32 protein-coding genes and 1 riboswitch (1 of these 33 running past the window's edge) are annotated in these 56,032 nt (G+C 71.7%); of the genes, 6 read left to right on the top strand and 26 right to left on the bottom strand.

What is annotated here, in order from left to right:
- From A6A29_RS23260 to ribD, 9 genes are all read right to left on the bottom strand, one after another.
- Positions 1 to 1,057, bottom strand: the 5' portion of a protein-coding gene (locus tag A6A29_RS23260) for a hemolysin family protein (RefSeq protein ID WP_073722531.1). The gene continues 317 nt to the left of window position 1, outside the view; only the first 1,057 of its 1,374 coding nucleotides appear in the window; it begins with the start codon at positions 1,055 to 1,057; the stop codon falls past the left edge of the window.
- Between the two features lie 184 nt (positions 1,058 to 1,241).
- Complete coding sequence (locus A6A29_RS23265) at positions 1,242 to 1,712, bottom strand: PH domain-containing protein (protein WP_073722532.1); 471 nt, start codon at positions 1,710 to 1,712, stop codon at positions 1,242 to 1,244.
- 44 nt (positions 1,713 to 1,756) lie between these two features.
- Positions 1,757 to 2,605 carry an ATP phosphoribosyltransferase gene (hisG, locus tag A6A29_RS23270; RefSeq protein WP_073722533.1) on the bottom strand — a complete coding sequence of 283 codons (849 nt, stop codon included), beginning with the start codon at positions 2,603 to 2,605 and terminating at the stop codon, positions 1,757 to 1,759.
- Between the two features lie 68 nt (positions 2,606 to 2,673).
- Positions 2,674 to 2,946: a phosphoribosyl-ATP diphosphatase gene (locus A6A29_RS23275; RefSeq protein WP_056787177.1), complete on the bottom strand. Its 273-nt coding sequence runs from the start codon at positions 2,944 to 2,946 to the stop codon at positions 2,674 to 2,676.
- A 35-nt stretch (positions 2,947 to 2,981) separates the two neighbouring features.
- On the bottom strand, positions 2,982 to 3,467 hold the full coding sequence (ribH, locus tag A6A29_RS23280) for a 6,7-dimethyl-8-ribityllumazine synthase (RefSeq protein ID WP_073722534.1): 486 nt from the start codon (positions 3,465 to 3,467) through the stop codon (positions 2,982 to 2,984).
- Between the two features lie 69 nt (positions 3,468 to 3,536).
- Positions 3,537 to 4,835, bottom strand: coding sequence for a bifunctional 3,4-dihydroxy-2-butanone-4-phosphate synthase/GTP cyclohydrolase II (locus A6A29_RS23285; protein WP_073722535.1), 1,299 nt, complete (start codon positions 4,833 to 4,835; stop codon positions 3,537 to 3,539).
- Positions 4,832 to 5,476, bottom strand: a complete 645-nt coding sequence (locus A6A29_RS23290) for a nicotinamide mononucleotide transporter family protein (RefSeq protein WP_073722536.1) — start codon at positions 5,474 to 5,476, stop codon at positions 4,832 to 4,834. The genes A6A29_RS23285 and A6A29_RS23290 overlap by 4 nt, the downstream gene beginning before the upstream one ends.
- Positions 5,473 to 6,129 (bottom strand): riboflavin synthase, encoded by a 657-nt coding sequence (locus A6A29_RS23295; RefSeq protein ID WP_073722537.1) that lies wholly within the window; start codon positions 6,127 to 6,129, stop codon positions 5,473 to 5,475. The genes A6A29_RS23290 and A6A29_RS23295 overlap by 4 nt, the downstream gene beginning before the upstream one ends.
- A complete protein-coding gene (gene ribD / locus A6A29_RS23300; RefSeq protein ID WP_073722538.1) occupies positions 6,130 to 7,230 on the bottom strand; it encodes a bifunctional diaminohydroxyphosphoribosylaminopyrimidine deaminase/5-amino-6-(5-phosphoribosylamino)uracil reductase RibD in 1,101 nt (366 codons plus the stop codon).
- A 159-nt stretch (positions 7,231 to 7,389) separates the two neighbouring features.
- Positions 7,390 to 7,520: riboswitch (FMN riboswitch) on the bottom strand.
- A 151-nt stretch (positions 7,521 to 7,671) separates the two neighbouring features.
- Here ribD and A6A29_RS23305 point away from each other — a divergent pair.
- Entirely contained in the window at positions 7,672 to 8,418 is a 747-nt protein-coding gene (locus tag A6A29_RS23305) for an SDR family oxidoreductase (RefSeq protein ID WP_073722539.1), read from the top strand.
- 66 nt (positions 8,419 to 8,484) lie between these two features.
- On the opposite strand, the gene A6A29_RS23310 is transcribed toward A6A29_RS23305, so the two are convergent.
- Complete coding sequence (locus A6A29_RS23310; protein ID WP_073722561.1) at positions 8,485 to 9,675, bottom strand: ROK family transcriptional regulator; 1,191 nt, start codon at positions 9,673 to 9,675, stop codon at positions 8,485 to 8,487.
- A gap of 259 nt (positions 9,676 to 9,934) precedes the next feature.
- On the opposite strand from A6A29_RS23310, the gene A6A29_RS23315 reads away from it, so the two are divergent.
- Complete coding sequence (locus tag A6A29_RS23315; RefSeq protein ID WP_073722540.1) at positions 9,935 to 11,188, top strand: MFS transporter; 1,254 nt, start codon at positions 9,935 to 9,937, stop codon at positions 11,186 to 11,188.
- A gap of 213 nt (positions 11,189 to 11,401) precedes the next feature.
- Here A6A29_RS23315 and A6A29_RS23320 read toward each other — a convergent pair whose 3' ends face one another.
- The 11 genes from A6A29_RS23320 to eccD all read right to left on the bottom strand — a co-directional run bounded on the left by A6A29_RS23320 (position 11,402) and on the right by eccD (position 38,941).
- Positions 11,402 to 13,090, bottom strand: a complete 1,689-nt coding sequence (locus tag A6A29_RS23320; RefSeq protein ID WP_143197049.1) for a hypothetical protein — start codon at positions 13,088 to 13,090, stop codon at positions 11,402 to 11,404.
- Between the two features lie 97 nt (positions 13,091 to 13,187).
- The gene (locus A6A29_RS23325; RefSeq protein WP_073722542.1) at positions 13,188 to 30,965 is read right to left on the bottom strand and encodes a glycosyltransferase; all 17,778 of its coding nucleotides are present in this window, start codon (positions 30,963 to 30,965) and stop codon (positions 13,188 to 13,190) included.
- Positions 30,966 to 30,999: 34 nt separating this feature from the next.
- Positions 31,000 to 31,311: a hypothetical protein gene (locus A6A29_RS23330; protein WP_073722543.1), complete on the bottom strand. Its 312-nt coding sequence runs from the start codon at positions 31,309 to 31,311 to the stop codon at positions 31,000 to 31,002.
- Entirely contained in the window at positions 31,304 to 31,762 is a 459-nt protein-coding gene (locus tag A6A29_RS23335) for a YbaB/EbfC family nucleoid-associated protein (protein WP_073722544.1), read from the bottom strand. The genes A6A29_RS23330 and A6A29_RS23335 overlap by 8 nt, the downstream gene beginning before the upstream one ends.
- Positions 31,762 to 32,403, bottom strand: coding sequence for a type VII secretion system-associated protein (locus tag A6A29_RS23340; protein WP_079182964.1), 642 nt, complete (start codon positions 32,401 to 32,403; stop codon positions 31,762 to 31,764). The genes A6A29_RS23335 and A6A29_RS23340 overlap by 1 nt, the downstream gene beginning before the upstream one ends.
- Positions 32,400 to 34,601 carry a hypothetical protein gene (locus A6A29_RS45385; protein WP_073722545.1) on the bottom strand — a complete coding sequence of 734 codons (2,202 nt, stop codon included), beginning with the start codon at positions 34,599 to 34,601 and terminating at the stop codon, positions 32,400 to 32,402. Before A6A29_RS45385 ends, A6A29_RS23340 begins: the two co-directional genes overlap by 4 nt.
- Before the next feature lie 4 nt (positions 34,602 to 34,605).
- Positions 34,606 to 34,983: a hypothetical protein gene (locus tag A6A29_RS23350; RefSeq protein WP_073722546.1), complete on the bottom strand. Its 378-nt coding sequence runs from the start codon at positions 34,981 to 34,983 to the stop codon at positions 34,606 to 34,608.
- Positions 34,984 to 35,019: 36 nt separating this feature from the next.
- On the bottom strand, positions 35,020 to 35,319 hold the full coding sequence (locus A6A29_RS23355; protein WP_073722547.1) for a hypothetical protein: 300 nt from the start codon (positions 35,317 to 35,319) through the stop codon (positions 35,020 to 35,022).
- A gap of 65 nt (positions 35,320 to 35,384) precedes the next feature.
- On the bottom strand, positions 35,385 to 35,732 hold the full coding sequence (locus A6A29_RS23360) for a hypothetical protein (RefSeq protein WP_073722548.1): 348 nt from the start codon (positions 35,730 to 35,732) through the stop codon (positions 35,385 to 35,387).
- 263 nt (positions 35,733 to 35,995) lie between these two features.
- On the bottom strand, positions 35,996 to 37,441 hold the full coding sequence (gene eccB / locus A6A29_RS23365) for a type VII secretion protein EccB (RefSeq protein ID WP_073722549.1): 1,446 nt from the start codon (positions 37,439 to 37,441) through the stop codon (positions 35,996 to 35,998).
- 117 nt (positions 37,442 to 37,558) lie between these two features.
- Complete coding sequence (eccD, locus tag A6A29_RS23370; RefSeq protein ID WP_073722550.1) at positions 37,559 to 38,941, bottom strand: type VII secretion integral membrane protein EccD; 1,383 nt, start codon at positions 38,939 to 38,941, stop codon at positions 37,559 to 37,561.
- A gap of 277 nt (positions 38,942 to 39,218) precedes the next feature.
- Between eccD and eccCa the strand changes: the two genes are divergently transcribed.
- Positions 39,219 to 43,148: a type VII secretion protein EccCa gene (gene eccCa / locus A6A29_RS23375; protein ID WP_073722551.1), complete on the top strand. Its 3,930-nt coding sequence runs from the start codon at positions 39,219 to 39,221 to the stop codon at positions 43,146 to 43,148.
- Positions 43,149 to 43,231: 83 nt separating this feature from the next.
- Positions 43,232 to 44,176, top strand: a complete 945-nt coding sequence (locus A6A29_RS23380) for an alpha/beta hydrolase (protein WP_241838619.1) — start codon at positions 43,232 to 43,234, stop codon at positions 44,174 to 44,176.
- Between the two features lie 67 nt (positions 44,177 to 44,243).
- On the opposite strand, the gene A6A29_RS23385 is transcribed toward A6A29_RS23380, so the two are convergent.
- On the bottom strand, positions 44,244 to 45,527 hold the full coding sequence (locus tag A6A29_RS23385) for a S8 family serine peptidase (protein ID WP_073722553.1): 1,284 nt from the start codon (positions 45,525 to 45,527) through the stop codon (positions 44,244 to 44,246).
- 204 nt (positions 45,528 to 45,731) lie between these two features.
- Between A6A29_RS23385 and A6A29_RS23390 the strand changes: the two genes are divergently transcribed.
- On the top strand, positions 45,732 to 49,040 hold the full coding sequence (locus tag A6A29_RS23390) for a right-handed parallel beta-helix repeat-containing protein (RefSeq protein WP_073722554.1): 3,309 nt from the start codon (positions 45,732 to 45,734) through the stop codon (positions 49,038 to 49,040).
- 104 nt (positions 49,041 to 49,144) lie between these two features.
- Here the strand turns inward: A6A29_RS23390 and A6A29_RS23395 are convergent, their stop codons facing one another.
- Positions 49,145 to 50,227 (bottom strand): DNA glycosylase AlkZ-like family protein, encoded by a 1,083-nt coding sequence (locus A6A29_RS23395; protein WP_107468296.1) that lies wholly within the window; start codon positions 50,225 to 50,227, stop codon positions 49,145 to 49,147.
- Positions 50,228 to 50,442: 215 nt separating this feature from the next.
- On the opposite strand from A6A29_RS23395, the gene A6A29_RS23400 reads away from it, so the two are divergent.
- A complete protein-coding gene (locus A6A29_RS23400) occupies positions 50,443 to 51,831 on the top strand; it encodes a uracil-xanthine permease family protein (RefSeq protein ID WP_073722555.1) in 1,389 nt (462 codons plus the stop codon).
- Between the two features lie 59 nt (positions 51,832 to 51,890).
- Here A6A29_RS23400 and A6A29_RS23405 read toward each other — a convergent pair whose 3' ends face one another.
- From A6A29_RS23405 to A6A29_RS23415, 3 genes are all read right to left on the bottom strand, one after another.
- Entirely contained in the window at positions 51,891 to 53,066 is a 1,176-nt protein-coding gene (locus A6A29_RS23405) for a macrolide family glycosyltransferase (RefSeq protein ID WP_073722556.1), read from the bottom strand.
- 224 nt (positions 53,067 to 53,290) lie between these two features.
- Positions 53,291 to 54,214, bottom strand: coding sequence for a GNAT family N-acetyltransferase (locus A6A29_RS23410; protein ID WP_073722557.1), 924 nt, complete (start codon positions 54,212 to 54,214; stop codon positions 53,291 to 53,293).
- A partial coding sequence (locus tag A6A29_RS23415) for a peptidase C14 (protein WP_107468297.1) occupies positions 54,211 to 56,032 on the bottom strand: 1,822 nt, incomplete at its 5' end. The genes A6A29_RS23415 and A6A29_RS23410, both read right to left, overlap by 4 nt.

Genomic DNA, 56,032 nt, shown 5'->3' on the forward strand with positions numbered 1-56,032 from the left:
CAGGCCGGTCGGCGCCTTCCGCGTCGTGCTCGTCGCGGACCTCGCCGACGAGTTCCTCGATGATGTCCTCAAGGGTGACGACTCCGGCGGTGCCGCCGTACTCGTCGACGACGACGGCGATCGGCTGCTCCTTGCGCAGCCGCCGGAGGAGCTGTTCGACGGGCAGGCTCTCCGGCACCAGAAGCGGTGGTACGGCGATCCGGCCGGCCGGGGTGCGCAGCCGCTCCTGGGCGGGGACGGCGAGGGCGTCCTTGAGGTGGATCATGCCGACGACCTCGTCGATGCGGTCCCGGTAGACCGGGAAGCGGGAGAGGCCGGTGGCGCGGGTGAGGTTGAGGACGTCCGCCGCGGTCGCGGACGACTGCAGGGCGCTCACCTTCACCCGGGGGGTCATGACGTGCTGGGCGGTGAGTCCGGCCAGCGACAGGGTCCGTACGAAGAGATCGGCGGTGTCCTGTTCCAGGGTGCCGGCCTCGGCCGAGTGCCTGGCCAGCGAGACCAGCTCGCCCGGGGTGCGGGCGGAGGCCAGCTCGTCGGTGGGCTCCACGCCCAGCAGGCGCACCAGCCGGTTGGCGAGGGTGTTCAGTGCGGTGATCACGGGGCGCAGCACGGTCGCGAAACGGTGCTGGGGTCCGGCGACGAAGCGGGCGACCTGGAGCGGCCGGGAGATCGCCCAGTTCTTCGGGACGAGCTCGCCGATCACCATCTGGACGGCGGAGGCGAGCAGCATCCCGATGACCACGCTGACACCGGGTACGGCCCCTTCGGGCAGTCCGGTGGCGGTCAGGGGGCCGGCGAGCAGCTGGGCGAGCGCCGGTTCGGCGAGCATGCCGACGACCAGCGAGGTGATGGTGATGCCGAGCTGGGTGCCGGAGAGCTGGAAGGAGAGTTCGCGCAGGGCTTCGACGACGGTACGGGCCCGCCGGTCGCCCTCGGCGGCCGCGCGTTCGGCGTCCGGCCGCTCCACGGTGACGAGCCCGAATTCGGCTGCCACGAAGAATCCGTTGGCGAGGATGAGAAGGAATGCCGCACTGAGAAGCAGCAGTGGGGTGGTCATGCCGCCGCCTCCGGGGAAGGGGCGGCGCAGATACTACCGGACGATCCGTCCATTGCTGGAGGGAGTCACTCCTTGGGTCGCAGGAAAAAACCCGCCGGCCCGGGGGCCTCTGGGGCGGGGCGGGGCGCACCGGGCGCCGCCGCCCTCCAGAGTAATCAAGAAGAGGCCGTACGGGGCAGGGGGCTCAGCCGTTGTCCGTGGCGGCGTCCGCTCCGGTGCCGCGGGATTCGGCGAGGACGCGCAGCGTACGGGCGTCCCGGATGGCCTGCTGCTTGGCGATTCCGGGCTGGATGCCGAGCGCGGGCAGGCTGGTGCCGTCGCTGAGGTCGAGGAAGACCCAGGGGTCGCCGACCCGCAGGTTGACCCGGAGGATCTCCTCCCAGGCCAGCCTGCGGGTGCGGGTGAGGTTGACGACGGTGACCCCGGTGTCGTCGGCGACGACCTTGGGCCTGCTGAGCAGGGCCAGGACGCCGAAGAAGAGGGCGGCCACGAAGATGAAGCTGGTCCGCTCCCCCGGGTTCAGCTTCTCCAGGGTCAGGGCGATGACGGTGATGACGAGGAACATCGCCAGACCCACGGCCAGCAGGACCACCCGGGTGAGGGTGGGCCTGAAGGTGACCGGGAGGGCGGGCAGTTCGGGCCGGGGGGCGGACATCAGGCGCTCTTCTTGTCTGTCGGTGTTCTCGGTCGCCCCGGCCGTCAGAGACGGCAGGCGTGGATGGCCGTGGTGAGGATGGCGCGGGCACCGAGCTCGTACAGATCGTCCATGATCCGCTGCGCCTCCTTGGCGGCGACCATGGAGCGGACGGCGACCCAGCCCTCGTGGTGCAGCGGGGAGATGGTCGGCGACTCCAGGCCCGGGGTGAGGGCCACGGCGCGCTCCAGGTGCTCGACGCGGCAGTCGTAGTCCATCATCACGTAGGAGCGGGCGACCAGGACGCCCTGGAGGCGGCGGAGGAACTGCTGCACCTTCGGGTCGTCGTCGGGGGCGCCGGTGCGCCGGATGACGACGGCCTCCGACTTCATGATCGGCTCGCCGATCACTTCGAGTCCGGCGTTGCGCAGGCTGGTACCGGTCTCCACCACATCGGCGATGATCTGGGCGACCCCCAGCTCGATGGCGGTCTCGACCGCGCCGTCGAGGTGGACGACGGAGGCGTTGACGCCGACGTCGGCCAGGTGCTTGGCGACGATGCCTTCGTAGGAGGTGGCGATCGTCATGCCGTCGAAGTCCTGCGGGCCGTGGGCCGTGCCGGGCTTGGTGGCGTAGCGGAAGGTCGAGCGGGCGAAGCCGAGCTGGAGGATCTCCTCGGCGTCGGCGCCGGAGTCCAGCAGCAGGTCGCGGCCGGTGACGCCGATGTCGAGGCGGCCGGAGCTGACGTAGATCGCGATGTCGCGGGGCCGCAGGTAGAAGAACTCGACCTCGTTCTCCGGGTCGACGAGAACGAGTTCCTTGGACTCCTTGCGCTGCTGGTATCCGGCCTCATGGAGCATCGCCATCGCAGGCCCGGAGAGTGAACCCTTGTTGGGGACGGCGATGCGCAGCATGGGGTCAGGTCCTTTGGTGCGAAGGGGTGGGATTGCGGACGTGCGGATGTGCGGGGAGCGCGGTCGGCCTAGAGATGGGCGTAGACATCGTCGAGGGAGATGCCGCGGGCGACCATCATCACCTGGACGTGGTACAGCAGCTGCGAGATCTCCTCGGCGGCGGCTTCCTTGCCCTCGTACTCGGCGGCCATCCACACCTCGGCCGCCTCCTCGACGACCTTCTTGCCGATGGCATGCACTCCCTTGTCCACCAGTTCGGCGGTGCGGGAGGTGGAGGGGTCGCCGTTGGCGGCCTTGAGCTGCAGCTCGGCGAAGAGCTCTTCGAAGGTTTTGTTCGCCATGATGGTCCTTAGAATACGGGGTCGCCGGCCCGCACTCAGCGCCAGGGTTCGCTGACGGTGCGCAGTGTGGTGGCGGTGGCGACGGCCGCGGTGACCGCTTCGTGGCCCTTGTCCTCGTTGGACCCTTCGAGACCGGCCCGGTCCAGCGCCTGCTCCTCGGTGTCACAGGTCAGGACGCCGAATCCGACCGGTACCCCGGTGTCGACGGTGACCTGGGTGAGGCCCGCGGTGACCCCGTGGGAGACGTACTCGAAGTGCGGGGTTCCGCCGCGGATGATCACGCCGAGGGCGACGATCGCGTCGTAGCCGCGGCCCGCGAGGACCTTGGCGACGACGGGAAGCTCGAAGCTGCCGGGGACCCGGAGCAGGGTCGGCTCGTCGATGCCCAGCTCGTGCAGAGCGCGCAGGGCGCCGTCGACGAGTCCGTCCATGATCTGCTCGTGCCACTGGGCGGCGATCACGGCCACCCGCAGGTCACCGCAGTTGCGTACGGACAGTTCGGGTGCGCCCTTGCCGCTCATGTCTCTCCTACTGCTCGTTCCGTGGGGTTACGGGGTGGTGGGTGGGATGGATCAGGGATACGGGGCAGGTCACTGGTTGCTGCACGTCGACGCGGTGGCGCCGTCGAGCCAGGGCAGGTCGTGGCCCATGCGGTCGCGCTTGGTGCGCAGGTATCGCAGATTGTGCTCCCCGGCCTGGACCGGCATGGGTTCCCGGCCGGTGACGGCGAGCCCGTACCGCAGCACCGCGGCGGTCTTGTCGGGGTTGTTGGTCATCAGGCGGAGGCTGCCGACTCCGAGGTCCGCGAGGATCTGGGCACCCGCCGCGTAGTCGCGGGCGTCGGCGGGCAGACCGAGCTCCAGATTGGCGTCGAGGGTGTCGACCCCGCGCTCCTGGAGTTCGTACGCGCGCAGCTTGGAGAGCAGTCCGATGCCGCGGCCCTCGTGGCCGCGCAGATAGACGACGATGCCGCGGCCCTGCGCGGTGACGCGCTCCATGGCGGCGTGCAGCTGGGGGCCGCAGTCGCAGCGCTGGGACTGGAAGATGTCGCCGGTCAGGCACTCCGAGTGGATCCGTACGAGGACGTCCTCGCCGTCCCCGATGTCCCCGTGGACGAGCGCCACATGCTCCACTCCGTCGACGGTGGAGCGGTAGCCGTACGCGGTGAACTCGCCGAACGCGGTCGGCAGCCGGACCTCGGCCTCGCGGCGGACGGTCGGTTCGGCGCTGCGGCGGTAGGCGATCAGGTCCTCGATGGAGATGATCGTCAGGCCGTGCTTGCGGGCGAAGGGGACCAGTTCGGGCAGGCGCAGCATCACTCCGTCCTCGCCCGCGATCTCCACGATCGCCCCGGCGGGCCGCAGTCCGGCGAGCCGGGCCAGGTCGACGGCGGCCTCGGTGTGGCCGTTGCGTACGAGGACTCCGCCGGAGCGGGCGCGCAGCGGGAAGACATGGCCGGGGCGGACGAGGTCGCCGGGTCCGGCCACGCCGCCCGCCAGCAGCCGCAGCGTGGTGGCGCGGTCGGCGGCGGAGATGCCGGTGGTCACGCCGTGGACGGCACCGGCGTCGACGGAGACGGTGAAGGCGGTCTTCATCGACTCGGTGTTGTGCTCGACCATCTGCGGCAGTTCGAGCCGTTCCAGCTCGTCGCTCTCCATGGGCGCGCAGATCAGCCCGCGGCATTCGCTCATCATGAACGCGACGAGCTCGGGGGTCGCCTTCTCGGCGGCGATGACGAGGTCGCCCTCGTTCTCGCGGTCCTCGTCGTCCACGACGACGACGGGCCGGCCGGCCGCGATGTCGCGGATGGCCTGCTCGACGGGGTCGAGGGAGAGGTTCTCGACGAGGGGGTCGTGGTTCCGGTGCAACCAGGTGGGCTGGGCAGTCATGCCGTGGCTCCTTCCAGAGCGGGTGACCGCGTGCGCAGCCACCAGTCGCGCATGCCCCACAGGACGAGGGCGCCGTAGACGACGTAGATGAGACCGGAGAAGGCGAGCCCGCTGTGGAAATTGAGCGGGACGCCGACCAGGTCGACGAGGAGCCAGGCGAACCAGAACTCGACCATGCCGCGCGCCTGGGCGAGCATCGCGACGAGCGTGCCCGCGAAGATGTAGGCGTCCGCCCAGGGGCTCCAGGACAGGGACGGGAACGCGGTGAAGAGACCGCCGACGGCCAGGGTGCCGAGCGCCGCGCCGCCGACCAGAAAGCCGCGCTCGCGCCAGGTGGCGAACCGTACGGCGATGCTGCCGTCCTGGGCCTGCCGCCTGCCGCGGGTCCACTGCTGCCAGCCCCAGACGGCGACGGCGATGACGACCAGCTGTTTGCCGACACTGCCCGCCTGGTGCACGGAGACATTGGCCGCGACCAGGACGACGCCGGAGAGGAGCTGGGCGGGCCAGGTCCAGAGGGAACGGAGCCAGCCGAGGGTGAGCGCCGCCAGACCGATCGTGTTGCCGAGCATGTCGGACCAGATGATGTGCTGTCCCAGGACGGTGAACGCCTCCGAGTTCAGCCAGGTCAGCGCGCTCATGTCACCGGCTCCCCGGGCTCCGGCACCACACCCCGGGCAGCGCCGGGGGCAGCGCCCTGGATCGCATCGGCACCGAGCAGCCGCTCGACGTACTTCGCGATCACGTCCACTTCGAGGTTGACCGGGTCGCCGGGCTGCTTGATGCCGAGCGTGGTCAGGGCGAGAGTGGTGGGGATGAGGCTGATGGTGAAGTGGTCGGGCCCGGCGTCCACGACGGTCAGGCTTACGCCGTCGACGGTGATGGAGCCCTTCTCCACCACGTAACGGGCCAGCTCCGCGGGCAGGGAGACCTTCACGATCTCCCAGTTCTCGGAGATCCTGCGCTCCACGATGCGACCGGTGCCGTCGACGTGGCCCTGGACGATGTGTCCGCCGAGCCGGCCGCCGAGGGCCATGGGGCGCTCCAGGTTGACCCGGGAGCCGGTCGTGAGGGCACCGAGGCTGGAGCGGTCGAGTGTCTCCGCCATCACGTCCGCGGTGAACTCGTCCTCGCCGAGGTCCACGACGGTGAGGCAGACCCCGTTGACGGCGATGGAGTCGCCGTGTTTGGCGCCTTCGGTGACGACGGGGCCGCGCAGTCGGAAACGGGAGGCGTCGTCGAGCTTCTCGACGGCAGTGACCTCACCCAGTTCTTCGACAATTCCGGTGAACACTCAGTTTCCCTTCCGAGCAGTGACGGGGACGGCGGTGATGCGCAGATCGGGGCCGAGAGTGACGGTCTCGGTCACATCGAGGCGCAACGCCCGCGCAAGTGTGGGGATTCCGGCGTCGGCGAGGGCGGCGGGGCCCGCGCCGAGCAGAACGGGGGCGAGATAGCCGACGACCTTGTCGACCGCTCCCGCGGCGACGAAGGCACCGGCCAGGGTCGGCCCGCCTTCGAGGAGTACGGAGCGGACGCCCCGCCCGTGGAGGGCGGCGAGCAGGGCCGGCAGGTCCAGGCCCCGGCCGGAGGCGGCCCGCGGCAGCCGCAGGACGGCCGCTTCGGGGAGATGGGCGGCGGGTGCGTCGTCGGCGACCGCGATCAGGGTGGGCGCGGTGGCGTCGAGGACGCGGGCGCCGGGCGCGACGGCCGTCGCGTCGGTGTCGACGACCACCCGCAGCGGCTGGGTGGCGCCCTCGATGCCGCGTACTGCCAGCTGGGGGTCGTCGACACGGGCGGTGCCGGAGCCGACCACGACGGCGTCGGCCTCGGCGCGCAGCCGGTGGACGTCGGCGCGGGCCTCGGGCGAGGTGATCCAGCGGCTGGTGGCGTCGGCGGCCGCGACCCGGCCGTCGAGCGTCGCCGCGTACTTCCAGAGGACGTACGGGCGGCCGAGGCGCACCGAGGTCAGCCAGGCGGCGTTGCCCGCCTCGGCCTCGTCGGCGAGGAGCCCCTGCTCGACCTGGATCCCGGCCCGGCGCAGGGTGTCCGCGCCGCCGGTGGCCTGCGGATTCGGGTCGCCGACCGCGTACACGACACGGCTGATCCCGGCGTGCAGGAGCGCCTGGGCGCAGGGGCCGGTGCGTCCGGTGTGGTTACAGGGTTCGAGGGTGACGCAGGCGGTACCGCCCCGGGCCCGCTCACCGGCCGCGCGCAGCGCGTGTATCTCGGCGTGCGGCCCTCCGGCGCGCTGGTGGAAGCCTTCTCCGGCCTGCTCTCCGGCGGCGTCGGTGATCACGCATCCGACGACCGGATTGGGGCTGGTGGAGCCGAGTCCGCGGGCTGCGAGCGCGATCGCTCGGCGCATGGCGGTGATATCGGCTGCGGTGGCCACCGGGTCCTCCTGCCTCTTCGGGCACGGACTCCGGGGCCTGTCGATGACGACAGATGAAGCGGTACGGCACCGGGAACGCCGAACCCCGAGGACACGGACACGGCTGTCCGGTGATCCGGAACACGCGTCCGCCTGGGGCGGCGTACCTGTGACGACCCGCCGCGCACTGCCTCCCATCCGGACTTTCACCGTCGGTCCAGGAATCACACCTGGTCAACCGGCCGCTGGCTGCGGACGGGTCGCGGACTATAACCGCCGGTTCGGAATTACACCGACCCCGGAGTGCGCTGCTATTGGTACGCAATCAGTCTGCCACGGACGACCGTCGGCCATGCAGGTGATGGCTGTGTGCTGACTCACAGAGCAACCTCGGAGAAGGGGCGCCCCCACGGATCGTCCGCTCGCCGCCCCGCGTCCCGCCGCTCTGGCAGGCTGGCGTCCATGACGACGATTCTGGTGACCGGCGGTACCGGAACACTCGGCCGGCAGGTCACCGCGCGACTGCGCGACGCCGGACAGGACGTACGGGTACTGAGCCGCCGCTCCCCTTCGTACGCCGTCGATCTGCGCGACGGCAGAGGGCTGGACGCCGCACTCGACGGGGTGGACGCGATCGTGCACTGCGCCACGTCGCCGCGGGGCGGGGACGACAGGGCGGCCGGACATCTCATCGGGGCCGCGCGGCGGGCGGGCGTGCCCCATCTGGTCCATATCTCGATCGTCGGTGTGGACCGGATCCCGCTCGGTTACTACACCGTCAAGCATCGGGTCGAACGGATGATCGAGGAATCGGGGCTCGGCTGGACGATCCTGCGGGCCACGCAATTCCACGACCTGGTCCTGAGCATCCTCTCCGCGGCGGCCAGACTGCCCGTGCTGCCGGTGCCCGCGGGGGTGTCGGTCCAGCCCGTCGACAGCGGCGAGGTCGCGGAGCGGCTGGCCACGCTGACGCTCGGTGCCCCGGCGGGACGGGTGCCGGAGATGGGCGGTCCCGAGGTCCGGGAGCTGGCCGACCTCGCCCGCGTCCACCTCAGGGTGACCGGACGCAAGCGGCGCGTGGTGCCCGTGCGGCTGGCGGGCAAGGCGTACGCCGGATACCGGCGCGGCGATCACCTGACCCCCGAACGGGCTGTGGGGACCAGGACGTTCGAGGAGTTCCTCGCGAGGAGATACGGCCGCCCGGTGTGAGCGGTCCGGGGACGGGCAATCCCCGGTCCGGGGACGGGCATCCCCAGCCGCTCGGCGAAGGGCATCTCAGCCGCCGGGGGCGAACAGCGCGTCCTGGGCCGCCTCGCGCGCCGTGAGCAGCGCGCCGCGCAGCACGGCGGCGCCGCCGAGTGATCCGGCGCGGACCTCGGTGCGCAGCGGCGACATCCTGGCCAGCCGTTCCTCGACCCGGTCGGCGAGCCCGGCACCGCCCGCGTGGCCGACCTCGCCCGACAGCACGACGCAGCCCGGGTCGAGCACCGAGGCCACGGCGGCGGCGCCGAGCGCCAGACGGTCGGCGAGGGCGTTCAGGAACGGGTCGCCCTCCGCCCCCTGTCCGAGCGCCGCCCGGACGGCGGCAGCGGCGTCCGGTTCCGCGTCTCCTCCCCGCGCGTACGGGGGCACCTTGATGCCGTGGTCGGCGGCCAGTTCGCAGATGGCCGCCGAGCCCACCAGGGAGTGGAAGCCCCCGTCGCAGCTGACGTCCGAGGGAATCCCCGCAGTGCCGGGCACGGGCAGGAACCCGATCTCACCCGCACCGCCCGAGGCCCCCCGGCGCAGCTTCCCGTCCAGCATCACGGCGGCGCCGATGCCGTGGCCGAGCCAGAGCAGGACGAAGGTGTCGCGGTCGCGCGCGGCGCCGACCCGGTGCTCGGCGACGGCCGCCAGATTCGTCTCGTTCTCCACCAGGACGGTCGCGGGCAGCCGCCGCTGAAGCACCCGGACCAGGCCGCGGTGCCAGGCGGGCAGGCCGCTGGTGTCGCGCAGTTCGCCGGTGACCGGGTCGATCAGCCCGGGGGCGCCGATGCCGACGCTGTGCAGGGGGGCGGTCCCGGCCTCGCGTGCGGTGCGTTCGAGGAGGGCGACGGCCTGCTCGACCGCCGGTTCCGTGCCGGTGTCGCTGCCGATGGGCATGGTCGCCTCGGCGAGTGTGGCTCCCAGCAGGTCGGCGACGACCACGGCGACGCTGCCGGTGCGCACGTCGAGGGCGGCGAGATGGGCGCGGTCGGCGACGATCCCGTACAGCCGGGCGTTGGGGCCCCGGCGCTGGGCTCCGCTCTCGCCGACGACCTGGATCAGCCCGGCGTCCCGCAATCGCTCGACCAGGTCGGCGACCGTGGGGCGGGAGAGGCCGGTCAACGTCTTCAGCTGCGTGGCCGTCAGCGGGCCGTCCTGCTGGAGCAGTCGCAGGGCGAGCCGGTCGTTGATGGCCCGAGCGGTGCTCGGTGAAGCGGGCATGCCGGGATCCTTCCAGATCACGTCGCACTCATTCCATGGGCGGCCGGTGGGGACCGCGGGACGACCGGTGCGCGCGGCCGACGCGGGCCACTGCGGGCCGCTCGCCGGTTGCTCGCCTGACCGTTCGCGGGCTGTTCGCCGGGGTGTTGATGCGGGCTATTTATCAGGCAGGGTTCCTGATAGTTTACGCCCCGGATCGTGGGCAGAGGCGCCGGAGCAGAGCCGGTGGGCCAGTATTTCCAGGGGAGGGCACAGCGGTATGACAACGGATTCCACAGTGACGGGCGTCGGCACGGAACAGGTCGGGCGGGCCAGGATCGCCATCGCCACCGTCTTCACGGCGCACGGGGCGGTGACCGGCAGCTTCGCGACCCGGGTGCCCTGGATCCAGGACCACGCCGGGGTCAGCGCCGGTCAGCTCGGTCTCGCACTGGCCTTCCCCGCGATCGGCGCCTCGCTCGCCATGCCGCTGGCCGGGCGGATCAGTCACCGTTTCGGCACCAGAACCGCGCTGCGCTGGCTGCTGATGCTGTGGACGCTCGCCCTGGTGCTGCCCGCGATGGCGCCGAGCCTGCTGACGCTCTGCACGGCGCTCTTCGTGTACGGGGCGACGGCCGGGATGTCCGACGTGGCGATGAACGCACTGGGCGTCGAGGTGGAGAACCGGCTCAACAAGTCGATCATGTCCGGCCTGCACGGGATGTGGAGCGTGGGTGCGCTGACCGGTTCGGCGGCCGGAACGGTCGCCGCCCATCTCGGCACCGACGCGCGACTGCATCACATGATGGCCGCCGCCGTCCTCACAGTACTGGGGCTGATCGCCTGTCAGAGGGTGCTCGACCTGCGCAGCGAGCCGGGCGAGGACCCGCCGCCGCGCTTCACCCTGCCGCCCGGGTCCGCCCTGATCATCGGCGCGATCGGGTTCTGCGCGGTGTTCGCCGAAGGTGCCAGCATGGACTGGTCGGCGGTCTACCTCCGGGACGTCATGGGCAGTTCCGCAGGTCTGGCCGCCGCGTCCACCACGGCGTTCGCGCTGACGATGGCGGTGGCCCGGATCGCCGGGGACCGGATCGTCGACCGGTTCGGGGCGGTCCGTACCGTACGCGTCGGGGGCGCGCTGGCGACCGTCGGCGGTCTGCTGGTCGTGCTGTCACCCGGCCCGGCGGTGGCGCTGTGCGGCTTCGGACTGCTGGGCCTCGGTGTGGCCGTCGTGGTCCCGCTCGCCTTCGCCGCGGCCGGGCGCAGCGGACCGAACCCGAGCCAGGCCATCGCGGGCGTGGCCACCATCACGTACACCTCGGGGCTGATCGCCCCGTCGGCGATCGGCTCGCTGGCCGAGGCCACCTCGCTGGTCGTGTCGTTCGGTCTGGTGACGGTGCTGGCGTTCGGTCTGGTGCTGGGGGCCGGGGTACTGCGGGCGGGCGACCGCAAGGTCACCGGCCCGGCCGGCCCTGACACCGCCCCGGCGGAAAGCGGGGCGGAACCGAGCGGGGCGGAACCGAGCGGGAGCTGAGGCGGCCCGGGGCGCCGCCCCGACGCGCGCGCGGCAGGCGCCCTGGTTCCCGGAGGTGAAGAACCGCCTCCGGGAATCGAGGTACCTGCCGCGCTCATACGGGTGCCAGGGGCCCGCTCATGCGTGCGTGGGCCCGTGCATTGCGTGCGTGGGCCCGTGCGTTCGACGGTGCGTGAGTCCCGCTCACGCGATGTGTGGGACCGCGCCGGTCTCTCAGCCGGTGCAGGTGACCTTCAGCGCGGATATCGCGTGGTGCTCGTAGTTGTTGTCCTCGCCGCGGTCGTGCAGCTGCACCGAGAGCTTCTTGGCGTCCACCGCGAAGGTGCCCGGCACGTTGTACCAGGTGCCGCGACGCTCCTTCTGGCGGACGTAGTAGGAGCCGACCAGGTTGCTGGTCCGGGGCAGGAACCTGTCGTAGACGGTGTAGTAGCTCGGGTTGCCGCCCACCCGCACGATGTCGGAACTCCCGGGTACGTGGACAGAGATGCTGCACTTCCTGGCGCTGTCGGGCAGGTCGAACAGCCAGGTCGCCGATCCGCCCGAGTCCTTGGAGGAGCTGCCGGACATGGGCATGGAGAGGTACTTGCCGTCGCAGCCGTACCCTCCGAAGCCACCGGTGTGGGTGGCCCAGCCCTCCTTGCCGTCGCTGTAGTAGCCGGACTTCTGGAAGCGCTGGGTGTCACATTCCGGTCCGGACACCCCGCTGTACACCACGGCGGGCGCCGACTTGGGCACCGTACCGGCCGCGGGGGCCTTGGCCGGAGTCTTCGAGCTCTTGGGGTCGGGGGCCTTGTCGCCGGTTGTGCTCTTCGACGTCTTGTCGCCCTCGCCCTTGGTGCCCTTGTCCTTCGTCCCGGTGGAGCCGTCCGCGGACTTCCCGCCCACCCCGCTGTCGGCCCGGACGTCTCCTCCCCCGCCCGTGCCCGTGCCCTTGTCGAGCCGGGCCGGGGTCTTGCCCGGATCATCGCCGCCGGCCTGCCGCTTGCCCTCGGTACGGTCGGGATCGGTGCCCGGCACGTAGCCGCCGGCCCGGCCGTCCGCCTTCCAGGCCGCCGCCTCTTCCCGGCCCTTCGGCTTGGCCTCGTCCTTCTGGGCACCCGCCACGACGAACGGGGTCGCCAGAAGCAGCGCGCCGGCGAAGGCTGCCGCGACGACCATCGGGCGCGAGACACGGCCGGGGCGCTCCGGGGCACCGCCCTCAGCCGCCGAGGCCCCGCCGGGGGGACCTGAGGAGGCTGCGGCGACCGCGGTCGCCGTGGCGGCAACGGTCGTTGTGGCGGAGGCGGTCGTTGTGGCGGAGGCGGTCGTTTCTGCGACGCCTGTCGTCGTCCCGGAGGCGGTCGCTGTCCCGGAGACGGAGGGCGCGCTCGCGGGGGTCGATGCCTCGGTGGCCGGTTCCGCCGGGGTCGATGCCGCGGTGGACAGGGGTGCCTTCGCTTCGGCCGGCTCCCCGGCGACGCTCTCCGCAGCACCCGATGAGGCGGAGGCGGAGGCGCTCCCCGAACCGGTGGTGGGCACCGCGGCGGCCTTGCCGGCCGTCGGCGCCGGCTCTTCCCGGGCTGCTGCCGCGCTCTCGCCGTCGGGTTGCTGCTCGGACCCGGAGGCGCCCCTGCCGATGGAGACTCCGGCCGCGTGCACCACTGCCGGGGTTTCCGCCGCGGGCTCGTCGGGCTTCTCCGGACCGGGTTTCGAGGCGGTCGGCGTCCTCGCGCCGCCGGTGTCCTTACCGCCGGTGATGCCGCCGTCGCCGCCCTCCGTCGATGTGGGGGACGGCGGCGAGGACGGGGCGCCTATGCTTCCCGGGGCTCCGGGGGACGCCTCGCTGTCGGGAGCCGGAGTGCCCACGGCCTCACTCCGGTTGCGCGCGGGCTCGCTCTCCTCGGTGGATCGCACTCGCTTCACGGGTGAGCCCTCTTTCCCTGCCATCGACTTTCCTCATCCTCTCGATCGCTCTACGGCGAGCTCAATTCCCGCCCGCACCATTACACATGACGACGTGTCACCTCTCGTAACTCTGGTTCTCGCTCTCCGCTGTCAGCCACTCGATGGCCTCGTGGAAATGCCTGCCCTGGCCCTGGAACCTGCCGTACTCGCCCCGTTGGAGGTTCCTCACCCCGAACTCCGCCTCCAGGTGCTCGTTGAGCACCTGGAGCATGGGGAACGGCCCCGAGGACGCCGGGCCCGCCAGCTTCATCTCATCCGCCTCCTCAAGTCCGCGGATCTTGTCGGCGACCTTCACGATCAGCCGCTCGATGAACACCGAGTCCCGCTGCGCGGAAATGAAATGGTTGCCGTAGCCGCCGGTGTCGAGCAGGTGGTCGGCCACGGCGCGAATCTGCTGCGCGGTCGGCGGCCCGGTCGGCGGCACATAAGCGACACCTTCCAGCATCGCCTTCCGCTCCAGCGTGAGATTCAGACCCTCCACGTCACGGATGAGCGGGCCGAACACGGGCAGGTCATTCCGCCGGAGCCCCGGAGTGTTCCCGGCGGGGGCGAGGTCGATCGTCCCGGGGCCCAGGTCCACATCGGCGTACACCCCGCCATACGTCTTGAGGATGCTGTAGCGGGCGAGGTCGGAGGCGAACGGGTACGCGCCGCCCGCACTGGCCACCCCGAAAGACTCCGCCAGGCGCGGGTCGATGACGGAATCGATCTGCATCCGCGTCAGCCCCGTCGTGGTCCGGATCCTGAGCAGGGTGGTCCTGCTCAGCTTCGTGTTGCCGTCCGTCCACAGGTTGGTGTTCCAACCGGCGCTGCGGGCCGCGCGGACCCACGCGAAGATGTTGGTGAGCGCGGCCGTGGGCATGTCGCCGCCGAGCCAGACGAAATGGATCTCTCGCGGGACGGGGGGAGCGACCGGGGCGTCGGTCGCGAGCGCGTCGAACTGAACGCGCAGATTCTCCAGATAGCCCGGCGGAACGTCCGACGCCCCCAACCGGTCCAGGAGCAGGTGTACGGCGTCGTAGTCGCCCCGCGCGAGCGAGGTGAAGACGTACTTGCGCACCGATTCCTCGTCGTGGGCGCGCAGGAGCTGCGGGGCCACGCCGTCCTCCCGGTAGGAGATGTCCAGGGACGGTTCGGGCGGCGGCTCGGCGGATGCGTCGTGGTCCGGCTGCGGTGGTACGGGCGCCGTCTGCTCGGTCTGCGGCCCGCCCGGCGCCTGGTCGTCGGACGTCGTCTGCGCCTCCCCCTGCTCCGTGCTGCTCTGCGGGGCGGTGTTGAGGGCTTCGAAGATCATGTCCGAGTACGTGGGAGCGGGCTGGTCGGCCCGCTTCGGGACGGGTGCCACGGCGGGGCCGGATTCGAGGGACTCCCCCGCCGTGATCCACTGACCGCGGTGGTGGGTGACCGGGTCCGCGAGCAGACCCAGGACTCCGGTGGCACCGTCGGCCCCGGTCGCCGGGCGCGCGTGACCGACCTCGACGTCGGGGGCGTACCAGAGACGTCCGGGCAGGGCGTGTGCCGCGTCCCTCGCGATGCTCCCGCCGTCGGTGGGCCGGGGCTTCCCGGTGTCGCAGGCGACCAGCACGACCGGAGCCGGGGGTTGCGCGGGGTCCCTCAGTGTCTCCATGAAACGCGCGAACTGGGCGCCGTCGACCTCCAGCGGTGTTTCGCCCACCACATGGAGTTCGATGCCGTCCACGGTGGCGTGCGCGTCGAAGAACAGCGGCGTGAGCGGATTCGGCGCCTCCTTCGTCGGCGCGCCGGTCTGCCAGGGGACCTCGCCGCTCGGGGAGGTTTCGTCGGTGTGGGGGACGTAGGTCCCGTCGTCCGCGGCCCGGTAGTGCGCGAACAGGTTCTCGTCCGAGCGGTAGGTGGCGTAGAAGTCCTTGCGGGGGGCCCATTGCTCCGGGGTGTGCGAGGCGTAACCCAGTGTCCTGCCGTCGGCACCACGGATCAGCTGGAGTCCCTCGTAGACCTGGCCGTAGGTGACCCTGCGCCCGTCCCTGCCCGTGAGCACGGCGTCCGGCGTCGGGTTGGCGGCGGGCCGTGCGAGCAGCGATTCGGTCGAGGGCGAGGATAGGGGCCCATGCGTGGCGGAGAGCGCGTCGCCTGCCGAGAGGGTGGCCGGGCTGTTGGTGAGGAATCCCGGTGCTCCGGAGAAGGAGCCGCCGCCGCTGCTGCCTCGGCCTCCGCCGCCCGTGGGATTGCCCCGGAGTGTGCCGGCGAATTTCTTCAGCTTCTCCCGCACCGTGGCGGTGCGCTCGACGGGCGGCGGTGCCGGATCAGCATCGTCCGAGCCGGTCAGGGACGCCGTTTCCTGGTTCGCGCTCTCCGCGGTCACCCAGGTCAGATCGATCCAGGTGTCGCGGGCCGCGTCCGTGGGGCTGAACCTGCGTGATCCCCTCACTGTGGTCGTCGGCTGGGAGGGGTTCTCCCTCACCCACTTGCGGTTGTAGTCGTTCATCTTCGTGTCGATGAACACCGGCCCGGTGATGCTGGCCACGTCCCGCCTCTTGATCTCCCCTTCCTTCACCGCCCGTTGTTCCGGTGACAGGGATCCCAGATCCACAAGGTTCTTGAGCAGGTATTTGAGGAAGGGGTTGCGGGCGTGGGCGGCGATCAGAGCGTTGTTGAACTCCCCCGTGGCGTAGCAGTCCACGGCCGCGGCGCGGATGGCCTCCGCGGTCAGCGGTTGTTCCGGCTCCCCTGTCGCGGCGGTGCCGATTCGCGCGCGCACGCTGCTCTCATCCCTCAAGCGGGGCCCGAACATGGGCAGGGCATCGTCGACGGGCATCCGCACGCCGTCGCGTGGCAGGTCGACCCCGCCGGGCGCCAGGTCGACGTCCAGGTACACACCGCCCTGCTCGTAGAGGATCGCGTACCGGGCGGCGTCCGAGGCCATCGCGAAGCTTCTGTGCTTCTGACCTTCCCCGTAGAGGACCCGCGCCTTCGACAACGGGTCCTTGGAGAGCGCGTTGTGCCACTTCTTCTCGAACAGTGAGGCGATGGAAGCGTTCACGACCGATCCGCCCCCCGCGAGCCTGTCCAGGAATTGGCGGTTGTTGGCTGCGCCGTTCTCGTCGGTCCAGATCCTCATCTCCCAGCCGGACTCCCGGGCCTTGACCGCCCACGTCCGCAGGTTCGTCCGTGCGGCGGGCGTCATTACCGGGCCCATCCAGATGAAGTTGAGCTTCTTGGGAATGGGCAGGGCCTCGCCCGTGCCGCCGCCCAGGCGCAGCACGCCGGGGTCGGACGGCGGCTGACCTTCGGACGGGGTGTTGAGCAGGAGTTTGTCCGCACCGTGCTGGGCATCCGAGGTGTCGGTGGCGTTCGGGGCGACCAGGGTCTCGTCCCCCGCCGTCCGGTCCGGGCGCGTGAGCCCGGATCCCGCGTCGGCCATCCCGCCCGCGGTCACCCACTGGCCCTGTCGTTGCGTGGCGGGGTCCGCGAGCAGCGCCAGCACTCCCGTGGCTCCGTTCTCACCCGTCGCGCTCGCCTTCGACGCATGGCCGACCGGGACATCGGGTGCGTACCAACGCCGTCCGGGCACGGTCTGTGCCGCGTCCGCGAGGACGCTTCCGCCGTCCGCCGCCCGGGGGCTGGCGGTGTCGCAGGCGACCAGCACCACCGGGGCGGGGGGCTGCGACGGGTCCGTCAACGTCTCCATGAAGCGCGCGAACTGGGCGCCGTCGACGACCAGCGGTAGCTCACCGCGGATCTGGAGCTTGACCCCGTCGCGGGAACCGTGCGCGTCGAAGAAGAGCGGCTTGGGGGCCTGCTGCCCGGGAGGGGTGCTCGTGTCGGAGTGCCACGGAACGGTACGGGGCGACGATTCGTCGTCGGCCACCGGAGCGAATTTTCCGCCGTCCGTCTTCCGGTAGGTCGCGAAGGACGTCTCGTCGGCGCGGTACTTGGCGTAGAAGTCCTTGCGGGGGGCCCAGTCCGTGTCGCTGTGCGACGCGTATCCGATGGTCTTACCGGAGGCGTCGCGGATCGTCCGCAGGCTCTCGTGCACACGCTCGTACGAAACCGTCCTGCCGTCCTTGCCGACCAGCTCGCCCTTCGGCTTCCCGCCCTGCACGGGTCGCTCCGACGAGGCGTCGATGCCGGTCAGCAGCGTGCCCTCGTTCGGCAGCAGCGCCGGGCGCGAGCGGAACGTACCGCTTCCCCACCGGCTCGGGTGTCTGACCGTCTCGGCCAGGCGCCTGAGGGTTCCCTGCCGGGACAGCACGGACGTCGTCCCGGGGACTTCCAGGTTCTCGCTCTCGGGCGTCAGCCAGTCCAGCCGCGTCCAGTCCTCCCAGTCGGCTGCCCGGATACGGAATTGGGACAGCGGCCGCCGGAAAGTGTATTCCGTGTCTTCGTCGCTCCGAAGCGGCTTGGTGTGCTCGTCGAACTGCCGCGAGATAAAACCCGGACCCGTATGCCCGGCCACGTTCTTCGACACCATGGCCGCTTTGAGGAGACCGCGGACATACGCGTTCTCGTCCTTGAGATCCGGCAGGTCATCCAGGACCCGCTTCATGAAAGGACTCTCGGGATGAGCGACGATGAACTGATTCCCGAACAGCCCCTCTTCGTACGCCTTGACGGCGGCTTCCTGAACGCGGCCCGCCACGGGGGCGTCATCGGCGAGTCCGAGCACCTTTCGCACGCTCTCCATGTTCTGCAGCATCGGCCCGAACATCGGCAGGGTGTCGCCTCCCTTCGGCAGCAGGACGCCCTCGGGACGCAGCACCACGGCTCCGGGGCCCAGGTCCACATCGAGGTACACCCCGCCGTGCTTGTAGAGGAGGGCGTACCTGGCGACGTCGGAAGCCATCGCGAAGCTGTCCTTCTTCAGCGCGGCGACGTGCAGGTCGTGCGCCTTGGCCGGTATCCGCTCCCCGCCGAAACTCTTGTCCTTGGCGAACAGGTCCTTGACCGACCTGTGCTGGACGGTTGTGGAGTCCGTGAAGCCCTTGAGGAATTCCTTGTTGTTCTTCCTTCCGTCTTCGTCGGTCCAGATCGACAGCTTCCAATCGGCCTCTCGCGCCTTTTCCGCCCAGGCCTGAAGATTGCTGCGGGCGGCCTCTTTCAGTACGCCGCCCTGCCAGACGAAATTGAGCTCCTTGGGAACCGCGGTGGGCCTTTCGCTGCCGGCTCCCACGTAGAAGGTGGGACCGGTGGGAGCCGTCGCGCGGACCGCGGCGGGCTCGACGCTCTCGGTCAGGACCGGGTCGGTGTGCTGCTGCGTGATCTCCGGGTAGGCGTTGAGCAGCAGGTCCTGTGTCGCGAGGGGGACCGCGGCCCGGTACCGGTCGTCGGCGAGGTGCAGTACAACACCCGACCGTGTGTTCCCGGCCGCGTCCGTCCCCGGTGCGGCGAACGTCAGATGGCTCAGGTCCGGCTGGACCACCGTCACGGGAACGCCGAGCACCCGGGCCGCGAGCAGCGCCGCGAGGTCGCCCGCGGAGTGGTTCCAGCCGGTGTCCTTGCGGTCACCGATCTGCCCGTCGCCCGGCCGCAGCAGTGTCGTACGGGCAAGCTCCAGGCGCTGTACGGGGGTCAGCCGGGCGGCCACGGTGTCCGGGAGGCGTCCGCGCGAGTCGGCGTGCTCGGCGGCTTCCGCCGCGCTGAGCACGATGGCCGCGTCGGCCAGTTCCTGTGCGGTGAACCGCTCCTGGGGGTCGATCGCGAGGAATTCCGCGAGTTCCTCGCCGTCCTTCATCAGCCGGTCGGCGAGCCGTTGCCTCAGATGCCCGACGTCCTCGGCGGAGAGTTTCCTGCCCGGTCCGTGGAGGCCCAGCTCGGCGAGGAGTCGGGGATGCGCGCGGTCGACGGCGTCGAGGAGGGAGCGGTGGAAACTCGTACCGGTGTCGAGGTGAGCGGGCCCGGTGGAGGGCGGCTCCACGAGCTGGAGGACGCGGCCGTCCGGTGCCTTCAGACCGGCCGGCCGGCCCTGCGCGTCCTCCCCCTGGGCGACGTACGGCTCGGGGGCGGACTTCACGGCGGACGGACGGACGTAACCCTCGGGTTCCGGTGCGGGGTGCCAGGGCGTCACGCCCCGTGTCCCGGTGGCGCTTCCTTCCGCCCGCGGCCCCCGGAGTCCGCGGGTGGACGCGTCCACCGCTTCGAAGTTCGCCTGGACGAGGGCGAGTTCACGGAAATCGGCCGTCAGCCGGGCGACCGCCCGGTCGTAGGCCGACCGGGCGTCCCGTGCCGCGTTCAGGTGCTTGCGGGCCTCTTCCTCGTTCCGTGACTTCCCGGCCCGCCGCTCGTGCATCGCGACGGTGTCGAGGTCGGCCTGCCCGGCGGCCGGCACGGCCTCCAGCGACGACCGGTAGGCGGCGTCCGCCGTCCGCAGGCGCTGCGCCCAGCCCGCCGCCTTGATCTGTTCGCGGCGTACGGCGTCCGTGTCCGACAGCGGCGCGGCATCGTCGAGCCAGACCCCCGTGCGGGCGAGGACATCCTCCCGCGGGACGAGGCCCGGCAGTTCGGTGAGGCCGGTCGTGGCCGGGGCGTCGAGCGACGCCGGGCCCTCCTGGGACGCCTGGCCCTCCTGGGACGCCTGGCCTCCGAGGGATTCCAGTGCTGCCAGGGCTTCGGTGAGCGGCGGATAGCCGACGGCGGCGACCGGGGTCTCCACCGCGTCGACGGCCGCATCGACGGCGGGCGGCTCGCTCCAGGGGACCGGCGGCGTGCCGGTGGGGCGGGCGCCGGTGACCGTGTAGTGGTCGACGGCCTTCCAGGCGGCCTCGGAGGCTCCCGCGAGGTGCCGCTCGGCGGTCGCGAGGACGCGGCGCCGGTTGGCGAGGTCCTGCTGGGCTTCGGCGTACCGGGACTGTGCCGTGGCGAGCCGCTGCCGCGCCGCGGTCACGTCCGGGCCGGTGGGAGCCGGTGTCTCCAGAAGGCGCCGCAACTCCGTGTGGAGCGAGGAGACCTCGCTGCCGAGTGCGCGCAGGCGCCGTTCGGTGCCCTCCGCCTCCGTGGCGGCCTCGGTGTACTTCTTGGTCTGCTTCTTGACGGTGGCCGCGGCGGCCTCGACCTCGGGCGGCAGCAGTCCGTGCTCCCGGGCGACGTCGAACGACACCCACATCGTCACTCCGTCCCGCACCGTGTGCTCGACGGTGACCGGCGGCCTGGATCCGGGCCTGAGCGCCGGCGGGACGACCGGCAGGTCCGCGATGCGGTGCGAGGCTTTCGCGGTCTGCAGTACGTGCAGGGGCGCCTGGATGAGCACCGCGCCACCGGCGAACGGCTTGAGCGTGGTCAGCGCGGAGGTCCGGCGGTCGGCGGCACCACCCGCAGCGTCGGAGTCCGTCCAGCCCGGCACACTCGCCGTGGACTGGACCAGGGGCTGCGTCTCGAAGGCCGGTCCCGCGGTCATCGCCGGCGCGTGCGATTCGGTGGTGTCACCGGTATAGGTGTCGTTGTCCATGGTCCGCCGACTGCCGCCGAGTCCCGCGCCCGGGTCCACCGCCAGCAGCCGGGCCCGGGACAGATCGACGTCGGCGGAGATCTTCAGCGTCGCGTCCGTCCCGCCGATCGTCGACGTGGTGTCGTGCAGCGTGACGGTCAGGCCGTCGCGGATCATCTGCGGAAGGTAGGCGCTCAGCACATCGGTGCTGATGCCTCCCTTCAGGACCTCACCGGCGGCTGTGCCGGGCCGCGTCAACACCGTCCTGCGCACATAGCGGCCGTTCCCGTCGGTGGGCATCACCGTCGCGGCGTCGGTCGTGGTGCCACGGCCCTTGACGGCGAGGTCGACGGCGTACGCCGCGGCGTCGCGAAGGACGGTGATGCCGCCGACGGTGGTGACGACGACACTCTCCGGGCCGGTGTCGAACAGTTTCCGGCCCGCCTCGTTCCGCTGCCGGAGCGGCACGGCCTGCTGCTGATCGGGAGGAAGCAGCACCGGGCGGGCGGGCTCCCGGGGCGTGCCGACCGCCTGCGACAGAGGCTGCTTCGGTACCGTCTTCCGCTGTTCGGCCGTCTGCTGTTCGGCTGTCCGCTGCTCGGCTGTCCGTTGCTCGGCCGTCCGCCCTTCCGTGCTCTGCGGTCGGGCGAGGCTCAGCGGCAGCACCACCTCGGCATCACCGACGGGGTACGTGTGGCGCACCACGGTCCCGTCCGGCAACTCCAGCGTGAAGGTGGCGCTGAACCTCGTACGGCCGGTCACCACCGGCCCCTCGAAGGCCACCTGGGCGCTCACGGCGTCGGTGACCGCGTGCGCCAGGGAGGACGAGCGGGTGGACCCGACGCGGTCGTCGAGGGTGAAGCCACCGCTCCGCAGACCCGGGCGGTCCCAGATGGTGGGCACCTCTCCGAGCCGGTATCCGGCCTCGTACCCGCGCGCCAGCTTCTCCGTGACCGTCTCCCCCGTGGACGTGGGCCGGGTGATCGTGGGCTTCACGTCGTGGCGCAGCGCACCGGGGGTGAAGCCGTCCCGGGTCAGGGTCATGGTGAGGCTGGCGTCCTTGGCCGGTCCGATCTTGTTCCGGGCCAGGCGCAGGGACGTGCCGCCGTTCTCCATACCCGACTGCAGAGCGCGGATGCCGGACGGCGACAGGGTGGTCATCTGCCGTGCCAGGCCGCCGAGCTGGTCGGCCAGCAGGCTCTTGGGCCCGAGCCAGCTCTTGTGCTGGGGCAGGGTTTCCAGCAGCCGGTTCGTGAACTCGCGGATCGCTTGGGACATATCGATGCGGCCGACGGTGAGCGTGGCGTGCGGGGCCGCCTCGACGGCGGTGTAGAGCTGCTGGGGCGGCGGAGCGGTGAGACCGTCGTCGAAGAGACCGGCCTTCCGCGCCTCGGCGAGCGGCATCCACACGAGCAGGCCGTCGGGGATCTCCACGACCCGGCCCTGGGGCGGCCGTCCGCGCATCGCCTCCATGGGTGCCTGGAGCAGACCGGACGGCTGGGAGCGGGCCGCGAGGTGCCAGGCCACATCGGCGCCGACCAGGACCATCGGGCCGGTGTACTGGACCGTGTGGGCGGGGTTCGCCGAGAAGGTCTCCGCCGTGGTCGCGGTGCTGGTGCGCTGGTAGGGCGACGCGGTGAGTCCGTAGGTGCCGGCGGTCTGGAGCGCGTCGGTGTGCTTGGCCCGGAAGGCCAGCAGGGTCGAGATGGTGTGACTGCGGACGTGGGCGACCGAGTGCCCCGCCCCGCTGGTGCCCGAGCCGACGTTGGACAGCGCGAGGTCGCTGGAGTCGACGACGGCGAGCACGCGCGTCCCGCGCACCTGGGGCCAGGCGCTGACCGACGCGGTGATGTCGGTGACGGCCGTCCTTCCGAACAGGTCGCTGATGTGCTTGCCCGTCTGCGCCGCGTCGCTGAAGTCCGCTTCGTTGCGGCCGGAGGTGAACGCCTCGGCCAGGGCGACGGAGGCGGGGGTCCCGTCGGTTCCGTAGATCCAGGAGTTGCCGGAGACGGCGGCGAGCAGTTCCTTGAGGTGGTGCAGCACGACCTCGGGGGAAGTGACGTTCTGCACGGAGTGCAGCCCGTCGAAGAGGGCGTGGGGCGTCCAGTGATCCGTGGAGACGGGTTTCCCGGAGGAGAGCAGGTCGGCCAGAGCCGGGTCCATCGGCACGGGCACCGGCGCCAGGACCGTTTCCGGCCTGTTGACGGGCAGGTCGGGGACGACGGACAGCGACGCGGGTACGGCGAGGGTGACACGGCCGGTGAGGGGAGCCTGAGCCGTCTGTCCGTCGCCGTGCCCGGTGCCCAGGACATCGACGCGCCCGGCGGCCTGCTTCACGAACCACCGGGTGCTGAGCAGCTCGCCGGTCATGGTCCGCGCGATCTGCCGCGGCCGGGTGAAACTGGTGGCGTGGGCCGTGAAGGCCAGGTCGTAGGACCACAGGTGCTGCGCCCCGGAACTGGTGATGCCGCCGTCCGGGGTCAGCGTCGGACCGTACGTCATGCCGTAGGCGCTCTGTCTGCCGTACCGGTAGCCGAAGCTCCCGGTGCCGCCGAAGCCCTTGATCCCGGTCAGTCCGATGTCGAGGCCGGCCGACCAGCCGTGGGTACGGGTGGTCGCGCTGTCCGCGCGGCGCGTGGACAGGACGTTGTTCGCCAGGCCCAGATCGTGGTGCGTGCCCGCGAACCGGCGGTCCGTCGCCTCGGCCCGCACGGTGAGCACGACGTAGCGCTTGTTGACGGAGTCGAGCTGCTCAAGCTGGATCCGCAGTCCGGTGCTCGTCAGCCGGTCGAGGGAACCTTCCAGCACCGTACGGGAGAGTGCCTGGCGCAGCAGATGGGTGTTGCGTACCGCGTTGTTGTACTTCCGGTCGCTGCCGCCGCTCCGGCCGCCGGTGGCGTCGGTGTCCGGCCGGGGCGGAAGCACCAGGTCGGGGTAGGCGCGGTGCAGCCCGGCCTGGACGCGGTCGACCAGCACGTCTGTCAGGGAGACCTGGGACGGGGCTGTTTCCGGGGCGCGGGTCGCCGTGAGGTCCAGGACCGCGTGCAGGCCGAAGGTCGCCGGGTTCGACGGCGACAGATACGCGGGGGCGGGCGGCGCCTCGGCTGCCGGGAGGGGGGAGGTGCCGTCGTCCCAGCCGGCCAGTCTGCGCGCGTCGGCCCGCGGCAACTGCACGGTGGCGGTGAGGAACGCGCCTTCCTCGTTCGCGGCGTTCGGGTCGGCGCCGGTGGTCCGCCCGGCCGGCTCGGGCGACTCCCAGGCGCCGCCCTGTTTGCGCAGTTCGACCCGGAAGCGGACGTCGTAGAGCCCCGAGTGGCCGCGACTGTTGAGCGTCCGCACGGATTCGGCCGTGTTGCCGCTGTAGCTGCTCTCCGCACGCTGGGTCGTCAGGGCGGCCGAACCCGCGACCTGGAGGCTCAGGGTGCCCACGGGCTGGAGCAGCGCGATCTGAGGGCCCGCGGCGATGCCGATCGCGGCGCCCTGGGTGTTCTTCTTCTCCGTGGTGGCGGTGGAGCGCTGCGCGTCGGCCTTCTTGACCTCGGTCTTGTCGGACGCCTGGAGCAGTGTCGCGTCGACCGGGACGAGCCGGAGCTCCACGGAACCCAGTGACCGGTTGCCGAGACCGGCGAAGAGCGGGGCGCTGACCACCGTCTCGCCGGAGCTCTGCGCGATCATGGTGCGCAGGCTCTCCTCGCCGAACAGATCGGCCAGTTGGTGACGGAGGAAGCTGCCGGGGGTCGCCTCGGGGAAATTCACGAGTGCCCAGTCCAGCAGCCGGGTCTCCGTGGTGACGTTCAGCGGCGCGAGGAGGTGCGGCCGGGCGCCCGGCGCGAACGTGAAGGCGGTGGGCAGCCGGTCCGGGATCGCCGGGTCGGTGACGCTGTCCGGGACCCGCCAGGTGACGCCGTCCTGGATGCGGTAGCCCCGCCGCGTGACGGTGCCGGGCTGCTGCTGGTCCGTGACCGCCTCACGGCCCTTGCTGTCCCAGACGCGCGAGGACTCGACGGCGATGTGCAGGTCGCTCACATGCAGATGGCTGCCGTCCTTGCCGACCACGGTCACACTGCTCTGGGCACGGCTCTCCTGGGTGTACGTGTAGCCGGCCTCCATGCGCCGGGCGCCGAGGGACAGCGACCCGAACGCGCCGACGTTCCCCGCGGAGGGGCCGAGCGGGATCGCCACTCCGAAAGCACGGGACGTGCCGAGGGACTTGGTCTCCGTCGCGCCGGGGCGGGTGCGGAGTTCGGTCTCGATCTTGACGGGGGCGTCGGCGGCCTTCGCACCGGTCTTCGTCTTGTCCGACGTCGACCCGTCGGTCTTCGCCCCGTCGGTCTTCGACCCGGCGGCCCCGTCCTTGGCGGCTTCGGTGATCTCGTCCTTGGCGGCTTCGTCCTTGGCGCTCTGGTCCTTGGTGGTCTGGTCCTTGGCAGCCTTGTTGGCCTCGTCCTCGGCAACCTCGGCGGGCTTGGTCCTGGGGGCCTCGTCCTCGGCGGACTTGGCGGCCGAGCTGCCCTCCACCGGAGCCAGGGGCGACGGCTCGGCGTGGCGGCGCCAGTTCCCGTAGCTCTCCAGCGAGAGGGAGATCTCCCGGTGGCCGCCGTCCACGGTCGGCAGCACGAAGGTCCGGGGGCTGAGCAGCGTGTGCGGGCTCTGGGTGAGCACGCGCCTCAGCTCTTCGAGCCCTCCGGGCCGCAGACGCCACCCCGTCGCGAGGGAATCGGCCAGCGCGTCGACGCCCCTGACGGTGATCCGCCCGTGGCCCTGCCCCCGCAGCGACTTCGGCAGCATCGCGTTGTCGTCGTACGTGACGAACCCGTCGGTCTGCTCCCGCGTGAGAGGAGCGACGTCGCTCTCCAGCAGCGGGGCGGCGAAGGCCGCCTTCACCACCTTCTCGCCCGGGTTCCCGATCCGGCGGTACACCTCGTCGCGGAGGGCTTCCTCGCTCGTCAGGTCCGGACGATCGCGGCGCGCCCGGTACATCCGCTGCTCGTACTCGTCCGCCGCGAGCGCGTCCAGAGCCTTGTCGCGGGCCGTGGGCCGCTGCTGCTCGCTCGACGCGTCTGCCCGTGAGGGGCCGCCGCCGGGAGCTCCCGGCGGCTTCTCGTTCTCCTCGCCCTTCACCGGGATCTCGGAGTCCTCGGGGACGGAGGCCACGGAGTCGGCGTCATTGTCCTCGGCCTTGTCCTCGGACGCGGCCTTGTCCTCGGCCTCGGCCCTGGACTCGGACTCGTTCTTGGACTCGTTCTCGGACTCGTTCTTGGACTCGTTCTTGGACTCGTCCTTGGACTCGTCCTTGGACTCGGACGTGTCATCGGCCTTGAGAGCGAGGTCGTTGTCCGGTTCGGATTCCGAGTTGGTCCGCGTATCGGTCAGGGACCGCGTGTCGTCCTCGGTCAGGGACCGCGCGTCATCCTCGGTCAGGGACCGCGTGTCGTCCTCGCTCTGAGTACGTATGCGGCGGCCGTTCGGCGACGGCAGGTCATCCCGGTCCCGCGCGTGGAGGCTGTCCCCGTCCTTCCCTCCGGACTCCGACGCGTCGTCCCGCTGCCGCGGAGCCTCGATCAGCTGCTCGCCCGGCTGCACCGGAGCACGCCTGTCCTGTTCGGAGCCGGTCGGCCGCGGAGTCTTCGCAGAGCTGTCGGACTCCCCCTCGACGTTCGTCCGGGCGGCGGGAGTCCGTACGGTCGTCGAGGGCCCGGCCTTCGACGAACCCTCGCCGTCCGTGAGGTCCGGGTCGCGTACGTCCTTGCTCTTCTCCGACACGGAGTCGTCCGTCTTGGGACCGCCGGGCGTGCGGTCGGTCGTGCGGTCGGCCGTGGCCAGGTTCCGCAGCCGTTCCACCAGCGAGCGGGCGTCGTCGGCCGCCTGCCGGCGTATCTCGTCGGGCAGTTTGCCCAGAGAGCGGTCGATACGCCCGTCGAGGTCCCGCAGTCGGTCCGGCGCGCGGAGCTCCTGCTCCAGGCGCTCCTGCCCTTCGCGCCGCAGCTCTGCCGTCTCCGCGTCGTAGCTGTCGAGGATCCGGTCGATGGCCTGGTGGTCGCCCGCCGCCTCGTCCAGCCTGTTCTGCCACTCGGCGCGGCGTTCGGGGCTGCGCTCCGCCCCGGCGGGATCAGGGTCGGACACGGCCTTCAGCCGGCGGTCACGCTCCAGCTGTGCCATCCGGTCGAACTGCTCCTGCTCGACGGTCCGCCTCGCCGTGTCGTCCTCGGCGTTCGCGCGCCGGTCCTCCCACTGCTGCCGCTCCTCGCGCGACGGACCCGTGCCGTCCATTCCCTCGCGCAGCCGGTCGAGCCGTTCCTCCAGGAGCCGGTCGTTCTCCGCCGCGGCGTCCTCGGAGCGGTCCCGGTCCGGGGTGCCGTCACCGTCGGGGCCGTCCTGCGGCGGGGGCGGCGGCTGCTCGGAGTCCTGCTGGTGTCCGCCCTCGCGCAAGGCGTCCAGCCTCGCCCGGAAGGAGGCCAGTTCGGCCTCCCTGCCCAGGGTGGCCGTACGGCGTTCGTACTGTGCGTCGAGGTCGCTGCTCCGCGTCTGTCCCTCGAACCGGCTTTTCCAGTCGGCCAGTTCCCTCTCGGATGCCCCGAGATCGCGCAGGGCCGCGAGCCGTCGCGATGCCGTCAGCTCGGTGTCGTAGTCGGCCTGGATCCTGTGGAGGTCCTCGGGGGTCGCCGCCTGCTCCCGGCGGTCCTCCCATGCGAGGAACCGCTCGCGGTCCATGCCCGCTTCTTCCGCGTCGGCCCGCCTGTTGTCGGCCAACTGCTTACGGAGCGCCTCGGGGCTGTTGTCGGCGCGGGTGCCCAGTTCGGACCCGAGGGTGCCGAGACGGTTCTCGAACTCGTCCAGCAGCTGGGTCGTCCGACGGGGATCGCCGCCGAGGGCCGACTGCTCGATGTCCAGGGCATGGCGCAGCCATTCCGTGCGGCGCATGCCCAACTGCGCGGCCCGCGGCTCGTATCCGCCGTCCACATGACCGCGGAACTGCCGCAGGCGCTCACCGAGGCCGTGCACGGCCACGAGGTCGCCCAGTTCCCGCAGGCCGCCTGCGGCGTCGGCATGCCTGCCCGCACGGACGTCGGCCCTGATGCTCTCGCTCAGCCGCTGCCGCGTCTCCCTGTCGACGCCGACCCGGCGGGCGTCGGCCAGCAGTGCGTCGGCCTCCCGGTCCACGTCCCTGGTCAGCCTGCGCTGTTCGGTGGGCGTCGGTCCGTCGGGGACGTCGGGCAGCTGGTCCAGCCGGTTCACCGGGCCGTCGCCGGTGCCGCCCAGTTCGTCCAGGCGCGTGATCAGCGCATCGACGCCGCCGTCGTCGTGCAGGTCGAAGCCTTCGAGGAAGGGCAGGTCGTCCTGCGTCTCCGTACGGAGAGGGTTCGACGAGTCCTCGGTGGCCGGTCCCTGCCCTTCGCTCTCGCTCTCGATCCGCTCCGTCCCCTGCCGGTTCCCGGCCGGGGGCTCGGTACCCGGAGGGCCCTCGGGAACGTCCGGGAACACGAGATCCGGCTCGTCCGCCGTGAAGAGCTGGGCGCCGGGTTCGTTCTGCGGGATGTCGGGAAACTTCAGATCCGCCCCGTCCGGGGAGGGGCCGGCGGGTGCCGGGTGCCGTGGCCCGCCGGGGGCGGTGCCGGCACCCTGCGCCGTGGACGCGGTCGGCAGCGGGCGCGGCGGCGGTGCGCTGCCGCCCGCGCCGTTGTACGGGAGAGCGCCGCCTTGGGGGAGAGCGCCGTCGCCCTCGATACCCGTCGTCGTCCCGTCGGACGTCGGCCCGGCGGTGCCGTCCTCCTCCAGGGCCGCGCGGTACTGCTCACGCAGTTCGTCGACCCGTGCGGGGCGGCCGAGGCCGTCGGAGTCGCCCGCCCGCAGCTTGGCCAGCCGTGCCGCCAGGTCGGAGCCCGAGTCGCCGGGGTTCTGCCGGTCCTTCAGCCGGTCCAGGCGCTCCTGGAGGCGATCGAGGTCGTCCACGGTCCGGTTTCCCGGCCCGGAGTTGTCGGACCGGCCGGTGGACAGCCCGCCCTCGCCGTCGTCGGACGTGCCCGGAAGATCGTTGCGCGGCACATCGGGCAGATCCGCCAGAAGCTGCTCCGATTCCGGCGTCAGTTTTTCGCCCGGTGGTGTCTCGGGTACGTCCGGAAGGTCTTCCAGGAGCCGGTCCACGTCCGTGAACTCATGCGTCACGGTCTCGGACGCCTGGTCCTGGGAGAGCGTTGTCTCGGGTACGTCCGGGAGGCCGTTCAGCAGGAGGTCCAGCTCCGGCGCCATGGCCGACGGCACGGGGGGTTCGGGAGTGAAGGTATGCGCGGCCGAATGGTCCGTGGTGCTGGTGTGGTCGGCGCTGTTCGTGAAGCTCGTGTCGTTCGAGCTGGTGGCGAAGGCGGGGGCGGACGGGCCGGCCCCGTCGTACGGTCCGGCGTTCGTGTCGTCGTCGCCCGAGAACAGCGTACGGCTGTCCGAGAAGTCGTCCGTGTCCAGGTAATACAGGCTGTCGCCGTCCGAGCCGCTGTCGTCGGCGCTGCGCAGCGAGGCGTTGTCCGAGCCGGACTCCGAGGACGAATCCGTGAGCGTGCGGTTGTCGGAGTCGTTCTTCGGGCCGGAACCGTCGCGCGCCCCGGGGTTCGACTCGGTGGTCGGCCGGGGGGCGGTGGACGGCGGGGTGGGCGAGTCGGAGGAGAAGACCGGGGGGCGCGGCGGCGGCGCGGCCGGCGGTCCCTGGACCGCGTGGTGGAGGGTCTGGAAGCCATGGCCGATCCCCCGGCCCATGACGCCGCCCGCCGCGCCCGCGGCCGCTGTCCAGCCGCTGACCGTGAACTTGTGCTCGGGCCCGAAGATCAGGTTGTACATGCCCTCGGTGACCACCGCGTGGCCCGACTCACCGGCGATCTCACCGACGAAGTTACCGATCCGGAAGCCGATGTTCCCTTCGATGTTCTTGCTGATGGTCTGGACGAAGGAGCCGGGCAGGTCGTGCGAGAGCGCACGCACTCCGCTCTCCCCCAGGTCCTTCACGTACGGCTTGAGCGCGTCGTCCAGCGAATGGGTCAGACCCTGCCAGTCGGCCTTGCCGCCCCAGTTCTTGACCAGTGCCTCGCCGTAGTCGCGGCCCAGGTTCCGGGCGGTCTCGTTGCCGAGGGAGTCCCCGAGGTTCTTCTCGAAGGCGTTCGCGAAGTCCTTGACGACCTCCCGGCCGACCGCGCCCGCGGCCGCTCCCCTGGCGCCGTCCGCCCCCACGTGGTTCAGGGATTCGTTGGTCCGGCCCATGATGTTGCCCAGGCGCTCGCCGAGCTTGCGGGCGGACTCCTCCGAGATCGCCTGGCCCGCGGCGCCCGCTCCGGCCCTGCCGGTCGCTCCGGCCGCGCCGTCACCAGCGGCACCCGCCCCCTTGCCGAGTCCCGCGCCGACGCCACCGGCACCCTTGCCGAGCCCCGCGCCGGCGCCCGCACCACCCGCGCCCTTGCCCAGACCACCCGCGCCCGCACCACCCGCGCCCTTGCCGAGCCCACCGGCACCCGCACCACCCGCGCCCTTGCCGAGCCCACCGGCACCCGCACCACCGGCACCTTTGCCCAGACCACCGGCACCCGCACCGCCCGCACCCTTGCCCAGACCACCGGCGCCCGCACCACCGGCACCCTTGCCCAGACCACCTGCGGCCTTGCCCGCGCCGCCCGCTCCCTTGCCGCCACCGGCCAGCCCCTTGCCCAGCACCTTCCCCGCGTCGTTGCCGAGGATCTTGCCGAGGCCCTTGCCGGTCAGATTGCCGAGCAGCTTGCCGAGCCCGCCGCCGAGCAGCGCGAACGGCCCGCCCAGCGCGCCGCCGATGGCGGCGAACTTCGCGGCGTCCGCGGTGAAGTTCTTGTTCCACTCCGTGCGGTCGCCACGGCCCAGCTGGGTGAGCTGGAGGATGGAGTCGAGCAGCAGGCCGCCGACCAGACCGGTGATGGTCTGCATGATGATCTGGGCCAGCAGGAACTTGAGGATCAGCATCGCCATGGCACGGAACGCGGCGATCGCGGCGGCCGCCCAGATCTCGGACAGCCCGGCGGTCACCGGCATCAGGGCCTGGGCCAGGGCTATCTGCACGACGAGCAGGGCCAGTTGGCCGAAGATCATCCACTTGGTGTACTCGATGTCGGCAGCCGTCGTGTGGGCGTTCTTCGACAGCTTGAGCGCGTCCTCGTAGGCACGGTCGAGAATGCTCTCGTTGCCGTTCGTCCTCTCGACGAACTGCCGGGCGTACGCCACGAACCTGGTCGCGGTCTCACCCTCGAAGTCCTCGTCGACGCGGCCGACGACCTGCCGCAGAAGTTCCTCCACCTCACGGAACTTCTCGGCCATCTGACGATACTCGTCACTGACCACCCGCAGGGTGTCCTCGTTCGCCTGCGGGAAGGGCATGCCGGTCAGCGTCTTGAGGAGTTTCCCCCACCCCTCGGAGACCTCAATCGCCATCGTGTGATTCCGCGTCTTCGAAAGTTCGGCCGGCTCAGCCGGCGGCGATGTGGTTGGCGTCGTTCTCGGCGTCGTTCAGGATGACCGAGGCCTTGTTGCCCTTGATGCCGACCATTTCGAGCAGATCGGAGAGACCTTCGAGGCCGTACGTGAGTCCCTTGCCCGTCGAGTCGACGAACTTGTGGTACTCCTTCGCGTACACGTCGTCCCTGCCGCCCGCGGTCCTGTTCTCCACGTTGATGCGGTCGTTGAGGACTCCGAGTTCATCGACGATCCGCGAGATGGCGCCGAACTGGGTGAACCTCTGCGGCAGGTTCTCGGGAACGCTGAGGGTTCCGTCAGCCATAGAACTCGTCCTCCTCGCCGCGGTTCCCGGTCTTCTTGCGGTCGTCCCCCAGCACCGTCTCGGTCAGGCCACCGGGCTGCATCTCGCGCAACGGGGCAAGCAGGTCGTCGAGCTGACCACCGCCGAAGAGCCCGGTCGCCAGATCCTCCTGGCTTCCCATCAGTGGCCGTACCGAGCCGCTGACCTTGGAATTCATCTCCAGGCGCGCCGCGTTGACGGTGGACTTCAGTACCTCGGCGAGCTGGGCGCCGGGCATCGTGCGGTAGCCCTCGGTGTGGAACTTGAAGGAGAGGATCTCGCCGTGGGCGTTGACCGAGGCGGTCACCATCCGGTCCTTGGACGTCGCCGAGGCGGATGCCCTGGCCAGTTCCTCCTGGACCTGCTGGATCTTCTTCGTCTGCTCCGCGAGGCCGGCCATGGCCTCCGCGAGCTGCTCCTGGAACGACACCATCAGTCCTGCTCCTCCTTGCCTTCCGCCGCGGCCTCCGCCGCTTCCAGTACGTCGACCGCGCGGGACAGGTCCTCGGCGGACAGCCGCAGAGCCACGGGGCCCGTCGGGTTGAGGTACATGTCCTGGCCTTCGGGTACGAGGGCGAACGCCTCGGACACCGACAGCACCCGATGGGCCAGCGCACCGGCCCGCTCCAGATGGACGGGCGAGGTGAAGACCGGCACCACCGGGTCACCGTCCGGGGTGCAGGCGCTGACCGCGCCGCCGCCGGGCGCGACCAGGACGGCCAGCTCGGCACTGACCACGGCCAGGGCGACGTTCTCGACCGGACCGTAACCGGTGGCCGCGAGCTGCATGGCCGCATCCACCTCGTCGGCGGGCTCGGGCCAGCCGAGCATGCCGGGCGAGGGCCGGTACTCGGCGTTCCGCTGCCACTCGACGATCTCGCCGTCGGCGTCCGAACGCCACTGCCCGATCACCGCCCACAGCGGGGGTTCGCCGTCACCGCGCCACGCCGGGTCCACCGTGCCGAACCAGTGGTCGGGTGCGGTGCGCGCCGCCGCACGGATGTCGTCGGGCACCGGCGGCATGGCGGAATCCGCGGCCGTCGCCACACCGGTGTCTGCCCCTGCGGAACTCATCGTCCGATCACGCCCGTTCCGGCGTCGGGCTCGGTGCCCCACACCTCTTCGTCCTCCGAGAGCCATACGTTGCGCTGCCGGTCGCCGCCGTTGCCCCCGCCGCCCGGGGCGCCGCCACCGCCCATGCCCATCGGCGGCATGAAGGGCATGCCGCTCCCCGCCCCGCCGCCCGCCCCGCCCCGCCCGAGGGCGCCGAGCGACTGGGTGGACACGTTGCCCTGCACCGGCGGGACAGCCGGGGTCGCGGGCAGCCCCATGGCGGCCCGGGCCCGGTTGCTGAGCCCGGACACCACCGAGGTCGGCTCACGGTTCGCGTTGCCGCTGCCGCTGCCGCTGCCGTCGAACAGCTTGCGGAGGTTCTCGGAGGCGCCCTTCGAACCCCCGAAGAGGTCGCCGCTCGATGTGTACGGACGACGCTGACCGTTCAGCAGCTCGTCCAGCGACTTGGGGTTGCGGGTCTTCAGGTTGTTGCTGCTCTCGGTGATGTGCTTGCCCTGCGGGTCGGTGATGGTGCCGTCGGCGTTGATCCGGGAACCCGGCGGAACGCTGAGCTTCCCGCCGTACATGTTGGTCAGGGGCTTGCCGTCCGCGCCGATCAGATTTCCCTGCGCGTCCACCCTGGTGCCCTTGGGGACGATGACATTGCCCTCGGCGTCGACCCCGAAGCCCCGTATCGAGTCCCCGGAAGTGGAGCCGCTCGGAAGCGTCGGTGGCTTCGGGCCGCCCGTCGAAGGTGAAATGATCTTACCGCCGGGGCCGATGGTGGAGCCGGGCGGCACGATCAGGGGCTTGCCGTCCGCACCGAGGACCGGTTTGCCCTTGGCATCGGTGACGGCACCGGTCTTGGGGTCGATGCGCGATCCGGCCGGGACCGTCAGGGACCCGCCGCTGCCCGTACCGGAGGTACCGCCACTGGCTCCCGTGACCGGAGGCGGGCCGAGGCCGAGGTTGCTGGTGTTGGGGAGGTTGCCGCCGGAAGTGCCCCCGCTCGGCCCGGTCACCGGAGGCGGGCCGCCGAGGCCCAGATCGCCGCCGCCCCCACCGCCCGCACCGCCTCCGGTGCCGCCGCCGTCACCGCCCGCACCATCACCGCCGGCGCCGCCGCCGCCGAGCATCTCCTTGAACTTGTTGAGGAAGTCGTCGGCACCGCCGGGACCGCCGTCACCGCCCGTACCGGTGTCGCCGTAGAAGTTCTTCTGTTCCTCGGCCGTCAGCGAGATGGTGAACGTCGGCTTCACGATGGAGTTCGCGTCGGAGAGCTTGCCGCTCGCCCTGTCGTAGGCCGTCGCCAGGTCGACCATCGCCTGCGCGGACTTGTCGTCGAGCTCGGTCTTGACACCGTTGAGCCAGCTCGTCTTCGCTGCGGCCTCTATACCGCCCCAGTCAGGACCACTCTTCGTCGCGTCATGGTCCGACTTGGGGTTCTGGGTGCTCATCACCTTCAGGAACTGCGCGTTCAGGTGGGTGAACGCCATGGCGATGGACCCGGCTTCATGGTGCTCGACAGCGCTCGTGCCCACGGTTTCCCGCTTGTCGAACCAGTCCCAGGAGTTCTTCCTCAGCGTTCCTATGGTGGTCCACAATTGATCGCTCACCGTGACGAGGTTGTCCTTGAGCGCACCACCCAGGTAAAAGGACTGGGTCTCCTGCAGCGAACGCTTCACCGCCAGAAGAACGGCTTCGAAGAGTTCGGCGGACTCCCCCTGCAGTTCCTCCGAGCCGTTCCCCACCTTTTCGGCCCATTCATTGAACTTGGACGCCCACCCGTCCGTCCAGACTTCCATGTTGTTGAGGATCTCGGACGCCTTGCGCGACGACGCCGCATTGGCATCCTTGTTCGTCCCGGACACCACCGATCCAAAGATCGGGCCGGGTGCACCGGTGAACTCCATCAAGGCGCCGGAATCGTTGCCGAAGTCGGCCCAGTTGTAGCCGAACCCGAACATCAGCCATTGTTCTTTCGCCCTGGCGGGGAAAGCGAAGGCGTACCAGCCGTCCAGCCCCCACTCCTTCGCCTTGAGCTTCGGAGTGCCGCTGAACCACTGGCCGTTCACCTCTTTGGTGATCCACTTCTTGGCACCCGAGCCCGCCACCAGGTTCCGGTCCGGAAGCTTGGTGGTCCCGTCGTGAAACATGGCGAGGATGTCCTCCCACTTGGCCGGCATTCCGGCGGGCACCTCGGGGGTCACCTCGGCCATGGTTTCACTTTCCCTTCGGCGTCAGGATCTCGGAGAACTCGTCGGCGAGGGTGCCGCCGATGCTCGTGGAGTCGTCCTCGGCGTCCTTGTGCTTGGTCTCCACGTCCCGCAGGCTGGCGGAGAAGTTGTTCATGAGCGTGATGGCCGTCTCGTACCGGGTGCGCATACTGGCGCGGTATGTCTCCAGCTGGCCCTCAAGCGCCTTCGCCTGCGTGCACTTCTCGGGGTTCCCGACGGCCAGCGGGATCTTCGCTCCGAGACTCACGTATTCCGCCTTGACCGTGAGGTCGCGGCGGAACGTGGGGAGCTCCTGATTCGCGTACCTGAGATAGACGCCGTCGGTCGACTGGAAGATGTCGCCCGGATTCTCGTCACCAGCCATGCTCACACCTCACAGAAGTCGGTTCGTTACGCCTGGTCAGCTGCCCTGGAGACCGTTCAGGCCGCGGCCGCCGTCGATGTCCCCGTCGATCTGCCGGGAGTGCATCCGCTGGAGAGTCGTCCGGGCGACGCCGTACTGCTCGTCGAGCTGAAGCTTGATCTTGGCCAGTTCCGCCTGGAATTCCTCCCAGGAGGTACGGGTCTGACCGCTCAGGGTGTCGCGCAGCGCGCCGAAGTTCTTCTCCATCCAGGCGAGCGCCTCCTTCATCTCCTGCTGGGCCGCGTCCATGTTCTTGACGGCGTCCAGGACCCCTTGGTGACTGATCTTGACGGTCATGACGGAACTCCTCGTGGGACGTTAAGAGAGCGGGGAACGAAAAGGGAGAAGGGCGGGAAGGACGGTCACCTGGGGTTGATCACGTCGGCGATACCGCCGGCGTAGGTGTTCGCTTCGTGCTCGGCGTCCACGAGGAGCCGGTTGGCCATCGCGGTGCCCTCACGGAAGAACTGGGTGCGCTCCATGACCCGGGCGTGGGCCCTGAGCCACTCGTCGATGCCCGCCGCGTGGGTCTCGGAGGAAACCGCCTGGTAGGCACCCCGGACCTGGCCCTGGATGGTCCTGACCTTGCGGCCGGCCTCATCCATGTCGCGAAGGTGCTGGTCCAGCGTCTTCAGCGTCTCCAGCATCGCTGTTTCATCATTGGACAGGCCGTCGGCCGAGTTGACGTTGAAGCCGGAGACATCAGACATGGGGGTCCTCCTGGACGCTGCGGGAACACGACGGCACGACGGGTGCACGGCACGTCGACCACACCGGGAATCACGCCCTCCGGTAGTCGACGGATCATCAGGTTAATACGCCGTACGGGATCTTGGCACGGATGTTCCACGTCAATTCCGAGTGTTCACCTTCGAGGCGTGCGTGAGCTGCGGCAATGCCGTAGAAAGCGCCTGCCTCCCGGCTTCCCCATCCTCAAAGAAAGCTCAATTCCCTTAAGGCGGAGGGAAGTCCGCTATTGCGGCGCCTCGTTCTCCGCCGCTTCCACCAGCCCCTGCGCCAGCAGGGTGGTGTCGTCCAGCGCGGGACCGGACGCCAGCATCCCGAGGACGCCGGACGGGACGGGGACGGACTGCCCGGCGCTGTAGCCGAGCCGCTGGAGTCCCTTGTCGCCGCCGGGGATCGGGTACTTGGCCCCCGACTCGGTGACCAGGTAGTGGGCCGTGCCCGTGCCCGCGGAGGAGAGCGCCGTGACGAGTGCGCCGCCCTCCGGGCGTACCGCGAACAGGTCGGCGGCTCCGGAACCCGCGATGATTCCGGGCTGGTTGGACACCGCCCGGCCGCCCACCGCGTCCGCGCGGGGCAGGACGACGGAGATCGTCGGCCTGCCGTCCGCGGTGCCGATGACGGCGCAGACGCCCTCGCCGGCGCCGACCGGCCTCGGGCCGGGCAGCTCGGTCGGGACCGCGCCTCCCGAGGCACCCACGAGCCGGGCTTCCTTCGGGTCCTGGTGGCGTGCCAGGTCGTCCGGGCCGATCCTGGGGAGTGCGACGGGTCCCCCGGCGTACGCGGTCCGCTGGGTACGGGGATCGCCCTTCAGGAGCGCCTCCTCCAGGGCGGTGATCCGGGTCAGACCGCGCTCCGTCAGCAGGTAGTGGCGGCCTGAGGCGTCGAAGAGCTGCCCGACCCGGGTGGCGCGGCCCGCCAGTGAGGGCCCCGCCTTGCCGCGTCCCGCCACCTCCGGCACCGCCAGATCCGGTCCTGCGGGCAGGGCGTTGAGGAAGGCGTCGGGGACGGGGTGCGCCCCGTCGGGGTCGTAGCCCAGCGACTGGACGGCGTAGTTCGCGGTGTTCAGCCGCAGCCGGGTGCCGTGCCAGAGCAGGTACGTGGTATCGCCCGGCACGCTGCGGACCAGGGTGGCCCGGTCCGAGGTGACGGGCCGGCCCTCGGCCGTCAGCCCGACGGCCACGGTGAGGAGCGGCGCCTTCGCGGCGTCGGTCCGGGTGGCGCACACCGACCAGGCCGCGCGGCTGAGCGAGCCCGGCTGCGGCAGGGGGTCCGGCGCGCCGACGATGCCCAGGGTCGCGCCGCGCGGTGCGTCCTGGAGCGAGGCGGGCTTGACGCTCACCACCTTCATCCGGTCGCCCGCCAGCAGTCTGGCCGAGGTCTCGTTCAGGACCGGGTGGAGGACCCCGTCGAGCGTGAGGTAGCGGGCGCCGGAGCGTTCGTCGATCACCAGTGTCCCGGTGGCCTTCCACGCGTTCGAACCGCCGGGCACCACCAGCCCGTACACCGCGACGACGAGTGCGGCCAGCGCCGCGACCACGAGGCCGATGACGAAGCCCTTCGAGGTCCGCCGGTGCGCGGACTCGGGGGCGTCCGGGTCGTCCCGGAGCATTCCCAGTGACAGTCGGCCCATGACGAACATGTGCGCGTGGACCTGGTCCCGCCTGGACTGCATTCCTTGCCTTTCCGACCGGGCATCGGCCCGGCGCGCGAGGGCCCGGGGTCCGGGGCTTGCGCCCCCGGGACCCCGGGATCGGCCTGCTTGTCCGGCAGCGGACGCCGGACCGCGGGCTCAGCTGTTGAGGCCCCGCAGATACGAGTAGAGACCGGCGACGAGCAGGGCCAGCGGGACGAGGGCGATGGCGAAGAGCAGGTGGAGCAGATCGACCGCGCGCCCCCAGTAGGGCACCAGACGGCGGCCCGGGAGCGTCCAGCCCGTGATGGCAAGCACCGCCGCGACGACCAGCAGACCGGCGAGCAGCAGCGGCCGGGAGTCCGCGTCCAGCCGCAGGACCAGCAGCACCGTGAGCAGTACGGCACCGTAGGCGGCCGGCAGGACGACGGCGAGGCGCTGCCAGGCGCCGCCGATCCCCCGTGCGTGGGTGAACAGGAGCGCGCACAGGACCGCGGCCAGGGTGAGCGGCGCCCAGGACGTCTCGAACGCCAGCATCGTGAGGCAGCCCGCGGCCACCAGACCGGTGGCGCCGTAGAGGCCCGTGAGGTAGCCGTCGGCGACGGCGCCGCGGGCGGCGATCTGCTCGTCCGGGGTGGGGTCGATGCCCTCCTGGAGCTGGCCCGCGTTGGTGGGCAGCAGCGGGACCTTCAGGCCGGACAGGCGGAACGCCAGGGAGGGCAGGAAGTGTCCCAGCAGGACGACCGCCAGGATCAGCGGAGCGGCCGTGCCCGTGGGCGTGACGCCGAAGAGCATCACGGCGCCGCCGATGGCCCCGAGCACCGCGGCCAGTGCCGCGGCCAGGAACAGCGGGGCGCACGCGCCCACGGCGGCCACCGCGAGCACGGCGGCGCCCGCCGCCGCGGAGCAGCCCGCCAGCAGCCGGGCGCCCAGTTCCGCGTCGGATCCGGCGCCCTGGGGCACGAGCGCACCGGCCAGGGCGAGGAAGGGGACGGCCGCCGCGCCGAGCGCGCCGCCCGCGCCGACGTCCCCGACCGCGCGTGAGGCGGCTCCGGCGCCGGCCAGCAGGAGGATCGCGGTCCCCGCCGCGCAGACCGCTCTGATTCCCGGGGAACCGGGCAGCAGCAGGAGCAGCAGACCCGTGGCGAGAGCGCTCAGGGCGAGCGCGGTCATGAGGTGGTGCGACCACACGGGCCGCCAGGAGTCGGGGCGTTCGCGCAGCCGGCTGGAGAGCCCGTCGACGAGATCGTCGTAATGGATCTCGGGCAGGGCGTCCCCGCGCAGGCGCAGGTGGACCGTCTCGCCGTCGTGCAGGCCCAGGTCGCCGAGCGTGTTCTCGTCGTCGAGCGGCTCCTGGCCGAGGCGTTGGAGCACCCAGCCGCCGGCCTGCGCTCCGCGTTCGTAGAGGTCGGTGCCCCCGTGGTCGACGATGGTCGGCATCAGGTCGGCGAGCACGATGTCGGACGGCACCGCGAGTTCGACGGAGCGATCGGGCGTCAGCACCGTGAGGCGGCACAGGGGTGCCGCGGATATGTCGGTCAAGCGCGTTTCATCGCCTTCCAGGACAGTGGTCGACGCGGTCAGATTGATCACATTAACTTGTGCGTGCAGTCTGTACGTTGTGGGGTGCCGCGATGATCGGCAACCCCGTTCCCGCCCACCCCCCGGCCTGCGGACCTGTGTCGTCGGCCGTACCGCAGGCGTTTGACGTGCTGTCACCTCGAAGCGGCGTCACAGTAACCGCCGGCACCCCTCAGGAAGGCGATTCCCTTTGAGCGTGGTCCTCTTCAAGAGGCCTCCCCGGCGTCTTGGCCCCGAGATGCCCCAGGGCGAACTGAGCCTCCAGGAGCCGCCCACGGTGCCGGAGACGCAGAGCGCGATGGGCAACATGATCACGTACATGCCGATGGCGCTCAGTTCGCTCGGCATGGTGCTCATCTTCCTGCGCCCCGGCAGCGGCGGCGGACCCATGATGTACGTCGCGATCGGGCTGATGGGGCTGTCGGCCGTCGGCATGCTGGTGTCGCAGATCGTGCGGGCCTCCGGGGACCGCAAGCGGGCGTTGCTCGGTGAGCGGCGCGACTACATGCGCTACCTGTCGATCAGCCGCAGGCGCATCCGCAAGGTGATCACGCAGCAGCGGGAGGCTCAGGCGTGGTCGCACCCGGACCCGGCGTCGCTGTGGGGCCTGGTGCCCACGGCCAGGCTGTGGGAGCGGCGGGCCGCGCACGCGGACTTCGCCGAGGTGCGGATCGCGGTGGGCGAGCAGCAGCTGGGCACGAAGCTGACGCCGCTGAGCACCAAGCCGGTGGAGGATCTGGAGCCGCTGTCCGCGCACGCGCTGCGCCGCTTCATCAAGGCGTACGGCACGGTGCCGGACCAGCCGGTCGCGGTCTATCTGCGGACCTACGCGCGCGTCCTGCTCCAGGGCGACGAGCAGGCGGCGCAGGCGATGGTGCGGGCCCTGCTGGCCCAGCTGAGCGTGTTCCACGCGCCGCAGGACCTGCGGATCGTGGTGCTGGCGGACCACGACCGCCGGGACGCCTGGGAGTGGGTGAAGTGGCTGCCGCACGCCCAGCATCCGACGGACGTCGACGGCGGCGGGCCCGTGCGGCTGGTCACCGATTCCGTCCTGGGTCTCGAATCGCTGCTCGGCGAGGAGCTGACCGGCCGGCCCGCCTTCGAGGCGGACGCCTCGCCGAGTGCCGAGGAGCCCTACTGCGTCGTGGTGCTGGACAGCTCCCGGACGCCCGCCGACTCCCGGCTGGCCACCGACGGGTACCGCAACACCGTGACGCTGGACGTGGCCGGTTCGCTGCCCTGGCGTCAGTCCCGCCACACGCTGCGGCTGCGGATCTCCGAGCGGCAGCTGGAGCTGGTGAGCACCGACCGGTCGGGGAAGGAGACCACGGCGGCGCTCGGCAGGCCCGATGTGCTGGGTCCCCGGCGGGCGAGGGCGCTGGCCACACTGCTGTCCCCCTATCGGATGGGCATCACCACGGACAACGGTGAGGCGCTCACCTCGGACGTGCAGCTGACCACCCTGCTCGGCCTGCCCGACCTGCACACCGTCGATCTGGACGGCGTGCGCGCCGACCGGAGCGAGCGGGCCAGGCTGCGGGTGCCGCTGGGGCTCGCCGGGGACGGCACACCGGTGGAACTGGACATCAAGGAGGCGGCGCAGGGCGGTATGGGCCCGCACGGCGTGCTGATCGGCGCGACGGGTTCCGGCAAGTCGGAGCTGCTGCGGACCCTGGTGCTCGCCCTGGCGCTCACCCACTCGTCGGAGAAGCTCAACTTCGTCCTGGTGGACTTCAAGGGCGGCGCCACCTTCCTCGGCCTGGACGGCCTGCCGCACACCTCGGCCGTGATCACCAACCTCGCCGACGAGTCCTCGCTGGTCGAGCGCATGCAGGACGCGCTGCACGGTGAGCTGATGCGCCGCCAGGAGCTGCTGCGCAGCGCCGGGAACTACACGTCGGCCTTCGAGTACGAGACGGCGCGGGCGGCGGGCGCCGACCTGGTGCCGCTGCCGACGCTCTTCGTGGTGGTCGACGAGTTCAGTGAACTCCTCTCCGCGCACCGCGACTTCATGGACCTTTTCGTGATGGTGGGGCGGCTGGGCCGCAGCCTGGGTGTTCATCTGCTGCTCGCCTCGCAGCGGCTGGACGAGGGCCGCATGACCCAGCTGGAGTCGCACCTGTCGTACCGGATCGCGCTGCGCACGTTCTCCTCCATGGAGAGCCGGGGCGTCCTGGGTGTGCCGGACGCCTACCAGCTGCCGTCCGTCCCCGGCAGCGCCATCCTCAAGAAGGACACCGGGACCCTCGTCCGGTTCAAGGCCGCCTACGTCTCCGGGCCCTACCAGGGTGTCCGCAGGGTCGGCGCGTCGGCCGTGGCCGGTCAGGTGGTCCCGTACCGCACGGAGTGGACCGCGCCCCGCGTTCCCGCGCCCGATCCGGACCCGCAGCCGGCCGCGGCGACGGAGGAGGAGAGCGAGGAGACCCTGCTCGCGCTGGCGGTGGCCCGGATGCGGGAGGGCGGCAGGCCCGCGCACCGGGTCTGGCTGCCGCCGCTGGACGCTCCGCTGTCGCTGGACACCCTGCTGATGGGACTGGAGGTGGACGCCGAGCGGGGCCTCACCACCGTCGACTCCGCTCTGCACGGCGGGCTGACGGTGCCGGTGGGCATCATCGACCGGCCCTTCGACCAGACCCGCGAACCCCTGCTGGCCGAGCTGTCCGGGGCGGGCGGTCACGTCGGCATCGCGGGCGGGCCGCAGAGCGGCAAGTCCACACTCGTACGTGACCTGATCATGTCGCTCGCCCTCACCCACACGCCGCGCGAAATCCAGTTCTACTGCCTGGACTTCGGCGGTGGTTCGCTCGGCGCGCTGCGTGACCTGCCGCATGTGGGCGGTGTCACGGGCCGGCTGGACCTGGAGCGGGTGCAGCGCACCCTGGCCGAGGTGCACGGGCTGGTGGCCCGGCGTGAGAAGCAGTTCGCCGAGCTGGGCATCGACTCCATGGCGACGCTGCGGGCCCGCCGGGCGGCCGGCGAGATGCCCGACGAGCCGTACGGCGACGTGTTCCTCGTGGTCGACGGCTGGGGCACGGTCCGCCAGGACTTCATGGACATCATGGACACCTTCACGGCGCTGGCGGCACGCGGTCTCAACTACGGTGTCCACCTCATCGTGGCGGCGGGCCGCTGGTCGGAGATTCCCACCGCGCTGCGGGACCAGCTCGGCACGCGTTTCGAGCTGCGGCTCGGCGACAGCATGGATTCCATGATCAACATGCGGGCCGCCGCGACCATCCCCAAGTCGCCCGGCCGCGGCATGACCGATTCCAAGCACCACTTCCTGACCGCCCTGCCGCGGGTGGACGGCGGCGAGAGCGCCGCGGACCTCGGAGCGGGCGTCGCCGACGCGGTGGCGCGGGTGGCCGAGCACTGGGAGGGCCCGCCCGCACCCGCGGTCCGCACCCTGCCCACGGTCCTGGACCCCGCCGACCTGCCCGACCCGGAGGTCGGCGCGGATGGCGACCTGCGGCTGCCGCTGGGCCTGGAGGGCGGCCGGCTCGACGTCATGTGGCACGACTTCGCGCAGACCGCGCACCTGGTGGTGGTCGGCGACGCGGAGACCGGCAAGACCAACCTGCTGCGCTCGGTCTGCCGGGCGATCGCCCAGCGCTACACCCCCGCCGAGGCGCGGGTGATGCTGATCGACTACCGGCGCGGGCTGCTGGAGAGCGTTCCCGAGTCGCACCGGCTGGGCTACGCCGTCTCCGTCGACGTACTCAAGCAGGTGGTGGACGGCGTCGCACGGGCCATGAAGGAGCGGCTGCCGGGCGCGGACATCTCGCCCGCCCAGCTGAAGCGGCGCGACTGGTGGAACGGCCCACAGGTCTTCCTGGTCGTGGACGACTACGACATGGTGTCCAGCGGCATGTCCAACCACTTCGCCCCGCTGCTGGACTACCTGGCCCAGGGCGCGGAACTCGGCCTGCACCTGATCGTGGCGCGCAGCGCCAACGGTGCGGCGCGGGCGATGAACGACCCGCTGCTGCGCCGCCTCCTGGAGGTGAACACGCCCGCCGCGCTGCTCTCCTGCCCGCCCTCGGAGGGCTATCTGTTCAACGACACCAAGCCGAGGCAACTGCCGCCCGGCCGGGCCCAGTTGATCACCCGCAGGGGTGTGGTCCAGGTGCAGACCCCGCTGCTGCCGGACACGGAGGGCGAGGAATAGGTCCCGCCGTGGGTACCGGTGGCAGGCCGGGGGAGCGCCGTTCTGACGCGCCGGCGCGGCACGCCCCTCCGTTCGACCCGGAGTTGAGTGCCGCGCTGGCGGCCGTGGGCGCGCCGGCACGGGAGCCGGTCACGCCCGAGGGCCTCGCGGCCAGGCAGCGGCGGGACGCCTCCGCCCGGCCCGTGCCGACGCTTCGCGCACTGCGGGCCGACGGCCGGTTCGAGGTGGAGGAGCTGCGGGCCCCCGCAGACCGGGACGGGCGGGAGGTCACCCTCGTCAGCGCGCGGCCCGCCGGGGTCGCCGGACCCCTGCCGCTGCTGTACTACATGCACGGCGGCGGCATGATCATGGGCAACGCCCGGTCCGTGCTTCCGCGGCTGCTCCGGGAATGGGCGCTCCCGCTGGGGCTCGCCGTCATCTCCGTCGAGTACCGGCTGGCACCGGGGGCGCCGTACCTCGGCCCCGTGGAGGACTGCTACGCCGGACTCGTCCGGGCGGCCGGTCACGCGGCCGGAGCGGGCCTCGACGCGGGCCGCGTCATTCTCGGGGGCAAGAGCGCGGGCGGTGGTCTCGCCGCGGCGCTCGCCCTGCTGACCCGCGACCGCGGCGGGCCGGTTCCGATCGGTCAGCTGCTCCTGAGCCCGATGCTCGACGACCGGGGCACCACTTTCTCCAGCCACCAGATGGCGGGTCTCGACACCTGGGACCGGACCTCCAACGCGACCGCGTGGCAGGCGGTGCTCGGCGACCGGTACGGCACGGCCGGAGTGTCGCCCTACGCCGCCCCCGCCCGCGCCACGGATCTGTCCGGGCTGCCCCCGGCCTACATCGAGGCCGGCTCGGCCGAGACCTTCAGGGACGAGGCAGTGGCGTACGCCGACGGGATCTGGCGGGCCGGTGGCGAGGCCGAACTGCATGTGTGGCCCGGTGCCTTCCACGGCTTCGACACCCTCGCTCCGCGGGCGGTCCTCAGCCAGGACGCCCGCGAAGCCCGTTCCCGGTGGCTGCGCCGGATCGTGGCGCGATGAGCGCGACCCGGCGGACCGTGGCACGTTGAGCCCGTTCCGGGCCGCGGGCCGTGACCGGGACCGGAGCTCAGTCCGCTTCCGTGACGGGCCCCGAGGTCCGGCCCGCACGCCAGCCGCGGCGGCGCCCCCGGGGCAGCACGACCGCCAGGAAGGCGACCAGCAGCACCAGCCCCGTCGCGGAACCCGCCACGGCCAGCGCACTGTTGCGCAGGTGCGGCGGGTCGAGCGGCGGCACGGCCGGTGCCGAGGCGCTCTTCGGTCCGGCCGGGGGCCGCGCGAGCTCCTCGGGCAGTACGGCGGACAGCGCCCGCACCGGGTCCACGATCCCCGCACCGAGGTCGGCGTCCGGCGCGTCACCCACGGCTCCGTAGGCCGTGGACTCCAGCCGGTGCGCCAACTGATCCGCGGTCAGCCGCGGGTGGTAGGAGAGGACCAGGGCCGCCGTACCGGCGACGAAGGCACCGGCCACCGCGTCCCCGCGGCCGACGAACTGGCCCCGGCCGCCGGGCCCCGGCCCCATCACCGAGACGCCGGGAGCACTCAGACCGGGCTGCGCACGCCGCCCCTTCACGGTGCCGTTCCCCTCGGGCGCCCCGCCCGGCCCCACCGAGGACACGGCGAGCACCCCGGGCAGCGCCGCCGGGTAGGCGGGGCCGTTCACCGCGTCGGGCACCCCCGCGCCGCTCTCCCACTCCCGGGCCGAGGCGGGCGCCACCACCAGGACCCCGGCCTCCTGCGCGGCACGGACGGCGGACTTCAGCTCCTTCGGCGCGGAAGGGACACTCAGCGCCACCTGGACGATCCGCGCCTCGGAGGCCGTGGCCGCCCGGATCGCCTTGGCCAGCGCCCCGGGCGTCGTCGCGCCGTACCGGTCGGTGGCCCGCACCGCGATCACCTCGGCCTCGGGAGCGACCCCGGCGGCCTTCAGACCCGGCTGAGGCGCGCCCGCCACGATGCCGGCCAGGAACGTGCCGTAGCCGACGCAGTCGTCCCGTACGGTGCCGCCCGCCACCACGTCCGGGCCGCCGGTCACCCGGCCCTTCAACGCCGGTACCCGCGCCGGATCGGCCCCGGTACCGATGAGGGCGACCCTCACCCCCGCGCCCCGGCTGAGTTCCCATGCCCGGTCGATCCCCAGGAAGCTCTGCGCCCAGGGGACTTGGGCCGATCTCTTGGCCGAGGCCGGAGTGCACGGGCGGCCTTCGGCGAGCGTGACGGGCATTCCCGGCAACGAGGGGCTGTCCGCCTCCTCCGCCGCACCGGCCGGAGCCGCGGTGCCGGGTATCAGGAGCAGGGCGGCCAGTGCTACCGGTCCGAGTGCACGGGACACCGAGGACCTCGAAGATCGCATGCGCCGATGGTAGCGACGCGCGCCGCACGGGCGGAACCTGCCCCGCGACGCGCGGCGGGCCGACGCCTCCGCGGCCCGGGAATGCCGACCACCATGGCGGGCGACCTGCGGCAACAGGCATGATGAGCCCAGCAGTTTCCCACGCCCTACATGCCGCGCGTCTCCGCCCCGTACCCACGGCGCCGGGGTCCGGGAGGTCAGAACGTGTCACGTCAGATGCTCACCGTCGCCGCCGACGGGACGGGCGACCACCGCACCGTAGGAGAGGCCGTCGCACGGGCCCGTGCCGGAGCGGTCGTCAGCATCGCTCCGGGACGGTACGAGGAGAGCGTGACGGTCCCGGCCGCGATCACCCTGACCGCCGCCGAGGGCCGGGGAACGGTGGAGCTGGCGCCCCGGCGCGGCACGGCGCTGACCCTCACCGGGGACGCCGTGATGGTCAGGGACCTCGTGCTGCGCGGCCACGACGACGAACTGCCGGTGGTCGACGCGCCGCGCGGGCAGCTCGCGATGGACCGGTGCGACGTCCACGGTTCGGCCTGGTCGGCGCTCTTCGCACGTGACGGCGGATCGCTGGCGCTGCGTCAGTGCCGGATCAGCAACCCGGCGGGCGCCGGTGTGGTCTCCACCTCCTCGGCCGAGAGCTTCCTGGAGGACTGCGTCGTCGAGCACCTCGGAACGTCCGCCGTGGTGGCCGGTGAGCGGGGGCGGATCACCGCGCGCTTCAGCAAGCTGCGGGACACCCAGGGCAACGGGGTGCTCACCAACGGGCAGGCGCACGTCCTGCTGGAGGACTGCGCGATATCGGCGACCGGGAAACCGGGCGTCGCCGTCGAGGAGGACAGTTCGGTCCGGATGGTGCGCGGCACGATCCGCAAGGCCGTCGTCGGGGTCTTCGTGAACAGCGCCGGGCCGGTCGTCCTGGAGGACGTCTCCGTCGGTGATGTCACCGGGCACGGTTTCGTTCTGGGCGGCGGCAGTTCACCGGCGCTGACCCGCTGCCGTACCGAACGGACCGGTGGACACGGCCTGCTGGTGACCGAACGCAGCCGCGGCGTGTTCGAGGAATGCGTGTTCGCCACCGCCGAGAAGCCCGCCGTACGGGTCACCGGCTTCTCCTCACCGGTGCTGACGGCCACCGTGGTCCAGGACGCCAAGGGCACCGGGGTGCTGCTCGACGAGGATTCGGCCGCCGAGTTCGACCGTCTGGAGGTCCGGGACTGCGGTGCGTCCGGCATCGTGATCCGCAGCGGCGCCAACCCGCTGCTGCTGCGGGCCGCCGTCACCCGGGCCGGTGCGCACGGCGTGGAGGTCGTCAAGGACGGCAGGGGGCGGCTGGAGGAGAGCGTCATCGAGGAGTCGGGCGGCTCGGCGGTCCATGTCTCGGGGCACGGCAACCTGTACATCGGCAAGGGCCGGCTGCGCACCTCCGCCAAGGCCGGGATCCACATCGGGGCGCTCGGCACGCTCACGCTGCGCGACACCGAGGTCGAGGGCTCCGGCGGCGCCGGCGTGCATATCGCGTCCGAGGGTGAAGTGGCCGCCGTACGCGCCGTGGTGACGGGTTCCGGCGAGTACGGCGTACTGGTGGACGCGGGCGCGCGGGCGTCCCTCAGCGCGTGCGAGGTGACCGGTTCGGGCGCCGACGGCATACGGGTGGAGGGCACCGACGCGGTGTCGCTGACCGGCTGCACCGTCCGCGGCAACCGGGGCAGCGGAGTGCGCCAGTCGGTGGCCGGCGACCGGCTCGCCGTCGAGGGGCTGACCAGCGCGGAGAACGGGTCCGCCGACGCCTGGGGCAGTGCGGAGGGCGCGGCGGCCGCGGGCGACGGACGGCTGCCCGGTGGCTCCGCCCCGGCGTCGGCCGAACCCCCCTCCGGTACGGGCCCGGTGGCCGAACTGGAGTCGCTGATCGGCCTCGACGAGGTCAAGCAGCAGGTGCTGACGCTGATCAACCTGAACCGGATGGCACAGCGCAGGGCCAGCATCGGCATGCCCGCCCCGCCGATGAGCCGTCACCTGGTCTTCGCGGGCCCGCCCGGAACCGGCAAGACGACGGTGGCCCGGCTGTACGGCTCCATCCTCGCCTCGCTCGGTGTGCTGCGCTCGGGGCATCTGGTGGAGGTGTCGCGTGCGGACCTGGTGGCGCAGATCATCGGCGGGACGGCCATCAAGACCACCGAGACCTTCAACAGGGCGCTCGGCGGGGTGCTGTTCATCGACGAGGCGTACACCCTGCTCTCCGACGGCGGCGGCAGTGGGGCCGACTTCGGGCGCGAGGCGATCGACACCCTGGTGAAGCTGATGGAGGACCACCGCGAGGACGTGGTGGTGGTGGCGGCCGGTTATCCCAAGGAGATGACGGACTTCCTGGCGTCCAACCCGGGTCTCGCGTCCCGTTTCACCCGCAGCGTCGAGTTCACCGACTACACCTCGGAGGAACTGGTCACGATCGCGGAGCGGATGTGCACCGGCCACCACTACGAACTGGACCCGGCGGCCCGTACGGCGCTGCGCACCCGCTTCGAGCGCATTCCCCGCGACGCGGGCTTCGGCAACGGCCGGACCGCCCGCAAGGTCTTCGAGGAGATGGTGGACCGGCAGGCGTCCCGGCTGTCCACCCTGCCGGAGGCCGGCGAGCGGGACCTGGCCGTGCTGACCGCGGAGGACGTGGGTGCCCCGGCGGGCGGCTCGCCTGACGACGGGCAGGACGAGGATCCGTTGCTGCGGCTGGACGCGCTGGTGGGTCTGGCGGCCGTCAAGCGTGAGGTCGGGGACCTGGTCAACCTGCTCTCCACCGCGCGGCGCAGGAAGGAGGCCGGTCTGCCCGCGCCCCGGATCAGCAACCATCTGGTCTTCGCGGGCCCGCCCGGCACCGGCAAGACGACGGTGGCCCGGCTGTACGGCGAACTACTCGCGTCCTTGGGCGTGTTGCCCCGCGGACAGCTCGTGGAGGTCTCGCGCGCGGACCTGGTGGGCCGCTGGGTCGGACACACGGCGCAGCTGACCCGCGAGGTCTTCGAACGGGCCCTGGGCGGCGTCCTGTTCATCGACGAGGCGTACACCCTGACGCCCCCCTCGGGCGCCGGGTCCTCGGACTTCGGGCAGGAGGCGGTCGACACGCTGCTGAAGCTGATGGAGGACCACCGGGACGAGGTGGTCGTGATCGTGGCGGGCTACACCGCCGAGATGGACCGGTTCCTGGGGTCCAATCCGGGTCTCGCCTCGCGCTTCCCCCGGCACATCGCGTTCCCCGACTACTCCTCGGACGAGCTGGTCACGATCGTCCGGCAGCACGCGGCCGACAGCGGCTACGAGTGCGCGCCGGGCACGGCCGGCGCGCTGCGGACCTACTTCGACGGCCTCCCGAGGGGCACGGCCTTCGGCAACGCGCGGCTGGCGCGGCAGACGCTGGAGCAGATGATGACCCATCAGGCGGGCCGGCTGAGCACGGTCGCGGCACCGAGCCTGGACGATCTGCGGCTGCTGCTCCCCGAGGACCTCTCCCGCTGAGAACGGTCCCGGCCGGGCCGCGTACGGCCGGGGCCGGGCGGCTCCGCTGCGGGACGGCCCTCACGCGATGTGCAGACGGGCCTCAGGCGATGTGCAGACGGGCCTCAGGCGATGTGCAGACGGGCCTCAGCGGCTCCGCGCGCCTCGGCCACCGTCGCGGCCTCGGCCTCCAGCCGCTTCCTGGTCGCCGCCGTCAGCGGCCCGAAGGACGTGACGGTCAGATCGACCTTGCGCCCGGCGGCCTTGGCGCGCCAGGTCCCGGCGGGCTCCGAGCCGACCAGGAGCACACCGGGAGAGCCGATCGCGCGCCAGATCTCCTTCTCGTGGGACTTCTCCGGGGCGAGGAGCCCGCGGTCACGGGCCTGGAGGAAGGGGTCGCCGGGCGGGAGCAGCCGGACGAGGTCCTGGCGCTCGGCCGTCAGCAGTGCCTCCAGCCGCTCGGCGGGCAGCCAGGCCGGCTTCCCCCCGACCGTCACCTCGGCCAGGCCGTCGGGCCACACCGCCCTGGCCACCGCCGGTTTCACGCCGAGGAACTTCGCGGCGTCGGCGGGTGCGGCCGGTCCCAGGAAGCGCAGATAGTCGCGGACCAGGGCGGAGGTCCCGTCGGCCGCCGACGGCAGCGGATAGCCCGGCTCCAGTGGGGCGAGCGTGGTCGTGCCCCGCATGGTGACCCCGATGGCGCCGGGCAGCCCGGCCTGCTGGAAGAGCAGTCCGGAGATGTGCCGCGCACCGCAGGTGGCGCACCAGAAGGTCAGCGAGGGGGGCACCGCCGCGCTGACCGCGGTGCTCACCTCACCCTTGGCCATCGGCTCGGTCACCACCGCACGCAACGCCTCGGCGGTGGCGCGGAAGGCCGCCAGGCCGAGCTTCGCGCCCTCCTTGATCACAGTGCTGCTGATCCGCGCCGTCGCGTCGGTGTCGTCGACCGGCCAGAGCGCGGTCGCGAGAGCGGGGAGGTCCGCACGCCGGTGCAGATGGGGCGCGCCGCGGAACGACCAGAGCAGCTCCAGACCGTCGGCGGACGCGCCGCGCGCGGCGAGCGCGAGCCGCGCCGAACCGCTCGGGGTGTCCTGCGCTCCCAGGGCCAGCACCGCCGGCTGGGGAGAGGAGCGGTCGAGCTGGTGCGCCGCGACCCGGTAGGCCAGGACCTGCTCGCGTGACACCGTGTTCCGGTCCGCTCCGCTCACGGCGGGGCCCCTTCCTGTGTGGACGTCCCCGGTGACCGCTTCCCGGCGCACCCGTGCGGGACGCTCCTGCCGTTGTGCCGTAGAACCTACCGGGACACCGCTCCCCTGGCGTCCGGCCACGCGACCAGCCCTTAGCATGGCTCCGATCATTTCCGCTGGTGAACCCGGATGTCCGCACCGGGCCGGCACTCCGCACAGACCTACAGGGAGCAACCATGAGCCTCGGCGTGCGCTGGACGTTGCACGGCGACGGGAAGAACCTGGCGCCGGGCGAGGTCGTGAGACCGGACGAACGGCTCACCTGGGGGCGCACCGCCGGGCTGGGCGCGCAGCATGTGGTCTCCATGATCGGGGCCTGCTTCGTCGCCCCCATCCTGATGGGCCTCGACGCCAACCTCGCCGTGATGGCATCCGGCGTGGCCACCATCCTCTTCCTGCTGATCACCCGTGGCCGTATCCCCAGCTATCTCGGCAGCAGCCTGTCGTTCATCGGTGTCGCCGCCGTGATCAGGACGCAGGGCGGCGACGCGGCGACCCTCACCGGCGCGCTGCTGGTCGTCGGCGCGGTGCTCTTCCTGTGCGGTGCGGTCGTCCGCGCGGTCGGCGCCCGTGTCATCCACGCCGTGCTGCCCCCGGTGGTCACGGGTGCGGTGGTCATGCTCATCGGGTTCAACCTGGCTCCCGTCACCGCGGGCACCTACTGGCCCCAGGACCAGTGGACCGCGCTGCTCACGATGGTCTTCACGGGCTTCGCCCTGGTCGTGCTGCGCGGCTTCTGGTCGCGTATCGCGATCTTCCTCGGGCTGGCCTTCGGGTACGGCTTCTCCTGGATCCTCGACCGCGTCCTCGGCAAGATCCACTCCCCCGCGGGCGGTGCCGAGGCGGTCGACCACTGGCGGCTGGACCTCTCGGGGGTGGGCCGGGCCGACTGGATCGGGCTGCCCTCGTTCCACGCCCCGAGCTTCTCCCTCTCGGCGGTGCTGGTCGCCCTGCCCGTCGTCATCGCACTCATCGCGGAGAACGCCGGACACGTCAAGGCCGTCGGCGAGATGACCGGCGATCCCCTGGACGACAAACTCGGCACGGCGATCATGGCCGACGGCGCCGCCACGGTGATGTCGACGTCCGTCGGCGGGCCCGCCACGACCACGTACGCCGAGAACATCGGTGTCATGGCCGCCACCCGTGTCTACTCGACCGCCGCCTACTGGTGCGCCGCCGGTTTCGCGATCCTGTTCGGGCTCTGCCCCAAGTTCGGCGCGGTCGTGGCCGCCATTCCGGGCGGCGTCCTCGGCGGCATCACCGTCATCCTCTACGGCATGATCGGCCTGCTCGGCGCCCAGATCTGGGTCCGGTCCCGCGTCGACCTCACCAACCCCCTGCACCTGGTGCCGGTGGCCGCGGGACTCATCGTCGGGATCGGCGATGTCAGCCTGAGCCTCACCGACAACTTCGAGCTCAGCGGCATCGCGCTGGGCACGTTGATCGTCGTCATCGGCTACCACGCGCTGCGCGTCCTGGCCCCCGCGCACATGACGCACGAGCCGCCGCTCGGCGAGTCGGGCGAGCGGGGTTACGACCGGGGCCGGCCCGACCCGTCCTGATCCTCCCGGCGCCGATGGCCCGGAGGGCGGGCCGGGCCGGCGCAGGGAGGACGTACGGCTCAGCCCAGTTCGGCCTCGATGAGGTCGGCGGCCCGCCGGGTACCGCCCTCGGCCCGCGCCTCGGCGCGCAGTTCGGCCGAGCGGCGCCGCACCTGCGGATCGGAGGTCAGCTCCAGCAGGGCGGAGCGCAGGGCCTCGGCAGTGGCGTCGGCGGTGTCGATGCGCCGGGCCACGCCGAGCGCCACGAGCCGGTCGGCGTTGGCGAACTGGTCGGCGGCCTGCGGCACGGCGATCATCGGCACACCCGTGGAGAGCCCCTCACTGCTGCCGCCCATGCCCGCGTGGGTGAGGAACGCGTCGGCCTGCGCCAGGATCGCGAGCTGCGGCACCCAGCCGTGCACCTCCACGTTGGCGGGGACCGGCCCCAGCTCCGCCGCATCGGTATGCCTGCCGATCTGGAGGACCACATGCCAGCCCGGCAGATCCCCGAAGGCCGCCAGGCACTGACGGTAGAACTCCGGCCGGTTCGTGAAGGCGGAGCCCAGCGAGATCAGCAGCACCTTGCCCGCGTCGGCCGGGCGGGTCCAGTCCCCCTGGTCGGAGCGGTCGCCGAGGCAGGGGCCCACAAAGCTGACCACGTCGGTGTCCACCCGGTCCGCGTGCGGCTGCATGGCCCGGGGGACCGTGGCGACGGCCCGGGACGGAAGGCCGGAGAAGGCGTCCACGTCTCTCGTGAGCGCTCCGTTCCCGGCGAGCCAGGCGGCGAACTTCTCCTGGTACGCGCCGGCGCCCGGAAGCTGCTTCAGCTGCGCCCCGACCTCCTGCTCGTACCCCTTCCACGCGACATAGGCCGGGGACAGCTGGACCACGGGCCTGCCCTGCGCCTCGGCGAGCGCGCGACCGCCGTAGGAGCCGATGTCGTACAGGTACAGGTCGGCGGGGTCCTCGTCGTACGCGGCGCGCAGCTGCGGAAGCGCCTGAACGGCGTCGTCGAGGAAGAGGGTCATCGCCGCGTAGGGGTCCTGCGGCCAGTTGTTGTCCGCGACGGGCAGGGTGGTGGTGACCGGGACGAACTCGGCGCCGGTGGCCGTGATCAGCTCGGAGACGGCCGGGTCGTCGGCGTACGTCACCCGGTGTCCACGGTCCACGAGTTCACGGATGACCTCAAGGCTGGGCAGGATGTGACTGATGATGGGGCTGCCGATCATCGCGATGTGGCGACGGCGACGGGACATGACGGACCACTCTTCTCGGTTCTGCGGCGTATCGACTCCACGGCGTACCGACGTGTCGGCTCGGGCCCACGTCAGCCGTAGAGGTGCGGAAAGTGCGTGGACCGGACAGTAACGTCCCGCCCCGGTCCGGGCCAGCGGCCCCCGCACCCGCCGCCCACCGGAGACGGCCCCCGCAAGCAGCGGCGGGGAAGCGGCACTTGGCCCCTTCCCCGCCGTCCCACGGGTCAGAAGCAGTCGCCGTACCAGTGGACCGCTCCGGGGGCGGTGACCGTGTCCCGGACCTCCGCGGCCGTCGCGAGCAGGGGCCGGGCCATCCCCACGTACTCGTCCACGGAGCGCGGCTCCACGAGGAGCGCGGACCAGGCGTCGGCGGTGCCGGGCAGCCGGACCCGTGCGCGGCCGAGTCCCGCCGCGCGGGCCCGGCCGGCGACCGCCGCGAGCAGGTCGTCCAGGCACCCGGCCGCGCCCGCGAACTCCCGTACCTCCGCGCACTCCTGCGTGTACTGCGCCACGAGCCAGCCGACGACGGCGCCCGTCGCCGGGTCCTCGGCCACCAGTGACCGTTCCGGCGGGCCGTACCAGGCGGGGACGCGGACCGCCCAGTCCTCGGGGGCGCGCAGCGAGGTCAGGGGCCGGGTCGCGTGGGCGGCGGCGTGCAGGCCGGTCACCGCCGCCCGGTCCGCGGCCGTGGCCTCGCGGACCCGGTACGCCCCGGTGGGCGCCGCCGCGGTGACCGCCCCTTCGGTGTACGTGCTGCGGAACTCCTGCCAGCCCGACCCCCGGTACACCCCGGGGGTGCCGGTGAACAGCAGGGACCAGGCGCATTCCTCGGCCACCATGGTCCGTACGGCCTCCGCGAGCAGCAGCCGTACGAGTCCCCGGCCCCTGGCCTCCGGCCGGGTGGCGACGCTGCCGATGCCGCCGACGCGCCTCGGGGTGCCGTGCTCGTCCCGGATCAGGCGCGGTACGTAGACCACGACCGCGTCGATGCCGCCGTCCGGGCCGGACTCCGCGACGAAGGTGTGGCGGTGGCGGTCCGGGTCCAGCGCGTGGAGGGCGGTGATCTGCGGGGCGTCGAAGCAGGTGTCCCACAGGGCGCGCAGGGCGGGTTCGTCGGCGGGAGTGGTGGTCCGCGGTTGTACGGTCACCGGAGGAGGTTCCCGTCCGTGCGGGCCGAGTCACCGTTCTGCGGCATGGCGGTGCGCCGGGTGCCGTGCTCCACGCAGGTGGTGTGCAGCGCGGAGGCCAGGGCGGTGGGTGCCAGATGGAGCACGCCGCCGGTGAAGCGGCTGCCGGTCGCCGCGTAGTGGTTGGTGCCGTCCTCGATGCGGACATGGGCCGTCGCGGCGTCGGTGGTGGAGCTGTTGAGGGCCGTGATGTCCCAGGTGACGGTGCCCGGACCCGCGGCGCGGCCGAGGAATGCCCTGGCCTTGTTGCTGCCGCTGAACCGGGCGCCCGAGGTGACGGTGACGGACTGGTCACGTACGGCGCTGACTTCGAAGCCGGTGTTCCCGTAGCTGCCGCCGTCGATCCTGAGATCGGCCGAGCCCACGGAGAGCGGGGCCGCGTCGTCGGCCCCGGTGACCGTGCAGTCGGTGAAGCGCACGGGTCCGGCGCCGCGCAGGATCGCGCCGTCGACCCCCTTGAACGTGCAGCGCACGAAGTGGACGGGGGCGGTGACCGGGGTCTGGACGAGGACCGCTCCGGCGGGCGGTTCGAAGGAGCAGTCGCTGATGACGGTGGGCCGGGTGGAGCGGGCGGAGCGCTGGGCGACGGCGAAGGTCTTCGCGGTGCAGCCGCGCACCTGCGCGCCGTCCGCGTTCACCGTGAGGGTGCCGGCCTGGTCGAACGTCGGGCGGGCGATCACCGTGATGTCTTCGAGCGTCAGGTCGGTGATCTTGGTGTTCGCGGTGAACCAGGAGCAGACATGCCGGCGCACGGTGATGCGTTTGGCCGATATCCCCCACTGCGCCCCGGAGTTGGCGATGTCCATCAGTCCGGAGTTGCCGTCGAAGAGCAGGTCGTGCTCGTACTGGCCGTGGGTGGTGAACGGGTTGCCGCCCGCGTCGTCACCGTCACCGTGGCAGTTGACGACGGTGCAGTAGGCGGAGGCGGTCAGGTCGTTGAGGTGGCGGACGTTGCTGGTGGTGCAGTCGGCGACCCGTCCGTACAGGCAGTAGATCTGCTGGGTGAGATAGCCCGCGCCGCCGTACTCGACGGTCGGCGGGTTCTTCAGGGAGCACTGCTCGGTACGGAACCGGGTGCACCAGCGGCGCATGATGACCGGCCAGAAGCTGCCGGTGGCGTGGATGCCGGAGACATCGCACCCGACGGCGTACTCGTAGCTGACGGGGTGCGAGCCGGTGTACTCGTCGTCGCCCGCGCCCTCGAAGTCCATGTTGCGGACGTGGGCGTTCACGACCGGCTCGACGCGCCTCCAGGTCAGCCTGCGCCCGGCGGCCAGCTCCCAGCCGTTGAGGTAGCCGATCCTGATGTGGGTGGCGTCGATGATCTCGGTGATCTCGACCATCTTCTGGAGCTCGCGCTCGTCCGCGCCGCCGCCCTCGACCGGGGCGACCTGCACGGCCCACCACTGGCCGACCGCGAAGGCCTTGGAGTCCGGGACCGGGAAGGTGTCGGTGAGTTCGATGACCTTGGCGGCGAGCGCGTGCTCGACCCTGGTGTCGGTGGTGGTGCCGCGGAAGGAGAGGACGGCGCCGAAGGGGTTGTCGTGGGTGTTTTTCTCGATGCCTTCGGTGTGGACGCGGTGGCCGCCGAAGTCGAGTTCGATGTGGGAGCGGGTGAAGAGGTGGCGTCGGGTGAACAGGAGGTCGGTGTGGGCTTCGATGCGGTGGATGGTGGGGTCGTTGACCATCGCGTCGAGTGCGGTGTCGGCGGGGGTTTTGGCGTCGAGGTGTCCGAAGGTGCGGAAGTCGACGGTGCCGGTGTGGAGCTGGTGCCAGCGT

Source organism: Streptomyces sp. TSRI0281 (assembly GCF_001905125.1).
Lineage (GTDB): Bacteria > Actinomycetota > Actinomycetes > Streptomycetales > Streptomycetaceae > Streptomyces.

Coding starts and splice junctions, on each gene's coding strand:
- A6A29_RS23265 (WP_073722532.1), bottom strand. CDS start 1,712: ATGTCCGCCCCCCGGCCCGAACTGCCCGCCCTCCCGGTCACCTTCAGG.
- hisG (WP_073722533.1), bottom strand. CDS start 2,605: ATGCTGCGCATCGCCGTCCCCAACAAGGGTTCACTCTCCGGGCCTGCG.
- A6A29_RS23275 (WP_056787177.1), bottom strand. CDS start 2,946: ATGGCGAACAAAACCTTCGAAGAGCTCTTCGCCGAGCTGCAGCTCAAG.
- ribH (WP_073722534.1), bottom strand. CDS start 3,467: ATGAGCGGCAAGGGCGCACCCGAACTGTCCGTACGCAACTGCGGTGAC.
- A6A29_RS23285 (WP_073722535.1), bottom strand. CDS start 4,835: ATGACTGCCCAGCCCACCTGGTTGCACCGGAACCACGACCCCCTCGTC.
- A6A29_RS23290 (WP_073722536.1), bottom strand. CDS start 5,476: ATGAGCGCGCTGACCTGGCTGAACTCGGAGGCGTTCACCGTCCTGGGA.
- A6A29_RS23305 (WP_073722539.1), top strand. CDS start 7,672: ATGACGACGATTCTGGTGACCGGCGGTACCGGAACACTCGGCCGGCAG.
- A6A29_RS23310 (WP_073722561.1), bottom strand. CDS start 9,675: ATGCCCGCTTCACCGAGCACCGCTCGGGCCATCAACGACCGGCTCGCC.
- A6A29_RS23315 (WP_073722540.1), top strand. CDS start 9,935: ATGACAACGGATTCCACAGTGACGGGCGTCGGCACGGAACAGGTCGGG.
- A6A29_RS23325 (WP_073722542.1), bottom strand. CDS start 30,965: ATGGCGATTGAGGTCTCCGAGGGGTGGGGGAAACTCCTCAAGACGCTG.
- A6A29_RS23330 (WP_073722543.1), bottom strand. CDS start 31,311: ATGGCTGACGGAACCCTCAGCGTTCCCGAGAACCTGCCGCAGAGGTTC.
- A6A29_RS23335 (WP_073722544.1), bottom strand. CDS start 31,762: ATGGTGTCGTTCCAGGAGCAGCTCGCGGAGGCCATGGCCGGCCTCGCG.
- A6A29_RS23340 (WP_079182964.1), bottom strand. CDS start 32,403: ATGAGTTCCGCAGGGGCAGACACCGGTGTGGCGACGGCCGCGGATTCC.
- A6A29_RS45385 (WP_073722545.1), bottom strand. CDS start 34,601: ATGGCCGAGGTGACCCCCGAGGTGCCCGCCGGAATGCCGGCCAAGTGG.
- A6A29_RS23350 (WP_073722546.1), bottom strand. CDS start 34,983: ATGGCTGGTGACGAGAATCCGGGCGACATCTTCCAGTCGACCGACGGC.
- A6A29_RS23355 (WP_073722547.1), bottom strand. CDS start 35,319: ATGACCGTCAAGATCAGTCACCAAGGGGTCCTGGACGCCGTCAAGAAC.
- A6A29_RS23360 (WP_073722548.1), bottom strand. CDS start 35,732: ATGTCTGATGTCTCCGGCTTCAACGTCAACTCGGCCGACGGCCTGTCC.
- eccB (WP_073722549.1), bottom strand. CDS start 37,441: ATGCAGTCCAGGCGGGACCAGGTCCACGCGCACATGTTCGTCATGGGC.
- eccCa (WP_073722551.1), top strand. CDS start 39,219: ATGCCCCAGGGCGAACTGAGCCTCCAGGAGCCGCCCACGGTGCCGGAG.
- A6A29_RS23385 (WP_073722553.1), bottom strand. CDS start 45,527: ATGCGATCTTCGAGGTCCTCGGTGTCCCGTGCACTCGGACCGGTAGCA.
- A6A29_RS23400 (WP_073722555.1), top strand. CDS start 50,443: ATGAGCCTCGGCGTGCGCTGGACGTTGCACGGCGACGGGAAGAACCTG.
- A6A29_RS23405 (WP_073722556.1), bottom strand. CDS start 53,066: ATGTCCCGTCGCCGTCGCCACATCGCGATGATCGGCAGCCCCATCATC.